The sequence below is a fragment of the Lactobacillus sp. VURO6/B1 (VP7) genome (assembly GCF_058139575.1).
On the sequence record NZ_JBVOWJ010000002.1, the window covers coordinates 115,097 to 172,767 of the forward strand.

General features: G+C 36.8%; 54 protein-coding genes (1 of these 54 cut by a window edge). 45 read left to right on the forward strand and 9 right to left on the reverse strand.

The genetic code is table 11. The features are described 5' to 3' along the window. Positions 1–23: 23 nt before the first annotated feature. Positions 24–308: a hypothetical protein gene (locus ACZ2M0_RS01715; RefSeq protein WP_490058278.1), complete on the reverse strand. Its 285-nt coding sequence runs from the start codon at positions 306–308 to the stop codon at positions 24–26. Between the two features lie 71 nt (positions 309–379). On the opposite strand from ACZ2M0_RS01715, the gene ACZ2M0_RS01720 reads away from it, so the two are divergent. Next, the gene (locus ACZ2M0_RS01720; RefSeq protein ID WP_490058279.1) at positions 380–1,336 is read left to right on the forward strand and encodes an alpha/beta hydrolase; all 957 of its coding nucleotides are present in this window, start codon (positions 380–382) and stop codon (positions 1,334–1,336) included. Positions 1,337–1,576: 240 nt separating this feature from the next. Here ACZ2M0_RS01720 and rlmD read toward each other — a convergent pair whose 3' ends face one another. Then, positions 1,577–2,953, reverse strand: coding sequence for a 23S rRNA (uracil(1939)-C(5))-methyltransferase RlmD (gene rlmD / locus ACZ2M0_RS01725; protein WP_490058280.1), 1,377 nt, complete (start codon positions 2,951–2,953; stop codon positions 1,577–1,579). A 122-nt stretch (positions 2,954–3,075) separates the two neighbouring features. On the opposite strand from rlmD, the gene recX reads away from it, so the two are divergent. Further along, a complete protein-coding gene (gene recX, locus ACZ2M0_RS01730; RefSeq protein WP_490058281.1) occupies positions 3,076–3,891 on the forward strand; it encodes a recombination regulator RecX in 816 nt (271 codons plus the stop codon). Between the two features lie 8 nt (positions 3,892–3,899). Continuing rightward, entirely contained in the window at positions 3,900–4,385 is a 486-nt protein-coding gene (locus tag ACZ2M0_RS01735; protein ID WP_490058282.1) for a hypothetical protein, read from the forward strand. Here ACZ2M0_RS01735 and ACZ2M0_RS01740 read toward each other — a convergent pair. Further along, on the reverse strand, positions 4,382–4,843 hold the full coding sequence (locus tag ACZ2M0_RS01740; RefSeq protein ID WP_490058283.1) for a hypothetical protein: 462 nt from the start codon (positions 4,841–4,843) through the stop codon (positions 4,382–4,384). The genes ACZ2M0_RS01735 and ACZ2M0_RS01740 overlap by 4 nt on opposite strands. Positions 4,844–4,942: 99 nt before the next feature. Here ACZ2M0_RS01740 and ACZ2M0_RS01745 point away from each other — a divergent pair, with 99 nt between their 5' ends. Beyond that, on the forward strand, positions 4,943–5,815 hold the full coding sequence (locus tag ACZ2M0_RS01745) for a hemolysin family protein (protein ID WP_490058284.1): 873 nt from the start codon (positions 4,943–4,945) through the stop codon (positions 5,813–5,815). Then, entirely contained in the window at positions 5,815–7,386 is a 1,572-nt protein-coding gene (locus tag ACZ2M0_RS01750; protein ID WP_490058286.1) for a peptide chain release factor 3, read from the forward strand. The genes ACZ2M0_RS01745 and ACZ2M0_RS01750 overlap by 1 nt, the downstream gene beginning before the upstream one ends. A 29-nt stretch (positions 7,387–7,415) precedes the next feature. Here the strand turns inward: ACZ2M0_RS01750 and ACZ2M0_RS01755 are convergent, their stop codons facing one another. Further along, a complete protein-coding gene (locus ACZ2M0_RS01755; RefSeq protein WP_198180867.1) occupies positions 7,416–7,697 on the reverse strand; it encodes a DUF1827 family protein in 282 nt (93 codons plus the stop codon). 127 nt (positions 7,698–7,824) lie between these two features. Beyond that, positions 7,825–10,035, reverse strand: coding sequence for an ATP-dependent Clp protease ATP-binding subunit (locus ACZ2M0_RS01760; RefSeq protein WP_490058287.1), 2,211 nt, complete (start codon positions 10,033–10,035; stop codon positions 7,825–7,827). Between the two features lie 170 nt (positions 10,036–10,205). Here ACZ2M0_RS01760 and ACZ2M0_RS01765 point away from each other — a divergent pair, with 170 nt between their 5' ends. The 6 genes from ACZ2M0_RS01765 (at position 10,206) to ACZ2M0_RS01790 (ending at position 14,838) form a co-directional block, all read left to right on the forward strand. Next, positions 10,206–10,388, forward strand: a complete 183-nt coding sequence (locus tag ACZ2M0_RS01765; RefSeq protein ID WP_034977361.1) for a hypothetical protein — start codon at positions 10,206–10,208, stop codon at positions 10,386–10,388. 113 nt (positions 10,389–10,501) lie between these two features. After that, positions 10,502–10,768, forward strand: coding sequence for a phosphocarrier protein HPr (locus ACZ2M0_RS01770; protein WP_034977366.1), 267 nt, complete (start codon positions 10,502–10,504; stop codon positions 10,766–10,768). Then, the gene (gene ptsP, locus ACZ2M0_RS01775; RefSeq protein WP_490058288.1) at positions 10,768–12,501 is read left to right on the forward strand and encodes a phosphoenolpyruvate--protein phosphotransferase; all 1,734 of its coding nucleotides are present in this window, start codon (positions 10,768–10,770) and stop codon (positions 12,499–12,501) included. Before ACZ2M0_RS01770 ends, ptsP begins: the two co-directional genes overlap by 1 nt. Before the next feature lie 200 nt (positions 12,502–12,701). Beyond that, entirely contained in the window at positions 12,702–13,100 is a 399-nt protein-coding gene (gene spxA / locus ACZ2M0_RS01780) for a transcriptional regulator SpxA (protein WP_034977372.1), read from the forward strand. A gap of 107 nt (positions 13,101–13,207) precedes the next feature. Next, a complete protein-coding gene (locus ACZ2M0_RS01785; protein WP_490058289.1) occupies positions 13,208–13,921 on the forward strand; it encodes an adaptor protein MecA in 714 nt (237 codons plus the stop codon). Between the two features lie 74 nt (positions 13,922–13,995). Next, a complete protein-coding gene (locus ACZ2M0_RS01790; protein ID WP_490058290.1) occupies positions 13,996–14,838 on the forward strand; it encodes a competence protein CoiA family protein in 843 nt (280 codons plus the stop codon). Here ACZ2M0_RS01790 and ACZ2M0_RS01795 read toward each other — a convergent pair. Together ACZ2M0_RS01795 and ACZ2M0_RS01800 are read right to left on the reverse strand one after the other, a co-directional pair. Continuing rightward, positions 14,824–15,444 (reverse strand): DsbA family protein, encoded by a 621-nt coding sequence (locus ACZ2M0_RS01795; RefSeq protein ID WP_490058291.1) that lies wholly within the window; start codon positions 15,442–15,444, stop codon positions 14,824–14,826. The two genes, ACZ2M0_RS01790 and ACZ2M0_RS01795, sit on opposite strands and share 15 nt — an antisense overlap. A 73-nt stretch (positions 15,445–15,517) precedes the next feature. After that, on the reverse strand, positions 15,518–16,141 hold the full coding sequence (locus tag ACZ2M0_RS01800; RefSeq protein WP_490058292.1) for a CYTH domain-containing protein: 624 nt from the start codon (positions 16,139–16,141) through the stop codon (positions 15,518–15,520). A 356-nt stretch (positions 16,142–16,497) separates the two neighbouring features. On the opposite strand from ACZ2M0_RS01800, the gene yjbM reads away from it, so the two are divergent. From yjbM to ACZ2M0_RS01815, 3 genes are read left to right on the forward strand one after another with little or no spacing between them, the layout of a single operon-like run. Further along, entirely contained in the window at positions 16,498–17,127 is a 630-nt protein-coding gene (yjbM, locus tag ACZ2M0_RS01805; RefSeq protein WP_490058293.1) for a GTP diphosphokinase, read from the forward strand. Then, positions 17,127–17,933, forward strand: a complete 807-nt coding sequence (locus tag ACZ2M0_RS01810) for an NAD kinase (protein WP_490058294.1) — start codon at positions 17,127–17,129, stop codon at positions 17,931–17,933. Before yjbM ends, ACZ2M0_RS01810 begins: the two co-directional genes overlap by 1 nt. Then, positions 17,920–18,810: an RluA family pseudouridine synthase gene (locus tag ACZ2M0_RS01815; protein ID WP_490058295.1), complete on the forward strand. Its 891-nt coding sequence runs from the start codon at positions 17,920–17,922 to the stop codon at positions 18,808–18,810. The genes ACZ2M0_RS01810 and ACZ2M0_RS01815 overlap by 14 nt, the downstream gene beginning before the upstream one ends. Before the next feature lie 67 nt (positions 18,811–18,877). Here ACZ2M0_RS01815 and ACZ2M0_RS01820 read toward each other — a convergent pair whose 3' ends face one another. Then, a complete protein-coding gene (locus ACZ2M0_RS01820) occupies positions 18,878–19,912 on the reverse strand; it encodes a lactonase family protein (protein WP_490058296.1) in 1,035 nt (344 codons plus the stop codon). Between the two features lie 170 nt (positions 19,913–20,082). Here ACZ2M0_RS01820 and ACZ2M0_RS01825 point away from each other — a divergent pair, with 170 nt between their 5' ends. From ACZ2M0_RS01825 to ACZ2M0_RS01915, 19 genes are all read left to right on the forward strand, one after another. Beyond that, positions 20,083–22,839, forward strand: a complete 2,757-nt coding sequence (locus tag ACZ2M0_RS01825; RefSeq protein ID WP_490058297.1) for a cation-translocating P-type ATPase — start codon at positions 20,083–20,085, stop codon at positions 22,837–22,839. Positions 22,840–22,918: 79 nt separating this feature from the next. Then, the gene (locus ACZ2M0_RS01830; protein ID WP_046331851.1) at positions 22,919–23,299 is read left to right on the forward strand and encodes a PTS glucitol/sorbitol transporter subunit IIA; all 381 of its coding nucleotides are present in this window, start codon (positions 22,919–22,921) and stop codon (positions 23,297–23,299) included. A gap of 13 nt (positions 23,300–23,312) precedes the next feature. Then, entirely contained in the window at positions 23,313–24,539 is a 1,227-nt protein-coding gene (locus tag ACZ2M0_RS01835; RefSeq protein ID WP_490058298.1) for an AI-2E family transporter, read from the forward strand. Positions 24,540–24,577: 38 nt separating this feature from the next. Continuing rightward, positions 24,578–25,135 carry a tRNA (cytidine(34)-2'-O)-methyltransferase gene (locus ACZ2M0_RS01840; RefSeq protein WP_490058299.1) on the forward strand — a complete coding sequence of 186 codons (558 nt, stop codon included), beginning with the start codon at positions 24,578–24,580 and terminating at the stop codon, positions 25,133–25,135. A gap of 1 nt (position 25,136) precedes the next feature. Beyond that, entirely contained in the window at positions 25,137–25,529 is a 393-nt protein-coding gene (locus tag ACZ2M0_RS01845; protein WP_490058300.1) for a DUF1149 family protein, read from the forward strand. A 19-nt stretch (positions 25,530–25,548) separates the two neighbouring features. Next, positions 25,549–27,999: an FtsK/SpoIIIE family DNA translocase gene (locus tag ACZ2M0_RS01850; RefSeq protein ID WP_490058301.1), complete on the forward strand. Its 2,451-nt coding sequence runs from the start codon at positions 25,549–25,551 to the stop codon at positions 27,997–27,999. 160 nt (positions 28,000–28,159) lie between these two features. Beyond that, the gene (gene ymfI, locus ACZ2M0_RS01855; protein ID WP_490058302.1) at positions 28,160–28,888 is read left to right on the forward strand and encodes an elongation factor P 5-aminopentanone reductase; all 729 of its coding nucleotides are present in this window, start codon (positions 28,160–28,162) and stop codon (positions 28,886–28,888) included. A 65-nt stretch (positions 28,889–28,953) separates the two neighbouring features. Then, the gene (locus ACZ2M0_RS01860; protein ID WP_490058303.1) at positions 28,954–30,078 is read left to right on the forward strand and encodes a helix-turn-helix domain-containing protein; all 1,125 of its coding nucleotides are present in this window, start codon (positions 28,954–28,956) and stop codon (positions 30,076–30,078) included. 24 nt (positions 30,079–30,102) lie between these two features. Then, positions 30,103–30,663 (forward strand): CDP-diacylglycerol--glycerol-3-phosphate 3-phosphatidyltransferase, encoded by a 561-nt coding sequence (pgsA, locus tag ACZ2M0_RS01865; protein ID WP_223902512.1) that lies wholly within the window; start codon positions 30,103–30,105, stop codon positions 30,661–30,663. Positions 30,664–30,823: 160 nt separating this feature from the next. Further along, positions 30,824–32,002, forward strand: coding sequence for an ABC transporter ATP-binding protein (locus ACZ2M0_RS01870; protein ID WP_490058304.1), 1,179 nt, complete (start codon positions 30,824–30,826; stop codon positions 32,000–32,002). Between the two features lie 2 nt (positions 32,003–32,004). Then, positions 32,005–32,628 (forward strand): ABC transporter permease, encoded by a 624-nt coding sequence (locus tag ACZ2M0_RS01875; protein WP_223902514.1) that lies wholly within the window; start codon positions 32,005–32,007, stop codon positions 32,626–32,628. 43 nt (positions 32,629–32,671) lie between these two features. Next, positions 32,672–33,577: an osmoprotectant ABC transporter substrate-binding protein gene (locus ACZ2M0_RS01880; protein WP_490058353.1), complete on the forward strand. Its 906-nt coding sequence runs from the start codon at positions 32,672–32,674 to the stop codon at positions 33,575–33,577. Continuing rightward, complete coding sequence (locus ACZ2M0_RS01885; protein WP_045927786.1) at positions 33,577–34,242, forward strand: ABC transporter permease; 666 nt, start codon at positions 33,577–33,579, stop codon at positions 34,240–34,242. Before ACZ2M0_RS01880 ends, ACZ2M0_RS01885 begins: the two co-directional genes overlap by 1 nt. Positions 34,243–34,389: 147 nt before the next feature. Continuing rightward, positions 34,390–35,502 carry a recombinase RecA gene (gene recA / locus ACZ2M0_RS01890; RefSeq protein ID WP_034977431.1) on the forward strand — a complete coding sequence of 371 codons (1,113 nt, stop codon included), beginning with the start codon at positions 34,390–34,392 and terminating at the stop codon, positions 35,500–35,502. A 135-nt stretch (positions 35,503–35,637) separates the two neighbouring features. Continuing rightward, on the forward strand, positions 35,638–37,266 hold the full coding sequence (rny, locus tag ACZ2M0_RS01895) for a ribonuclease Y (RefSeq protein ID WP_490058354.1): 1,629 nt from the start codon (positions 35,638–35,640) through the stop codon (positions 37,264–37,266). 156 nt (positions 37,267–37,422) lie between these two features. After that, complete coding sequence (locus tag ACZ2M0_RS01900) at positions 37,423–38,415, forward strand: helix-turn-helix transcriptional regulator (protein WP_490058305.1); 993 nt, start codon at positions 37,423–37,425, stop codon at positions 38,413–38,415. 16 nt (positions 38,416–38,431) lie between these two features. Continuing rightward, positions 38,432–40,237 carry an FAD-dependent oxidoreductase gene (locus ACZ2M0_RS01905; protein WP_490058306.1) on the forward strand — a complete coding sequence of 602 codons (1,806 nt, stop codon included), beginning with the start codon at positions 38,432–38,434 and terminating at the stop codon, positions 40,235–40,237. 21 nt (positions 40,238–40,258) lie between these two features. After that, complete coding sequence (locus tag ACZ2M0_RS01910; RefSeq protein WP_490058307.1) at positions 40,259–42,055, forward strand: FAD-dependent oxidoreductase; 1,797 nt, start codon at positions 40,259–40,261, stop codon at positions 42,053–42,055. Positions 42,056–42,222: 167 nt separating this feature from the next. Then, positions 42,223–43,377 carry a glycosyltransferase family 4 protein gene (locus tag ACZ2M0_RS01915; protein ID WP_223902519.1) on the forward strand — a complete coding sequence of 385 codons (1,155 nt, stop codon included), beginning with the start codon at positions 42,223–42,225 and terminating at the stop codon, positions 43,375–43,377. Between the two features lie 121 nt (positions 43,378–43,498). On the opposite strand, the gene ACZ2M0_RS01920 is transcribed toward ACZ2M0_RS01915, so the two are convergent. After that, positions 43,499–44,161 carry a YigZ family protein gene (locus ACZ2M0_RS01920; RefSeq protein ID WP_490058308.1) on the reverse strand — a complete coding sequence of 221 codons (663 nt, stop codon included), beginning with the start codon at positions 44,159–44,161 and terminating at the stop codon, positions 43,499–43,501. Between the two features lie 41 nt (positions 44,162–44,202). Between ACZ2M0_RS01920 and ACZ2M0_RS01925 the strand changes: the two genes are divergently transcribed. The 12 genes from ACZ2M0_RS01925 to uvrB all read left to right on the forward strand — a co-directional run. Then, on the forward strand, positions 44,203–45,486 hold the full coding sequence (locus ACZ2M0_RS01925) for a helicase-related protein (protein ID WP_490058309.1): 1,284 nt from the start codon (positions 44,203–44,205) through the stop codon (positions 45,484–45,486). 266 nt (positions 45,487–45,752) lie between these two features. Beyond that, on the forward strand, positions 45,753–46,172 hold the full coding sequence (locus ACZ2M0_RS01930; protein WP_490058310.1) for a ComF family protein: 420 nt from the start codon (positions 45,753–45,755) through the stop codon (positions 46,170–46,172). 93 nt (positions 46,173–46,265) lie between these two features. After that, positions 46,266–46,814, forward strand: coding sequence for a ribosome hibernation-promoting factor, HPF/YfiA family (gene hpf / locus ACZ2M0_RS01935; protein WP_046331867.1), 549 nt, complete (start codon positions 46,266–46,268; stop codon positions 46,812–46,814). A 130-nt stretch (positions 46,815–46,944) separates the two neighbouring features. Then, a complete protein-coding gene (secA, locus tag ACZ2M0_RS01940) occupies positions 46,945–49,344 on the forward strand; it encodes a preprotein translocase subunit SecA (protein ID WP_490058311.1) in 2,400 nt (799 codons plus the stop codon). 80 nt (positions 49,345–49,424) lie between these two features. Further along, a protein-coding gene (gene prfB / locus ACZ2M0_RS01945) for a peptide chain release factor 2 (RefSeq protein WP_490058312.1) occupies positions 49,425–50,541 on the forward strand; the annotation gives its coding sequence in 2 pieces (ribosomal slippage) (positions 49,425–49,496 and positions 49,498–50,541; 1,116 coding nt in all). Between the two features lie 8 nt (positions 50,542–50,549). Beyond that, positions 50,550–50,825, forward strand: a complete 276-nt coding sequence (locus tag ACZ2M0_RS01950) for a hypothetical protein (protein ID WP_490058313.1) — start codon at positions 50,550–50,552, stop codon at positions 50,823–50,825. Positions 50,826–50,842: 17 nt separating this feature from the next. After that, entirely contained in the window at positions 50,843–51,805 is a 963-nt protein-coding gene (hprK, locus tag ACZ2M0_RS01955; protein ID WP_490058314.1) for an HPr(Ser) kinase/phosphatase, read from the forward strand. After that, positions 51,802–52,638 carry a prolipoprotein diacylglyceryl transferase gene (lgt, locus tag ACZ2M0_RS01960; protein WP_490058315.1) on the forward strand — a complete coding sequence of 279 codons (837 nt, stop codon included), beginning with the start codon at positions 51,802–51,804 and terminating at the stop codon, positions 52,636–52,638. Before hprK ends, lgt begins: the two co-directional genes overlap by 4 nt. A gap of 30 nt (positions 52,639–52,668) precedes the next feature. Beyond that, positions 52,669–53,688: an NAD(P)H-dependent glycerol-3-phosphate dehydrogenase gene (locus ACZ2M0_RS01965; protein ID WP_490058316.1), complete on the forward strand. Its 1,020-nt coding sequence runs from the start codon at positions 52,669–52,671 to the stop codon at positions 53,686–53,688. Positions 53,689–53,745: 57 nt separating this feature from the next. After that, a complete protein-coding gene (gene trxB, locus ACZ2M0_RS01970) occupies positions 53,746–54,675 on the forward strand; it encodes a thioredoxin-disulfide reductase (protein ID WP_223902530.1) in 930 nt (309 codons plus the stop codon). A 178-nt stretch (positions 54,676–54,853) separates the two neighbouring features. Beyond that, positions 54,854–56,533, forward strand: coding sequence for a phospho-sugar mutase (locus tag ACZ2M0_RS01975; protein WP_490058355.1), 1,680 nt, complete (start codon positions 54,854–54,856; stop codon positions 56,531–56,533). Between the two features lie 100 nt (positions 56,534–56,633). Next, positions 56,634–57,671, forward strand: the 5' portion of a protein-coding gene (uvrB, locus tag ACZ2M0_RS01980; protein WP_490058317.1) for an excinuclease ABC subunit UvrB. 1,005 nt of this gene lie beyond the right edge of the window; 1,038 of the gene's 2,043 nt are visible here — the first part of the coding sequence; the start codon lies at positions 56,634–56,636; its stop codon lies off the right edge, out of view.

Below are 57,671 nucleotides of genomic sequence, written 5' to 3' on the forward strand. Positions count from 1 at the left end.
AAAGCTGCCAAACGGCAGCTTTTTTAGGTTAGCCTAACTCCATTTTGATCAGGCAAAATTTGAATACCATAAACAGCAATTCTCTTTTTTTGATTATAAACAAATATTGGAATACTGCGACCGTGGATATTTTTAACCAAATTAATCAGTTTTCCTTTTGTTAATGGCTTTTTCCCGGGAAAAAGCAGGCATTCTTTGCTTGAAATTTTCACTTTTGCCAAAGGAATATTTTTCTGACCAATAGTCAAATACAGGTTAGTTTGATTGCCTAAATCATTGGTTAATTGTAATAAATCTGTTAATCTCATTTTTATTATACCTATACAAATTTAAAATGTTATACTATAAGATATTATTTTAGTGAGGGTGGCTTAACTAATTGAAAAAATTAAAACATAAAAAGCTGTTGCTTTCATCAATTATTATTATTTTATTAGTATGTTTATTGTTTACTGGAGCTGGTTACTATTTCTTTAGGGTGGCATGTGTACCAGGTAAAAAAAGTTTTTTAGGTTCTTCCAGTAATGTGATCAAAAAATCAGATCCTCTTTACCGTGAAAAAATTTGGTTTAAAAAGACTGCTAAACAAAAGTGGTATATTGAATCGGCTGACGAAAAGTTTAAATTGGATGCGAATTTTATCCCCTATAAAACTTCCAATAAGACAGCTATTGTTTTACCTGGATATATGGATACAAAAGAGGATATGGGAGAATATGATGCTTTGTTTCATGAGTTAGGCTATAATACTTTAACCCCAGATCCAAGAGCCCAAGGCAAGAGCGAAGGAAAATATATCGGTTATGGCTGGCCGGAAAAAGATGATGTGAAAAAGTGGGTCTCATATCTATTGCAAAAATATGGTCAGAACCAACAGGTAGTAATTTATGGCTTAAGTATGGGTGCGGCAACTGCTATGATGACAAGTGGACTTAAACTGCCTCATCAAGTTAAAGCGTTTGTAGAAGACTGTGGTTATAGCAGCGTCAAGGATGAAATTGAGCATGAAGCAGGAGTCTTGTACAATATGCCTGCCTTTCCTCGTTTTCCGTTAGTTGAAATTCTAAGTGGCATTAATAAGATAAAAGTTGGCTATTTCATGGGTAATGCCTCTAGTGTTAAACAATTACATAAAAATCATAGACCAATGCTCTTTATTCACGGCAGCCGTGATAATTTTGTGCCTACTAGAATGGTCTATCCTAATTATAAGGCTACTAGAGGACCAAAGGAAATATGGGTAGCTCCCGGAGCTAAACATGCCAAGTCATTTTCAAAGCATCCAAAGGAATATAAAAGACGTGTTGCGACATTTTTAGCTAAATATGTGAAGTAAACTATGCATTTTATTTGCTAGCGCTTACATTTATCTGCTATGATTAAAGTGTGGTTAAGGTTACAAGATTTCTATCTCCATAATATGTTTGTTATCTAATTTTAAAATGACAAGTTTATCGCGAAAATTTGTAAAATTTTATATATTTGTATATGAGGATTTTATCTCAAAAAATCTTCTCAATTGACACCCGATCCACAAAAATAGTTGTCGCTGATTGCGACAACTATTTTGCTTTTTTTATCTTAAAGTAAGTTTAACGACACATTCACACCTAGGTGTTTGGGGTAACATGTCGACATTTTCAATCAGTCTGACATTATATGTTTCGCTCAGAAGAACTAGGTCTTGTGCCAGAGTGGAAGGGTTGCAAGAAATGTATACAAAAGTTTTAGGCTTTACTCTTAGTATGGTCTTGATCAAGCTTTTTGCCAGTCCCGTGCGTGGTGGGTCAACAATCAAAGCATCAATTGGCATACCATTTTGGACTAATTCTGGTAAAATTTTTTCCACGCTTCCCTGAATGTAATTAGCATTTTTAATATGATTCAGTTCTACGTTATGATTAGCATCTTCGACTGCTTCGGGGATAGTTTCAATGCCAATAACTTGTTTAACCTGATCAGCGGCTAAGATTCCGAGTGTACCTACGCCGCTGTATGCATCTATTAGAGTTTCAATTGGCGTTAAATCTAAAAATTTAAGTGCGCGTGAATACAGAGTAATAGTTTGTACTGGATTTAGCTGGAAAAATGCCCGTGGGGACAACGCAAACTTTTTACCTAAAATTTCGTCAGTGATTTGGTTTTTACCAGCTAATTTAGTGGTTTTATTGCCCCAGACTTGAGGATTGCGCCAATCAGTTTCATTTTGAAAAACACTGACTACATCAGGAAGCCTCATAATTTCTTTTGTAAGTTGAGCAATATTTTTAAGGCTATGTCCTACGATAATTAAAGTTACTTGAATTTCGTTTGTTGCATGAGCTTGACGAACTACAATGGTTTTAAGACCATCAAAATGACGATAAGGATCGGCAATTCTAATGTGCAATTTTTCCACTAAACTTTTAATTTTACGTTCGGTGTCTTGGGTTGCTTCACTTTGCGTTGGCATTTCAGGAAGATCAAATAGTTCATGTGAGTTAGGTGCAAAAAGACCCAAACTGATCTGACCATGCAATTGTTCAATTTGATACTGAGCTTTATTGCGGTAGTGCCATTCTTCTGGAGCCGGAACTGTTTTTTTTACTTTATACTTGTTGTAACCACGGGGATGAAATTTTTTCAAAGCTTCAAGGACGTTGTCCCGTTTAAATTCAAGTTGCTTAGGGTAAGCTAAATGAGCCAGTTCCAGCCCACCAATTTCTGGATTGACATTAGTGGGGAAAGGTACTCTGTCAGGACTTTTTTCTTTAATACGGACCAGTTCGGCTTCAATATAACGAGGGTATTCTTGAATGATTTTGGCAACAACTACCTCGTTAGGCAAAGCGCCAGGAATAAAAATTATTTTTTTGCGGTAATAGCCGATGCCCTCACCATTAATACCCAGTCTTTTAATTGTAATAATAATATCTTTTTCTTTTGGTTGATTTTGATTAAATTTCTTGTACATAATTTTCTTTCTACAATAAAATAGTAAATGTTAATAATTAATTGTACTCCCAGTAAAAAGGATTTAGCAAGAAAGAGCAAAATTTGCTAGCATGGAATTAAGCGATAGAAAGGTGATCTTTAATGCCAATTATTACTAAAGTCAGCAGTCAAAAAAGACCTGGCCGTTTTAATATTTTTTTAGACGGTAAATATTCTTTTTCGGCTGCTGAACAAACCGTGGCTGAGTTTATGCTGTTAAAAGGGCAGGAGCTTTCTGAAGAACAAATTGTGGAAATTAAGCAATTTGATCAAGACGCCAAGGCAACAAATATTGCGACTAATTATTTGAGTTACGAGCCTCGGACTGTTTTTGAAGTTTTGCAATATCTTAATAAACATGGTATTGATAATGAATCTGCCCAGGCTGCAGTTAGTCAGCTGACAGAAATGGATTTTTTAGATGATGCCAAGTACGCCCAATTATTGGTCAGACAAAATCTGCGCATTGGCACCGATGGCCCTCTTAGCGTCAGTAATAAACTAAAGCAAAAAGGAATTGATCCTGAAATAATTGACAATGCTTTAGCTGAAGTAGATGACGATAAGTGGCTGGATGCAGGCAAAAGAGTGCTCAAATCAATGAGAAGCAAAGTAGGTAAGTTGTCGCAGCGGGAATTGGAACACAAGATGACAACTAAGTTGTTAAACCACGGCTTTTCCAGCGCCCTTGCTAGTGCAATAATTGGGCAAATGGATTTTGCGCAAAATGATGAAGACCAAACAGAAGCCTTAAAAAAACAGGGCATCAAAGCATATAAACGCTTTCGGCGTTTACCAGAAAATGAAAGACAAAACAAGATACGTAATTATCTCTTTACACATGGATTTGCCGGCAATGAAATTGATGCCTTTCTGGCTGGTGAGATAATTCCTTTAGATGAACTAGCTGAATATTAGGAGAATTTATGAAAAAACTGCAAAAAAAAGTAACTTTTGTTGGACGCCCTTTTCCGGACCAATTAATGGATGAACAGAAAACTTTTAATCAGGCAAACATGGAAATGGAGCAAAATCAAGTTTTCCTCGATTTTATTAACAAGAACAATTTGGAAAATACTCGTAGCAGCCTAGTAGTTTTTGGGCCTGAAAATTTTATGTATTGGTATGGCGTTGTTGCCCCAAACGATATTGCAGTTCCTCAAGGCTTAATGAAATTTGTTTTGCCTGAAACTCAAGTAGCTGTTGAAGAAAAAGACAAGCAAAATATTTCCTTTTTTAGTCAACCGTTAAATATGGTAATTTCACAGTTTTTAGCTGTTGTTGCAGATGAGGGCATTGAAATTTACCAAAATCCGGGAGACAGTTTAACTCCTTATATTTTGCAAAACTTGAATTTAGACACAAAAAAACTGACCCAAGAATTATATCTTGAAGACAGTCTTAAAAATTAGTGTTGTTTGGGATCAATTGACAGATTGTCATACTCCACATATGCACCAAGACAGGTTGACAAAAGCATGATCAGCATCACGATACCAACAGATTTACCTACAATTTGATCAAGGGTTAGAAATTCTCTAACCACAAAAGTGGCAGCAAAGCAGAGAATGAAATCCAAAATTACGTTAGCAATTTGCAAAAGGTGGCGTCTTCTGATACTGAAAAAACGTAGCAATTGCTTCAAGAAGCCATCGTTTATTTCAACTGCCAGCAAATCGACTGGTCTTTGAATCGTTGCCTTAATGGCAAACATAATTAAAGCACCAACTGTTGCACCAATAGTAGTGCGAAAAAGATCAGCTGAATGTAAAACCAGAGCATCATAGCCAATACCAATAATGGTAAGACTGCACAGATAGGGAATTAACAGTAAGAATGTGAAAACAAGTATGACATGACTTTTTTTCATAGTTTGACCTCATTTCTTACGTGCTATTCTAACATATTGTTTGCGTACATGATATAATGTTAATATTTAATACGTTATTTTAAGAAAGAGAGCACAAAAATGGCTAGCGACCCCGACAAGGGGAATTTATTTGAGCGTTTCAAAAATAAATTTTCCCCTACAAATGATGAAGAAACAAGAGAGCACTTAATTACAGAAATTGAAGATTTACATAATGACAAGAAAATTAGTGATAATGAATTTTCAATGTTAAATGCAGTTTTGGATTTTCAGGGACGGATGGTACGTGAAGTGATGGTTCCCAGAATTGATGCTTTTATGGTTGATTGCCAAGAAAGTTTACAGGATCATCTAAAAGAAATACTGCGTGAACCATATTCAAGAATACCAGTTTATCAACATGATAAAGATAAAATAGTTGGCATCATTCATATTCGTACTGTTTTGCGTAAAGCATGGGAAAAAGGCTTTGACAAAATTACCTATGATGATGTCATGAATCCGCCACTTTTTGCGCCAGAAACAACCGAACTTAGAGAATTACTAGTTGAAATGCAGCAGACACAGCAGCAATTAGCTATTTTAACTGATGAATATGGTGGAGTAGTCGGAATAGCAACTATTGAGGATATTATCGAAGAGATAGTCGGAAATATTGATGATGAAGTAGATCAAACTGAGGTTTTGGTGCACCAGCTTGCCCCTAATAAGTATGTCATTTATGGTAAAATGCCTCTTGATGATTTTAACGAACAATTCGGTACGGATCTGGAAATGGAAGACGTCGATACCATTGCCGGCTACATGATCACTAAATTAGGCATAATTCCTGCCAAAGGTGAAAAACTGTCGGTTAAATTAGATAACGGCATGGTTTTAACTACCAGAAGAATGATGCGTTCGAGATTAATGACCGTTTTATTAACTATACCAGAAGCAAAACCTAAGAAGAAAGAAGAACAAAATACTTAATGAGTAACGAACTGTTAGATAAGGTAAATAAAAGAAGAACATTTGCTATCATATCGCACCCAGATGCGGGGAAGACTACGATTACGGAGCAAATGCTTCTTTTTGGTGGCGTGATTCGCAGTGCAGGGACAGTTAAAGCACGTAAAAGCGGTCATTACGCTACAAGTGATTGGATGGAAATTGAAAAGCAACGTGGTATTTCAGTTACCAGTTCCGTCATGCAATTTGAATATCAGGGAAAGAGAATCAATATTCTCGATACTCCAGGGCACGAAGACTTTTCCGAAGATACTTATCGTACTTTAATGGCGGTTGACTCAGCGGTCATGGTAATCGATTCAGCTAAAGGTATTGAACCGCAAACTAAAAAATTATTTAAGGTCGTCAAACAAAGGGGAATTCCAATTTTTACTTTCATGAACAAGTTGGATCGTGACGGCAGACCTCCGTTAGATTTGATTGCTGAACTTGAAGATCTGCTGGGCATTGAAGGCGTAGCTATGAATTGGCCAATTGGTTCAGGCCAAACCTTGCAAGGACTGTATGATATCGCTAATAACCAAATTGAATTGTATCATAAAGATGGACCTGACCGCTTTTTACCACTAGATAAAGATGGCAAATTGCCAGATAGTGAACCCTTTAGTCAAAATCCTCAGTTTCAAGATACCCTGGGAGAAATTGAATTAATTAAAGAGGCAGGTAACCAGTTTGACTTACAAAAGATTGCTAAAGGAGATCAGACTCCAGTATTCTTTGGTTCTGCCTTGACAAATTTTGGTGTTGAGACTTTCCTGCAAAGCTTTGTCAAAATGGCTCCTGCGCCTGCAAGTCATACAGTTAATGAAACTGAAGAACTGGCTCCTGATGATTCAGAATTTTCTGGTTTTGTGTTTAAAATTCAGGCTAATATGAATCCTCATCACCGCGATCGCATTGCATTTGTCCGTATTGGCAGTGGCGAGTTTAAAAAGGGATTGGATGTAACTTTAGCTCGTACAGGTAAACCAATAAGGTTAAATAATGCGACAGAGTTTATGTCCAGCGAAAGAGTGCAGGTTTCGGATGCTGTAGCAGGAGATATTGTTGGACTTTATGATACTGGTAATTTTCAGATAGGTGACAGTATCTATGCCGGCAAAGACAAAGTGGTTTATCCACCGCTACCAGAATTTACACCAGAATTATTCGTCAGAGTCACTGCTAAAAATGTGATGAAACAAAAATCATTTCATAAGGGAATGGTGCAGCTGGTTCAAGAAGGTGCTATCCAGTTATACCAAAATTATCAAACTGATGAGTATATCTTAGGTGCAGTTGGTCAACTGCAATTTGAAGTCTTTAAATTCAGAATGAAAAATGAGTATAATTCAGACGTTGAGATGACCAATATTGGTCATAGAGTAGCGCGTTGGATTGATCCTGAACAACTTGATCCAGGTATGGCCAATAGCCGAAACCTGCTGGTTAAAGATCGTTATGGTCAACCACTATTTTTGTTTGAAAATCAATTTGCGGAGCGCTTTTTTAAGGACAAATATCCTGATGTTAAATTAACTGAAAAGTTGTAATAAAAAAACTGGCATTTAAGCCAGTTTTTTTATTTGTCAATATGGATTTCAATGACATGTTGACTTTTATCAAAGGTCAACATGTATGAAGGGTCTTTTTCTTTGATTAAGCGTTCAATCACAAAATCTGTTTCCTCTTTGCGCACTCGTCGATTGTGATTTTCCAAAACAATTCCGATCGCCTTATCACTTTCGGTGTAGATAACAGAGGTATTACCCAAAGAGTAAACCTTAACATAATTTACATTGGTCGAATTTAATTGACTGTGAACTAGGTCCCTATAGCTATTGGTTACATCTATTAAATGCATGGATTTCACCCGTTTCTTCTAGTAGTTCTTTTTATTTTAGTATACAACTTATCAAAACTTTTTTCTTTAGTAAAAAGCATGATTATTATTATCTGTAATAATCATGCTTAATGAAGAGTTACTTTAACTAGTTATTTGTAGTTTGATCAACTGACTCAGTGGCACTGTTTTCATTATTATCTTCACTAATGATAATCTGATTATCAGAAACATTGGCAATTAAATTCTTGGCAGTTGAATGATCAAGTTTGTAGTCAGCAACCTTGTCTTCAATTTCCTCCTGAATAGTTCTACGTAATGGTCTTGCACCCATAGCAGGATTGTAACCTTCTTCAACCAGTTTCTTCTTAGCATCTTCACTAACGGTGATTTGTAAGCCTTGGTTCTTAACCATGTTGTTAACATCAGTGAGCATTAAGTTGACAATTTTCACTAAGTCATCCTTAGTTAATTCGTTGAATTCGATCACGTCGTCTAAACGGTTTAAGAATTCTGGCTTAAAGAACTGACTCATTGAATTTCTAGCACTATCAGGTTTATCTTTAGCATTTTCAGCAGCGAAACCTACACTGGCGTTTTTAATACCCTGACCGGCATTAGAAGTCATGATAATAATTGTATCTTTGAATGATACCGTTCTGCCTTGAGAATCGGTAAGGCGACCATCATCTAATATCTGCAGGAAAAGATTCATAACTGCTGGATCAGCTTTTTCAATTTCGTCTAGCAAGATCAAACTATACGGATGACGACGTACACGTTCAGTTAATTGACCAGCTTCTTCATAGCCGACATAGCCAGGTGCCGAACCAATCAATTTGGAAACTGAATATGATTCCATATATTCTGACATGTCGAAACGAATTAGAGCATTTTCTGAACCAAACATTTGCTTGGCCAACTGCTTAGCCAATTCAGTTTTACCGACTCCAGTTGGTCCAACAAATAAGAAAGAGCCTATAGGACGACCAGATTTGTTAAAGCCAATTCTGTTACGCCTAATTGCCCGAGCCAGTTTATCAACAGCCTTGTCTTGGCCAATGACGTGAGCTTTCAGGTTTGGTGCCAGATTTTGCAGCTGGTTTTCTTCCTGCTTTTGCAAATCGCCCACAGGAATGCCAGTTTTTTCTTCCACGATTTTATTCATAATTTTACTGGTGATCACTGGCGATTTATCCGGATCAACCTTTTGATCTTTCATCTTATTATATTTTTCAATTTGATCGCGGTAGTAAGCAGCTTTTTCGTAATCTTCGTTCTTTAAAGATTCTTGCTTTAGTTTTTGGGCTGCATCAATCCGTTCTTTCATTTTATCTTTATCAACATATGGTATTGTCAGATTCATGCGTGAACCTGCTTCATCAAGCAAATCGATTGCTTTATCAGGTAAAAATCTGTCCTGGATATACCGCTCAGATAGTTCAGCAGCAGCTTTAATGGCATCATCAGTGTAGTGAACGTGATGGTAATCTTCATAGCGCTTTTGAATACCCTTTAAGATCCGGATAGTTTCTTGAACCGAAGGCTCTTTAACGTCAACGGGTTGGAAACGTCTTGCTAAAGCAGAATCTTTTTCAATTTCACGATATTCCTTTAAGGTTGTCGCACCAACTAGTTGTAAATCACCGCGGGCAAGAGCAGGTTTGATAATATTGCCTGCATCCATTCCGCCTTCAGCATTGCCTGCGCCAACTATTTCGTGAATCTCATCAATAAAGAGAATGATATCGTCGTGATTTTCTACTTCTTTAAGAAGTTGCTGCATACGCTGTTCAAATTGACCGCGAATGCCTGTACCTTGTACTAAAGAAACTACATTCAATGAGATTATTCTTTTGTCTTGCAGCTTGGCGGGAACTGAGCCATCGACAATTTGTTGAGCTAAGCCTTCGACCACGGCAGTTTTACCGACACCGGCTTCACCAATTAAAACTGGGTTGTTTTTTGTTCTGCGGTTTAAAATTTCAATCACACGTGCGATTTCCTTATCGCGACCAATGACTGGATCAATCTTGCCCTTTCTTGCCAGCGCAGTTAGATCTGTTCCATATTGATCTAAAAGTGAACGACCACCATCGGCACCATTATTGCCATTGGCATTGCCAGGTCCGCCATTATTCATTCTTGGATCTCCTGGATTTCCAGCGTTGCCATTGTAATTAAACAGGTCGCTAAAATCACCAAAAAAGCCATTATTGTCATTATTCATATTAATATTTCCTTGTTGTTTAAGTTGTTGATAACATTGTCCGCATAAATTAATTTCGCGACTTTGTCCATTAACCTTTGCAAATAAGTGAATGGAAGCTGGTCGTTTTTGACAGTTTTGACAAAGCATTGTATTACCGCCTTTCATATCAGTTTACTAAATTATATAATTAGCACTCGGAATAATCAAGTGCTAAAACTTGGATCTTATTATTTGTAAGTATGCTAAATATGCTAAAATACATGTAAGCAAAATCAAAAATGTTGCTTAAATAATATAAATAAAAAGCGGTGGTAAAGTTGGATTATCAAAAAATTCTTGAGCAGTTGGCAGATGGTGAACTAGATCATTATGAAGTTGATCCTCAAAACGCTTTTGAATTTCAATCTGCATTAAGGTCTTTTGGTAAGAGGCAAAACATAACGGGAAAGGCCTTGCGGGGTGGTAAAATAATTTATTCGCAGTCCAAGACTGGAGTTTAATGATGTAAACTGTTACATTTATGTTGTCTAATTCACAAAAAAATGATAGTCTAAGTAAGCGAATAGGTATTTACTACCGTTTTGATTTTTTGAATTAAAAGGAGATATATATAATGGAAAAACGCGATTTTCATGTTGTTGCAGAAACAGGTATTCATGCTCGTCCAGCTACATTGCTAGTACAAGCAGCTTCTAAGTTTGGTTCAGATATCAACTTGGAATACAATGGTAAATCAGTTAACTTGAAATCAATCATGGGTGTCATGTCACTCGGAGTTGGTAAAAATGCTGATGTCACAATCAGTGCTGATGGTGATGATGAAAAAGACGCAATCAACGCTATTTCTGAAACAATGAAAAAAGAGGGTTTAGCTGAATAATGACCAAGACTTTAAAAGGAATTGCTGCAAGTGATGGTATTGCTGTAGCACCAGCCTATCTCTTGGTTGAACCTGATCTTTCATTTTCAAAAACTACGGTTAGCGATGTTGAAAGTGAGTTAGCACGCTACAAGAAGGCAATTTCAGTAGCAACTGCTGAAGTTGAAAAAATCCGTGATAGCGCAAAAAAGAGTTTAGGTGAAGATGAAGCTCAAGTTTTTGAAGCTCACCTGATGATCTTAAATGATCCTGAATTTACTGGTGCCATCGAAAATGAAATCAAAGAGCAAAAAGTTAACAGTGAAGCTGCACTTGATGAAACTGCTCAAAAGTTCATTACAATTTTTGAAGGCATGACTGATAACGAATACATGCAGCAACGTGCAGCTGATGTACGAGATGTTTCTAAGAGAATTATGGCTCATTTGCTGGGCAAAGAATTGCCTAACCCGGCATCAATTGATCACGAAGTAATTGTGGTAGCTCATGATTTGACACCCAGTGACACTGCTCAATTAAACAAGAAGTTTGTTAAAGGCTTTGTAACTGATATTGGTGGTAGAACTGCGCACTCAGCAATTATGGCACGTTCTTTGGAATTACCTGCGGTTGTCGGTACAGATTCAATTACCAAAGATGTCCAAAATGGTGATACAGTTGCTGTTGATGGCCTGAATGGTGATGTTGTCGTTAAGCCAACTGATAGCGAAATTGAGGGATATAAGCAAAAGAGTGCTGACTTCTTGAAGCAGAAAGCTGAATGGGAAAAATTAAAGAATGAACCATCAGTAACTGCAGATGGTAAGAAATTCACAATTGCAGCAAATATTGGTACACCAAATGATATGCCAGGGGTAAATGACAATGGCGCTGAGGCTGTAGGTCTTTATAGAACTGAATTCTTGTATATGGACTCAAAAGATTTCCCAACAGAGGATGAACAATTTGAGGCTTATAAGGAAGTTATCGAAGGCATGCATGGCAAGCAGGTTATTATCAGAACCATGGACATTGGTGGCGATAAGCATCTTGATTACTGGGACTTACCAGAAGAAATGAACCCATTTTTGGGTGTACGTGCAATTAGACTTTCACTACAAAATGAGAATATTTTCCGTACTCAGCTTCGTGCTTTATTACGTGCGTCTTCTTATGGCAAGTTGGGTATCATGTTCCCAATGATTGGTACCTTAAACGAATTACGCAAGGCTAAAGCGATTTTAGGTGAAGAAAAAGACAAGCTAGAGGCAAAAGGCGTTAAGATCGGTTCAGACCTAGAAGTAGGAATGATGATTGAAGTTCCAGCTGCTGCCGTTTTAGCTGACCAATTAGCAAAAGAAGTTGACTTCTTCTCAATTGGTACTAATGATTTAATCCAATATACAATGGCTGCTGATCGTGGTAATGACAACGTTTCTTACCTGTATCAACCAGCGAACCCATCAGTTTTGCGCTTAATAAAGCATACAATTGATGCAGCTCATGAAAATGGTATTTGGTGCGGCATGTGTGGTGAAGCTGCTGGAGACAGTACCATGTTCCCAATTCTCTTATCAATGGGCTTAGACGAGTATTCAATGAGTGCTACCTCAATTTTACGAATCAGAAGTTTGATGAAGAAGCTTGACACTAATGACATCAAGGAATTAGCTAATAAAGCTTGTTATGTTTCAGAAACTGCTGAAGAAAACGAAAAATTGGTTAGTGATTTAATGAAAAAAGTAAACAATTAAATATTTTTTAAAAAGGGTACCATTTTTTTAATTTGTGTATCCTTTTTTAATTTCTTTAGTCTTTCTTGGTAAAAAATTCACAGAATATTCATTTTTTGAACTTAACATAACAATGTAGTCAGTTATGAAAAATACTACTTACAAAAAAGAAGTAGTATGTTATAATAATTTAGAAAACAATTTAAAGGAGCGTGAAATATATGGTCAATTTATATATATCTCCGAGCTGTACATCATGTCGCAAAGCCAAGGCTTGGTTAAAGAAACATGACATTCCCTTTAAGGAAAGGAACATTTTTTCAGAGCCCTTAACAAAAGACGAGCTTATGCAAATTTTGCGAATGACTGAAAACGGTACGGAAGAAATTATTTCTACGCGTTCAAGAGCCTTTCAACAACTTAAAGTCAATCTTGATGATCTGTCAATAGACCAACTGCTTGACTTAGTTGAAAAAAATCCTAGTTTATTAAGACGTCCAATTATTATGGATGATCGGCGTTTGCAAGTTGGGTATAATGAAGATGAAATTCGGCGCTTTTTACCAAGAAAAGTGCGTCGTCTTGAGCTTGAAGAAATGCAGAAGATAGCTGATTTATAAAATTCAGGTAAGTTTAAAATAAAAGCGTTAGTTTTTAAACTAACGCTTTTATTTTATGAGCAAAGTACGATACAATAGAACAAAGAATCCGGTGGAGGTGAGAACTCATGCAAGTAGATCATATAAACAATAATACGATTCGTGTGAGAATAGGTAAACAAGAATTAGCCAATCGTGGTCTCAAAGTTTTAGATTTACTAGGTGATAAAAATAAAATCCAACATTTCTTTTATTCGATTTTGGATGAAATTGATACTGATCATTCATTTAGTCAAGATGCACCGGTAACTTTTCAAGTAATGCCTAATAACGGTGGGCTTGATTTATTAATCACTAAAGTGACAGAGAAAGATCGTAATAATCTTGCCCAGTTATTTGATAATGATTTTACTGACAACAATAAAAAGAATAATGATGTTCGTAAATCTTTTCTTGACCTTGAACCTGAAGATAAAGACGAAGATTCAAGTGAGCCGGCAGATTCTTCTCAGCCTAAGGTTAAAAAACAGTTTTGGAAATTGCAGAAAAAGCAGGCATATAGTTTTACTGACCTTGATCAGGTAACTGAATTAGCAGACAGTCTTGAAGCAAGTGATTTATGCTCCAGTCTTTATTTTGAACGAGGAAAATTTTATTTAGAACTGATTTTTACTAGTCAAGACTATTCAGAAATAAAGCCCGCTGATGCATGGGCAATTGCAAATGAATATGGTATTAAAGTAAAGACAAGTGAAATGGCTCGCGTGCGAACTAATGGTAAATGTTTGCTAACTAATGATGCATTAGATCAACTGCGGCATTATTTTAGCGGTATTAAATAAAATAACAAAAATAGCTGAATAAAAAGGGCAGGTTAAATCCTGCCTTTTTGCGTACTTATTTTTAGGTGATAGATATGTACGCAGCATTGTTAAATGATACCTTGGTTTTAGCTGTTGAGGAAGCTAAATTGACTAAAAGTAACAACAAAGTAAAGAAACACTATTTTTGCCCTCATTGTGAACGAGAAGTGCAATTAGTATATAAAGATGAGCAGTCCTATTTTAAACATATACCTTCTAAAGTGAACTTATCTGGTGAAAATGAAGAACATGCACAGAGTAAAAGAATACTGACACAAGCACTGAGAGCAGTACATTTTAATGCGCAAACAGAAGTTAATCTTGCTAATGGACAATTGCGAGCTGATATATTAGCAGCTTCAAACTTAGCCTTCGAAATTCAGTGTGCTCCTCTTAATAAGTCAGAATTTCGCCACCGCCATTTTTTATATAGGCAAATAGATGTCAAAGATATATGGATAGTTGGTAAGAGACATTTTTTAAGACAAAACATAAAAAAATCGCAGCTCATTTTCTTTCGCAGAAACAATTTTTGGCGAGAATATTATTTAGAGATTGATCCTTTTAAAAAAATTATGCGGTTAAAATATAACGTTTTGCTTGAGCCACTGACGAATAAGGTTCATTTCCAAGAGGAAAAATTCGATATCAGTGCAAAAGGTTTAAAAAAGTTGTGGCATTTTCAGCCTTCATTACACAAATATCATGTTAATCCTAAACAACAAAGGCGATATCTACAAATGCAGCTTGTACATAAAAGCTTGAAGGGTATGCAAATTGCAAATTTGCTATATAAAAAAAGGCAAACCATAGATGATTTGCCGCCCTGGGTTTTTAACAGTTTTCGAAGAATAAATTCACCAGATAATGTAAGTAAATATTTAAATCAGTCGTAAGTGTCTCGCCGGATAATAGCCCTTTGAGTCACTGGCGATACAACCATTATCCTTAAGAAGCTTTATTAGTTTGTCATGTGCAAGAATGCCTTCTAGCATTACCCCATTGTAATTGCCACTTTCATTAAAGATAACAGTAGTAGGGAAATTACGAATATTGAATTTACGAGCAAGGTCCTTGTCTTGTTGAATAGATTCATCAACATAGTGGGCAATTTTGCGATCATTGATCCGATTAAAATCCAAGTCTAAGCTTTCTGCAATTTGCCTAGGCAAACTTTCTGAATATTTATTAAAATCGGTGCTAATAACACGTTGCAAAGCAACTAAATAAGCACGTGCTTTTTTGTTACCATATTCTATCTTAATTGCATTGTAATGTCGTAAGACCTGAAAAGAGACAATTGTGTATTGCGGTATATCTTTTATTTTCTGTCCACTATTTTTTCTTCTAATAATGTCCTCTTTGATCACTTTTGCATTTATAATTGGAACAAAATGAAATGAAGAGTTGATATTAAGTTCATCAATTGCGTCTTTGATTAAAACTTCTGTATTATAGCAATATATACCAACGGGATTAACAAAAAGAAAAATCTCGAACATGATCAGGCTCCTCCAATACTGATTATCAAGTATAAAAATATTAAATATCTATCCTTTTAAAACTTTCCTTCAATTATATTCTAACACGATGTATGTAAGCGCGTGCAATTTTCGCTTGGTTAGTGTTAGCATAATTTTGTGTAAACTGATATTCTTTTTTTAATTTTGCCAGAGTTTCTGCTATCAAATCTGGATTGCGATTTTCAATCTCAAGTTCAAAATCTTCGTAGTTGTCTGGATAAGTGTTATCGTCAAAAGTTAACTCACAATTTTTAGGTCCATTCGCTAATATGCGATGAGTTTTGCAATAAGTTTGCAAATGAAGGTTTAATTTGCGAGAAAATTTCTGATTCAAATATTTTCCTGCACTATACTTAAAAATTATAGGCGATCCAGCGATCCCCTGCTTGATAAATGCTTTTGCTTCATTTAATTTTAATAAATCATTAATTTCTATCGCTTCATGAAAATCTTTTTGTATGGGATTCTCATTTGGAACCTTAAGAGTTTGCTCTGCGTGGTCAGCAAAAAGCCTAATGCGGCAGCTTATATTAGACTTTTTTAGTAAACCGTCACTGGTGTCAAAATAATAATTTTCCTGGTTAAAGCTGTGTTTGAGTGGAAAATCTTGACAAAGTCTTATATATATAGCCTTAGGTAAAATGATTTTAGCTTCAATTTCATTGTTTTGTGACATTTTATAATACTCCATTCAATATTGTGGCTATCAAAGAATTCCCTTTAACATTTTGTGCCAAAGTCTATATTTATTTTAAAATTTACCTTCTAAAAGTGAAAAGCGACTGCATTTATTTTTTAAAATTCCCTAAATTAGTGAAAAAAAGCGTTAAAGCTATGATAGTATAGCCTAATTGAAATTAATAAATTTATCATATTATTAAAAGGTTTAATGTGCAAGAAATAAGACTCTATAATAACTTTCTTGGTTTCTGTATAGAAAAGTGCCTTTTTATTAACGTAAATGACCACATGAAATTGCTATCATATAATTTATGTTAAAATGAATATGCTGTTTGAGAAAGGGTTATTTCTATGAATTATGATTGGGATAATTTTTTATGGCCATACGAAGAGGCCGTGCGAGAATTAAAGGTGAAGTTTCGTTCTTTGAGACAAAGTTTTTTGACCCAAGGGGAACATTCACCGATTGAATTCGTGGTCGGCAGAGTTAAAACTGTTGATTCAATTAAGGAAAAAATGCAAAGGCGTGTTATCAGTCCGGATGTGATTGAGACTGATATGCAAGACATAGCAGGAATTAGAATAGTCTGTCAATTTGTCGATGATATTTACAAGGTGGTAGACTTAATACATGCACGTGATGATATGGAAGTCATTGAAGAACGTGATTATGTTAAAAATGCCAAACCTTCAGGTTATCGCTCTTATCATATGGTTATTTCTTATACGGTTTACCTGCCAACCGGGTCCAAAAAATTATTAGCCGAGATTCAGATTAGGACTCTAGCAATGAATTTTTGGGCTACTGTTGAGCATACCCTTAATTATAAATATCAGGGTTCTTATCCCAAGGATATTTCTGAAAGACTAAAATCTACTGCAGAAACGGCATATAAACTTGATGAAGAAATGTCTTTGATAAAAGATGAAGTACAAGAAGCGCAGAAGGTTTTTACTAAAAATAAGGGTAAGGAAAAATAATGAGAATTACAATTGCCCATAATACCAATCAAGAAACTTTAAGGGTAGTAGCGCACTTGCGAAAATTGTTAGAAACTAAAGAGGGCGTGGTCTTTGATGCCAAATATCCAGATGTAGTTATTACTGTCGGTGGGGATGGAACTTTGATCAATGCCTTTCACCGATATGAAAATCAAATTAGTTCAATTCGCTTTATTGGCATCCACACTGGACACTTGGGCTTTTATACTGATTGGCGCGGTCCTGAAGTTGATAAAATGGTAGATGCCTTGTTTTTAAGGGAACCTGAATCTGCCAGCTATCCACTCTTAGAAGTAGAACTTTTAACTGAGGCCAATGAAAAGAAACATTTTTTGGCTTTAAATGAGTCAGCAGTAAAGCGCGTATCACACACTCTTGAAGCTAAAGTTTACATTGATGATCAATTATTTGAGAATTTTAGGGGAGATGGTTTATGTATCTCAACCCCAACTGGCTCAACCGGATATAATAAATCGCTTGGTGGTGCAGTGATCCATCCCAGACTCAAAGCATTACAGATGGCGGAAATAGCTTCTATCAACAATCGTATTTTTAGATCCTTATCTTCACCAATTGTACTCGCTCCCGAGCAGTGGATTACCATAGTTCCAAAAGCTGATCACTTTGTAATGACTATTGACGGTCGGCGCATTAACGTTCGCAATGCCAAAAAGGTCAATTACCGTATTTCTACTAAGGAAATCCATTTTGATAGGTTTGGACATACCCATTTTTGGTCAAGAGTGCAAAGTGCCTTTATCGGAGATAACGATGACACTATTTAAAGTTACTGTAGATAAAAAGGCCCCCAAAAAATTGGGGATTTTTTTATTAAAGAATGGTTTTTCAAAAAGAGCTGTCAATAACGCTAAAAATTCAGGTGGAATGATTCTTGTTAATCATAAAAGGCGTTATACAAACTTCATTTTACATACCGGTGATGAAGTGATTTTCATCCCAGGTCAGGAAAAATGTAATCCATGGCTTGTGCCTTCACAAGAACCTCTTGAGGTTATTAAAGAAACTGAAAATTACCTGGTTGTCAATAAACCTGCAGGAATTTTATCGATTCCATCTCGTTATGATGACAATGCATTAGTCAACCAAATTTTAGGTTACTTTGAGCGCAAAAAGAGTATGAATACCAAACCACACATTGTAACGCGACTTGATCGCGACACCTCTGGTTTAGTTTTGGTAGGCAAAAATGCTATTGCTCATGCACGTTTTAGTCAAATTCATAAGGACAAATTTGTTAAAAAATATCACGCAATTGTTCATGGTAACTTTGACTTAGATGAACTAACGGGTATCATTGATCAGCCCATTGGACGTAAGGGAACTTCTATCATGCGTAGTATTGATCCTACAGGTAAGAAGGCAAAAACTGCATATAGAGTGATTGCACAAAAGCCCAATGTCAGCTTAGTAGAACTGCGTCTTTATACTGGAAGAACCCATCAAATTCGCTTGCACATGCAGTATATCGGTCATCCATTATATGGGGATCCATTATATGGGGAAGATGATAATTTTAACAGGCAAGCACTAAATTGCTTTCACTTGGAATTTCCTGATCCGTTCAGGAAAGAAAAGCAAGTCAGTATTGAGGTGCCTGATCCACCTGATATGCAAAAATTGTGGCAGGGTACTCCTAAATAATTTTTTAAAATAAGTACAATAAAAGAGTTGCCTTTATTCAAGACAACTCCTTTTCGTTATCCAAAAATTATTCACTAAAAAGTACGCGAGTACCTTCGGGAACAAAAATATTTTTTTGCACAGGAGTCAAACAGCCATTTTCCGCGTCCCTGGTATATAAAGTAGCATTATCTGAATTTTGGTTGGTTGCCACCACATATTTTTCATCTCTGTCCCAGTTAAAATCTCGCGGAAATTCACCAAAAGTTGAAATTCTCTGACGTAATTGCAGGGTATGATCATCATTAACTGCAAAAACAGTGATAGTATCATGGCCACGATTAGAAGTGTAAATAAATTTACCATTATGGCTAATTTTTATGGCCGCTGCGCCATTGTGATCGGAATAATCATCAGGGATGGTTGAATAAGTGGCAATACTCTTAAATTGCCAATTTGTCTCATCAAACTTGACTAAATTAATTTTGCTTGAAAGCTCACCGACAACATAAAAATAATTACCGTCAGGGCTGAAAACAATGTGGCGACTGCCGAAACCGGGTTCGTTTTGATATTTAGCTAAATGATGCAGCTTATTATTTTTAAAACTGTAAAAATCAACACAGTCATTACCTAAATCACAACTTACAAGATTTCCTTGTGGTGTTTGATCAAAAAAATGCGGGTGGGGGCCATCAGCTTGTTCAGGACAAGGTCCTAGGCTATCTGCAGTGTGAGTCACTGAATCCAAAAAAGTTAACTTGCCCTCATCATCAAATGAGAATACGGCTAATACTGCTGTATGGTAATTGGCAGTATAGAGCAATTTCTTTTTCTGGTTAATGCCAATATAAGCAGGTGACGAACCGGGAGTTAAGTAAGAATCTTTTTCCTGATACTTACCATTAACTAGTTCAAATGAACTGATGCCACCCTTAGAGCCAGCGTTATTAATAGTAAAAATAAGCTTACCATCTTGGACAAAGTATGTTGGACCTCCAACTTTTATTACTTCTTTAGCTGGTCCCATCTGCATTTCTAGTCCGTTTTCAGCAAGTGTGAGTGGTAATTCATAAATTCCCGTTGACTTTTTTTTAGTGTATCCGCCGATTAATAATTTCATGCTTGAAAAGCCTCCAATTTCATTTATAATTGTCTCAATAATTAGTATAGCATGACACGCAATTGTAAAAATATTGAGTGACTTTAACATTTTAAAAAGTGTTAAAGTATGGTGTCGGCTTTATTTATTAGTTTAAAATTGAAAGTTTTGAAATAAGAGGTATGTTGGGAATGGAAGAAAATAAAATTCGAGAGCTTTATGCTAAGAATGATATTTCTGAAGTTTATACTAATCTTCACTCATCTTCTGCAGGCTTAACTTCTGCAGAAGCAACCGCAAGATTGGCTAAATATGGTCGTAATGAAATAAAAAAGTCTCAAGAAGAGTCTGAATGGAAGACTTTTTTTAAGAACTTTATTAGTATGATGGCAATCTTGTTGTGGATTTCTGGAGCTGTAGCGATGTTCAGCGGTACCATTGAATTGGGAATTGCCATTTGGATGGTTAATATTATTAACGGATTGTTTAGTTTTTGGCAAGAAAGAGCTGCTAAAAGAGCCACAGATGCTTTGAATAATATGTTGCCAACCTACGTTCAGGCGATTCGTGACGGTAAAAAAACACAGATTGATGCTAAAGAACTGGTTCCTGGAGATGTTTTTATTCTTCAAGCAGGTAATGCTATTCCAGCAGACGCCAGGCTAATTACTGCCAGTTCGATGCAGGTTGATCAGAGTGCCCTAAATGGTGAATCTGTACCTGAATCAAAAACAACGGATTATGCACCGGGCGAAGGCAGCTACGCGGAAGCCAATCTGGTTTATTCCGGAACAACCGTGGGCTCAGGCACAGCTCGTGCAATAGCATTTGCGACGGGAATGAATACTGAATTTGGTAAAATAGCGCAGTTAACCCAAAAGCAAAATAAAGTCGATAGTCCACTAACCCAAGAATTAAACCGTCTGACGAAGCAATTATCAATAATTGCTGTTTCGATAGGCGTTTTATTCTTGATTGCAGCAATTTTCTTTGTTAAATATCCGTTTGCTAAAGCATTTATTTTTGCTTTAGGAATGATTGTAGCCTTTATCCCAGAAGGATTATTGCCTACTGTAACTCTTAGCTTAGCTCAGGGTGTTAAGCGTATGGCCAAAAAACATGCACTGGTTAAGGAATTAAATTCTGTTGAAACATTAGGAGAAACTACAGTTATTTGTTCAGACAAAACGGGTACTCTAACTCAGAATCAAATGACTATCCATTACATTTGGACTCCTCAAAATGAATATAAAGTTACTGGCAATGGCTACGTCAATAATGGTCAGATTGAATTAAACAATAAGCAGTTGTGGTATGAAGAAAATCCTGACTTGCATAAGTTGGTTCAAATAGCATCTTTGGACAACGATACTGCTGTTCAACCCAGCAAGGTCAAAGGAGGTAAGCCCAAAATTTTGGGCACCCCAACTGAAGCCTGTTTAATTATTATGGCTGAAAAAGCAGGCTTTGATCGGCAAAAAGTTTTGGTCAAATATCCTCGATTAAGAGAACTGCCTTTTGACTCTAATAGAAAGCGTATGTCAACGATTCACCGCTGGAATGATCACCAATATATCATTTTTACTAAAGGTTCATTCAGTGATGTGATTAAGCAGTGTGACCAAATTCAGGTCGATGGTAAAGTTCGCGCTCTGACTGATGATGATAAGAAACGCGCTGAAAAACACAACGCCGACTATGCTGCTAAGGGTCTTCGCAGTATGGCTATGGCTTATCGCATTGTAGAAAAAGAAAATACTGATGTTACCAAGCTAACTATTGAAACAGCTGAGCAGCATTTAGTATTTGTAGGCTTGACCACAATGAGTGATCCACCTCGGCCAGAAATATATAACGCTGTTAGACGTTGTCACCAGGCAAAAATTAAAATTATCATGGTTACTGGGGATTCAAAGCTGACAGCTAAGTCCGTTGCCGTCCAAATTGGATTAACTTCTGACAAGGCACGAGTTATTTCTGGTGATGAACTGGAAAAGATGAGTAATGCAGATTTACGAGAAGCTTTAAAGGGAGAAGTAATTTTTGCTCGGGTGGCTCCAGAGCAAAAATATAAAGTTGTCAAGACTTTACAGGAAAATGGTGAAATTGTAGCTTCTACCGGTGACGGAGTTAACGATGCTCCTGCTTTGAAGCAGGCAGATATTGGTATAGCTATGGGTTTGACTGGTACAGATGTAGCTAAAGATGCTGCTAATATTATTTTAACTGATGATAATTTTGCGTCTATTGTGGCCGCAATTGAAGAAGGCCGTGCCGTTTACAGCAATATCCGTAAATTTTTAACCTATATTTTGACTTCTAATGTGCCAGAGGCCTTTCCATCAATTTTATTCTTGTTTTCTGGAGGCTTGATTCCTTTGCCGATGACTGTAATGCAAATCCTGACAGTCGATTTGGGAACGGATATGTTGCCAGCATTAGGACTTGGTGGGGAAGCTGTTGATCCGGATGTTATGAAACAAGCACCGAGGAAGCGTAATGAGCACCTGCTTAACAGAAGCGTCATTATTAAAGCATTTTTGTGGTATGGTTTGATTTCCAGTGCTATCTCGATTGGTGCATATTTCTTTGTGAATCTCCAAAATGGCTGGCCGCGTGTGCCATTAGCTGCTGATGGTCCAGTTTATATGCGCGCAACGACAATGGTTTTGGGAGCAATTATTTTTACGCAGATTGCAAATGTCTTAAATTGCAGAACAAATAAAGTTTCACTATTTAAGAAAGGCATATTTAGCAACCGGAACATCTGGTATGGCATTATTTTTGAAATACTGCTGTTTTTAGCTTTAACTGTTACTCCTGGCTTGCAGCAGTTATTCAATACTACAAGATTATTGCCAGTTGACTGGTTATTTCTATTCTGTTTGCCAATACCGTTAGTTATTATTGATGAAATTAAAAAATGGCTGCTTTACCATAAAAAATAAAGAAGTAACAAAAAAACCGCCTATATATTAGTTAAGCGGTTTTTGTTATGCTAAAATTAAAGCTTAAGGAGAACAAATTATGAAATGGACAGCAACTATTACAAAAATTGGTAAACAAGCTATTGAACCTAAGGGCAATATGGTAATTTTATTTGGTGAAAATGTCACTCCAGAATTAGTCGATGTTTCGGTTATTCAAAAATTTGATCCCCAAACTCCGCTTACTGGTTTTATTATGAAAAAGGGCGATACAGTTACAATCGATGGCCAGACCTATGTTGCTGACTTTGTTGGCTCCATGGTTGCCAGCGATATGAGAGCTTTAGGTCATGTTACCTTATTTTTTAATCAGAAAAAGTCAAAAAATCCACTGGCTAACGGTGTATATTTCACTTTAGAAGATAAACAGACAATGCCCGAATTTAATATCGGTGATGACATAATATATGAGCATATTTGATTAGGATGATTTGATGGACTACGAGAAGAAACATAAAAAAAGAACCATCTTTCAAAAATGGTTTTTGAATAATCGGTTTAGTATTGCACTACTAAACATTTTGTTGTTCTTCCTTGTGATTTGGTTGTTCAACAAAATATCATTTGTTTTAAATCCCGCTAAGGTCTTTGTAAGTGCGATTCTTCCCCCATTGATGCTGGCTTTGATTCAGTTTTATATTATGAATCCACTGGTAGATATTTTAGAGAGGAAGTTTAAAGTACCAAGGATTGTTACTATTCTTGGGTTATTTGTTTTGGTAGCAGTTTTGCTCGTTTGGATAGTTAATACTTTATTGCCGATTGTTCAAAGTCAAATTAACTCCTTAATTGCGCACTGGCCTCACATCTGGAAGGATGCTACAAATGCCGTACAAAATTGGCTGAGTAATCCCCAACTACACAGTGTAAAGGGCAATATTAATGATGCTATCAATCGTGCACAAGATATGCTCTTTAAATCAGGGCATGAAGCTATCAATGCTACTTTAAGCAATATTTCTTCAGCAATAAGTGTTGTGACTATCATCGTTATGACTCTGCTTACTGCACCTTTTATTCTTTTCTTTATGTTAAAAGATGCTCATAACTTGCGCCCATATTTAACCCAATTTGCACCGAAACGTTGGCAAAAAAGTTTTGGTGAGCTTCTTTACGATATTAATACTGCACTGGCATCTTATATTAGGGGTCAACTTACTGTTGCCTTTTGGGTCGGAATCATGTTTGCCATTGGTTACAGTATCATTGGCCTTCCGTATGGCATTGCCCTTGCCGTTTTAAGCGGTATTCTTAACCTTATTCCATATTTTGGTACTTTTATTTCCTTTATACCTGTAATCGTGATTGCTATTATGCTTTCTGTGCCAATGGTAATTAAAGTTTTGGTTGTTTTCGCAATCGAACAGACCATTGAATCAAGAGTTATTAGTCCTTTGGTAATGGGAAACAAGATGGAGATGCACCCGGTAACCACTATTTTGTTATTGATAGGCTCAAGTTCTGTTTGGGGACTTTGGGGCGTCATTTTTGGTATTCCAATTTATGCTATTTTAAAAATCATCATTTTGCGTGTTTATAACTATTACCGTAAAGTTTCTCAAGTTTTCAAAGAAGATGAAGATGGGGAAAACTTACCAGTTGCGGCTGAAAACCCGAATAATTTAAGCAAGGGATCAGTAGAAAAAAAGTCAAAAAAATAATTCTTATTTGTTAAAAAATTCAGTGAAGGAGAAAAAGATTGACAAATCACGTAGTGTTATATGAACCACTGATGCCGGCTAATACTGGTAACATTGCTCGGACTTGTGCTGGAACTAATACAGTTCTTGATTTAATTGAGCCTTTAGGTTTTCAAATTGATAATAAAAAAATGAAACGAGCGGGTTTAGATTATTGGGATAAAGTTGATGTTCACGTCCATGAAGATCTTAACGCATTCTTGCGACAACTCGGTTCACAAGATGAAATGTATCTTATTTCTAAGTTTTCTTCCAAAAATTATGCGGAAGTAGATTACACAGATTCTACGAAAAATTACTACTTTGTATTTGGTAAAGAAACAACTGGTTTACCAGAGACATTTATGCGAGAATATTACGAGCGCAATTTAAGAATACCAATGTCGGATAATATTCGTTGTTATAATCTAGCTAATTCAGTGGCAATTGTTTTACTAGAAGCTTTGCGCCAGCAAGGTTTTCCCGATTTAGAAACTAGCCATCATTATGAAAATGATAAATTAAAAGATAACTACAATCGCCCTGAACGGTATGAAAGAAATTTAGGAGGAAATTAAAATGGAATTTGAAAAAGAAACTCCTGTTATTGTCAAAAATTTTCATTATGATATTAATGAAGAGCCGGAAACTAAAGATCAGGTAAATTTTGGCTTGAAAAAGGTCGAAAAACAAAATGATGATGGCACAACTGATGCTGGTACTGACGGCAATTATTTTGATGTAACCGTTGTTTTTGACGTAGCACCTGCGCCAGGAGATTTTTCTGTAAGTGGAATGATTAGTCAGATCGTTAAAATTAAAGATTATTTTGGTGATGGCAGCGATCTGGAAAAGACAGATTATAAGCTGCTTAGTCGGCCATTAGTTGAATATATTGAAACCCTTACTTATGAAGTTACTCAAATTACTTTGGATGAACCAGTTAATTTGAACTTCCAAGCAAATTTTTAATTGTTGATTAGGTAGTATTATGCCTAAAAAGAAGAGGAGAAAAACCACTAAATCTCATAAGAAAAATCAGGATACTGGAATTACCTGGGCAATTGTTGGACTGATACAAATTATTATTTCAGTTTTGGCATTTGTTAAATATGGCATTTTAGGTAAACAAGTTGCTAATATTTTTCGTTTCTTCTTCGGAGATTCCTATTTATTAGCAGCTTGGATTTGCATTATTTTTGGTCTGGTCATGCTAATTTACAACAAGCCGATGCACTTTAAATTTAAACGCAGCTGTGGCCTGTTTTTTGCAATACTCGGATTTTTATTAATTCAGAGCAGCGTTTATTTTGAAAGTGAATTTGTAAATAATGCGTTTATGAATGCATTCTGGCATGAAATATCTGCCGAATTTGGCCGAATGGCTGTTACCAAACATGTTGGTGGAGGAGTCATTGGCGCATTATGTTACCAAATATTTTATCCCTTACTAGGCCATATAGGATTGCGTGTAGTTGCGATTTTATTGATTCCATGCGGCATTTTAATGTTCTTTGATGTAAAGTTTGCCACGATAATCCAAAAATTTCAGCAGGTTAGTCAGCTTTTTATTAATAAAAATAAAGCGGCCGGCACGAAAATAAAAAACAAATACGGTTCCTTCAGAGAGAAAAAGCAGCAGAAAATCTCTGAGAAACAATCTCAGAATTCACAGGAGACGTCGACTTCTAAAAATATGGTTTTTCCCGATGTTGATGATTTTGCCGTAAATGACCAGTCTTCTGAGGGATTTGCAGATAATCAGGATATTGACGATGCAGTTGCAAATGAATCTGAATTTGGTGATATGCCAGAGCATGCTCCAGTTGAGCCACAGATTCAGGTGGCCAGTCAAAATGATAGTCAAAAAGGGAGAAAAGCAACTAGTTCTAGTAGCAATTTACCCAAATCACATTCTTTTGCTGAAGAAGATAGAAAAATTAAGCAAGAATTAGGATCTATAGATCATGGCGAACTTAAGCAAGACCAAAAAGTTAGTCCAGACTATCAAAAGCCACCCATAGCCTTACTTGATAGCATTAAGAACATTGACCAAAGTACTGATAAGGCTCTCATTCGCAAAAATACGCAAATCTTGCAGTCTACTTTTAAAAGTTTTGGAGTCAAAGTAATAATTAAAAAAGCGATTTTAGGACCTACAATTACACGGTATGAAGTTCAGCCGGCTGTTGGGGTTAAAGTTAGCAGAATTGTAAATTTAGCAGATGACTTGGCTCTGGCCTTAGCTGCAAAAGATATCAGAATAGAAGCACCTATACCCGGCAAGCCATATATCGGTATAGAGGTGCCTAATAAAAACACTTCGGTCGTTGCTTTTAAAGATGTAATGCAGAGTCAAGATAATAAAGCTAAGAAAGATCCTATGCAAGTGCCTTTGGGCAAGGATGTTAGCGGACAAACGATTTCAGCTGACTTAACTAAGATGCCTCACCTTCTCATTGCTGGTTCAACAGGTTCTGGGAAGTCTGTTGCCATCAATACCATTTTAACGAGTATATTAATGAAGGCACTGCCGGATCAAGTTAAGTTGATTTTAATCGATCCTAAGATGGTTGAACTTTCTGTTTATAATGGTGTTCCACATTTGTTGATACCAGTAGTTACAGATGCTAAGTTAGCTGCGAATGCTTTAGGCAAAGCTGTTAAGGAAATGGAACGGCGCTATAAACTATTTGCTGCAAGTGGTGTCCGTAATGTGGGTGAGTTTAATGATAAGGTTCAACTTAATAATCAAGATAAATCTAAGCCTGCAATGAAACCATTACCATATATTTTGGTCGTAGTTGATGAGCTTAGTGATCTGATGATGGTTGGTGGGCGCGATGTTGAAGGTGCAATTGTCCGCTTAGGGCAAATGGCTCGTGCTGCAGGAATTCATATGATTCTGGCTACTCAAAGGCCGAGTGTTGATGTTATTACCGGTTTAATTAAGGCAAATGTACCATCGCGCATTTCTTTTGCTGTTTCAAGTGGTATTGACTCGAGAACAATTTTAGACCAAACTGGTGCCGAGAAACTGCTCGGCAGAGGAGACATGCTGTACATGCCGGTCGGAGCCTCTAAGCCTGAACGTATTCAGGGTGCTTATGTTTCTTCTAGTGAAGTTGAGAAAATAATTTCGTGGGTAAAGAAGCAACAAAAGCCTGAATATGACCAAGGTATGATTCCGCAAAAAGGTCAAGAAAATTCTGAGAAACAAGATGACGAACCAGAAGATGAATATTATGATCAGGCTGTTGAACTGGTCAGACAGCAACAAACAGCTAGTGTGTCACTCCTACAAAGAAAGTTTCGCATAGGATATAATCGTGCTGCCCGAATTGTTGACGCGATGGAAGAAAAAGGCATTGTAGGACCGTCTGAAGGTTCAAAACCTCGTCAGGTATTATTACCGCCCAAAAAAGATGAAAGCAAAAGCTAATTTTTAAGAAAGTTTATCGTGTCGCTTTATTAGTTCAAACTTGCCAAAAAATAATGTTAAAATATAATCGAATATGAATGCATAACTGGATTTATTTTTTAAAAATAGTTTAGCTATATGGTCATCTTCATACAATTTAAAAATAAAAGGAATGTTTTAATTGCAGCGAGCGCTTGTATTTGGTGCAACAGGAGGCATTGGTCAAGCTATTTGTGCTGACTTAGCCCAAGCTGGTTGGTCTCTTTATGTTCATTGCAGTCAAAATTGGCAAAAAGCCTATACTATGGCTGAAGGAATGAGTCAGAAATATCCTGGTCAGGACTTTATTCCTATAAAATTGGATTTTTTGGCTAAAAATGATGAGTTAAAAGAATTTGTGAATAATCTTTTGCCAGTAAATGCTGTGGTATTTGCTCAAGGGATTACAGATTATAATTTTGTTAGTAGTCAAAATATGGCAAAAATTGATGATGTTTTGCATATAAATTTGGCTACACCAATTAAACTAACAGGATTATTAGAGCCTCATTTGATAAAAAATGATTATAGTCGTATCGTTTATTTAGGTTCAGTTTATGGTGGTTCAGGTAGCGCTATGGAAGCTGTCTACAGTTCTTCTAAATCTGGCCTTGAACGTTTCGCACAAGCATATTCCCGTGAAGTCGCTTCAGCTAATCTCACGGTGAATGTTGTAGCACCAGGTGCAGTCAACACAGCAATGAATTCAATATTAGCACCTGAAGCAATGGAAGAAGTTAGAGGCGAAATACCTGTTGGACGTTTAGCAGAAGGCAAAGATATTTCCTATTGGGTTAGGACTCTACTTGATGTGAATTCTGGATATTTAACTGGACAGACCATTTATGTTAGTGGTGGCTGGCTCATTTAAATGTAAAAATAATATGTAGTATATGTTATACTCAAAGAGTAAATTTAGAATTTAAAGAGGTAACTATGGCAGATATCGGAGATAAATTACGCAGTGCCAGAGAGGCTAAGGGACTTTCAATTGAAGATATTGAAAAAGCAACCAAAATTCAAGGCAGATATCTGACGGCAATTGAGCAAAACGATTTTGATAAACTTCCTGGAGATTTTTATGTAAGAGCTTTTATCAGACAGTATGCCCAGATAGTCGGTTTAGATGGTAAAAAGCTGTTAAGTGAATACCATGAGGATATACCTAAGGCCGAGCCTGATGAATTTGTCGAAGATTCGATTGACAACAAAAGTGAAGAAGTCCGTAAAACAACTAGTAGCAAGAAAAAAATATGGCAGGATTACCTGCCGCGAATTATTGTTGGCTTAGGAATAATAGTCGTTGTTTTGGTATGCTATGTTGTTTATGCCCACTTTTCTTCTAGCCGCAATCAAAATAACAATACTGCTGGGGATGTATCTGTTTCTTCAGATAATGGCAAACGGCGTCAAAAGGTAAAAAAACCTAAAAAGAAAAGCGTTAAAATCAAAGAATTAGCGGCAAATCAATTTCAGATTACTGGCCTAAAAACTAATCGCAACTTAGTCGTGCGAGCTGGTGATCAGGCTACTACAGTTTCTATTGCAATGAATGGAGTTAACCAAAGTGGTCAAACGCTGACTGCTGGTCAAAAGCATACACTAAGGATTCCTGAAACTGCTCAAACAGTTGTCGTTACATTCAGTAATGCTATTGGAACTTCAATTACAATCGGTGGTAAGAAAGTTCCTTATAATTCTCAGAATTCGAATCTCACTTTGACTTTCTATATCGGTAAACGTCATAGCAGTCAGAGTAATCAAACTCAAAATGGTCAGAATAATTCTGGAACCACTAATTATAATTCTGAACATAGTAACTCAAATCATCAAAATCAGAGTCATAATCAAACTGGCGGTCATAGCAATAACGATAATACTAATGACAATAATCATTCTAGTTCAACCAATAACCAAGAAGATAATCAAAATAATAACCAGAGTAATCAAAATGGTCAGTCGAGTCATGACGGCAATCAGTCAAATAATAATGATCACAGTAGTGAATCTGGTCATTCTGGAAGTAATTCTTCCAGTGGGAATGAAAATAATGAAAGATAACTATTTTGGGAGGAAAAGTTAAGAATGAATTTACCTAATAAGTTAACGGTTTTTAGAATATTATTAATACCAGTTTTTATGTTAATTGTCATTTTTGGTGGCGATGCCAGCGTTAAAGTAGCAGGAACAACTGTTTATTGGAAATTAGTCATTGCTGCTGTTGTTTTTGCAGTTGCATCTGCAACCGATTGGTTTGATGGGCATATAGCGAGATCACGTAATCTAGTTACCAATTTTGGTAAATTTGCAGACCCGCTCGCAGATAAAATGCTGACTATGACTGCTTTTATAATGTTAATTTCGCTAAATCTAGCTCCAGCATGGGTCATCGCAATTATAGTTTGTCGTGAATTGGCAGTAACAGGTTTGCGTTTAATATTGGCAGAAAATAAAGGCCAGGTTATGGCTGCAGCTATGCCCGGTAAGATTAAAACAACTTGCCAGATGCTATCAATTATTTTCTTGTTAATCGGGGACTTCTATCACATAGGAACAATTTTGTTATACATTGCATTAATTTTTACCATTTACTCAGGTTGGGACTATTTCCACAGCTCATGGGATGTTTTTGAAGGTTCAATGTAAATTTAATGATAGGTTAAATTAGGAAAAAGCACTACTATAAGTGGTGCTTTTTTGTGCATGATTTTAAATATAAAAGTCTGCAAAAAATGCTGATTGTTGATTAAGTTACATTTACTTGTTAGGATTAGATTTAGGGAATATTGGAAAAGGAGGAAATTTTATGGTAGAAAAAGTACCAGCAGTTGAATTTAGGGATGTATCAAAAATATATCCTAAGATGAAAAATGCAGCTGTAAAACATATTAGTTTCAAAATAGAAAAAGGTGATTTTTGCTGCCTGATTGGTACCTCCGGTTCAGGAAAAACCACTTTAATGCGTATGATAAATCGCATGAATAGTGTGACTAAGGGTGAAGTGCTTGTTGAGGGCAAGAATGTCAAAAGTTTTAACCCAGTTAATTTACGGCGGCATATAGGTTATGTTATTCAAAATAATGGATTAATGCCTCATATGACCATCAGAGAAAATATTATTCTAGTACCCAAATTACTAAAGTGGCCTAAGGACAAGCTGGCTGGTGAGGCGCAAAAGCTCATAAAAATGGCTGAATTACCTGAGTCATATTTAGACAGATATCCTACAGAGTTATCAGGCGGTCAGCAACAAAGAATTGGAGTTGTGCGTGCATTAGCGGCAAATCAAAATTTGATATTAATGGATGAGCCCTTTGGCGCACTGGATCCAATAACTCGTGAAAGTTTGCAGAATTTAATTCAAAATTTACAAGTGCGATTAGGCAAAACAATTGTTTTTGTTACTCATGACATGGATGAAGCATTAAAGCTTGCAACTAAAGTAGTTGTTTTGCATGATGGGCAATTGATTCAAGTAGGAACACCTGACCAGATTCTACATCATCCTGCAAATGACTACGTTAAGAGCTTGATTGGTGAAGAGCGTTTGTCAGAAGCAAAATATGAAACTGTAAAAGTTAAAAACGTGATGTTGACTAACCCAACTAAAATTGATTTAGGAGCTTCGCTCACTGACGCTTTAACCATGATGAAAGAGCATCGAGTTGACACGCTTTTAGTTGTTGATAATGGCGACCACCTTAAGGGCTACATTTCAATTGATGATTTACAAAGGAATTACCCTAAAGCAAGCAGTGTCAGTGATATTTTGATTACTAAACTGGGCACTGTCGGTCCTGAGGAATATCTGCGTGATAATTTTAGTCGGATTATGAGTCGGAATAAGAGTTACATTCCTGTAACGGATTCAGACAAAAAATTAGTAGGTATAGTCACCCGTGCGAGTTTAGTAAATGTTGTTTATGAAAAAATTTGGGGCGATAAAAGTCGCTTGCAAAATACTTCAGAAAAAGAGGCGAAATAATAATGTCAACCTTTTTTGCACAACATGGTTCAGAATTATTAGTAAAAACTTGGCAACAAATATATATTTCTGCTATTTCTTTAGGGTTAGGAATAATAGTTGCAGTTCCCTTAAGCGTGGTATTAATGAAATTTAAGCGAATTGCTAAAGTGGTAATAGCAATAGCCAGTATGCTGCAAACTATACCGGCTTTGGCTTTGCTGGCAATCATGATACCGTTTTTTGGTGTTGGCAAAGTACCAGCAATCATTGCTCTTTTTCTTTACAGTTTAATGCCAATTTTACGTAACACATATGTAGGACTAACTGATGTTAATCAAGATACAATTGACTCTGCTCGGGGGTTAGGCATGACTAATATGCAGCTTATTTTAAAAGTTGATATTCCTTTAGCTATGCCCGTAATTATGGCAGGAATCAGACTTTCTGCTATTTATGTGATTGCCTGGGCAACTCTGGCTTCGTATATCGGAGCTGGCGGCTTAGGAGACTTTATTTTTAACGGACTTAGCCTCTATCAAACGGATTTGATTTTTGGAGGAACGATTCCAGTAATCATTTTGGCACTTCTTACGGATTACCTACTGGGAAAGCTGGAACGTAAGCTGACTCCAAAGGGAATATAAGGAGGTGTTCATCGTGAAAAAGTATTTGCAAAAAATATTGTTGATGATAACCACCTTGCTCCTAATGCTTACTACTAGTGCTTGTGGGTTACCTGGACTTTCTGATAGTGAGGGCAGTGAAAAAAATATTAGAATTACGGCACTGACAACAACTGAGTCGCAAATTATGGCTAATATTGTTGCCCAACTAATTGAGCATGAAACGTCATATAAAACCTCTATTGTTAATAATTTGGGGTCTGCACCTATGCAGCACCAGGCTTTGTATCGTCATGATGCTGATATTCAAGCAGCTGCGTATGATGGTGGCGAGTTAACAGCTAATTTGCTGCTACCTGCGATTAAAGATTCCAAAAAGGCAAATGATACAGTTCGCAGAGAAGTAAAAAAGAGATGGGACCAAACCTATTTGCATACCTATGGTTTTGCTAATAATTATGCCTTTATGGTTAGAGCAAAAGATCAAAAGAAATATCATCTTTATAAAATTTCAGATTTAAAGAAAGTTAAAGACAAATTTTCTTTTGGTGTAGCATCCGAGTGGGTAAATGCTCCAGGAGTGGGTTATCCAGCTTTTCAAACAGCTTACGGTATGACTTTTGCTAAAGCCCATCCTATGAACATTGGTTTAGTTTATTCTGCTTTGAATAGTGGGAAAATGGATGTTATTTTGGGCTATTCAACAGATGGTCGAATTGACAGCTATAATTTACATCTCCTAAAAGATGATAAGCATTTCTTTCCACCATATAATTGTGGGATGTTAATTAATAATTATTTATTGCGTGAGCATCCTGAATTAAAACCGATACTAAAACGCCTAGTTGGCAATGTGAGTGTACATGATATTCGTAAAATGAATTTTCAAGTTGATGACAAGTTGCTTGAGCCGTCTATTGTTGCACATCAATTCTTAGTAAAGCATAATTACTTTAAGGGGGAGAAATAATGTCTCATTTATCATTGTGGCAGCAATTTATTTATTATTATGTCCATAATGGCAGTTATGTACTAGAACAATTTAATCGTACTTTTCTCATTTCAATCTATGGGGTCCTATTCGCTGCAATTATAGGTATTCCAGTGGGAATTTTTATTTCTCGCAATGGTCATTTAGGTGATTTTGTTGTTGAAATTGCCAACTTTATCCAAACAATTCCATCTTTGGCTCTGTTGTCCATTGTAATGATTGGCTTGGGCTTGGGCGTTATGACTGTTATTGTAACTGTTACGCTTTATTCACTTTTGCCTATTATTAAAAACACATATACTGGTATGAGTAATGTTAATAAAAATGTTATTGATTCCGGTAAAGGAATGGGTATGACAAAGTTGCAGCTGCTTTACATGGTCCGTTTGCCCCTATCAATGTCAGTTATTATAGCAGGTTTAAAAAATGCTTTAGTTATAGCTATTGGTATTACATCAATTGGTTCGTTTGTAGGTGCTGGCGGTTTAGGAGACATTATTATTCGCGGCACTAATGCTACTAACGGCAGTGCAATTATACTAGCCGGAGCTCTTCCTACAGCATTAATGGCAATTTTAGCAGACGTCATTTTGAATTTTTTGCAGAAAATATTACAACCAAAGGGATTAAAAAAGGCAAACTAAAAAAGTTTTTGGCAATTTTTACGTAATTATTATTGTGAATAAAATTAATAAACATTTGTTCGCCTTTTTTCTTGCAAATATACACTAAAGCAAAGTATAATTATTACGTATTAAAATAATGAAACTATTTATAGGAGGACAAGAGTCTTGGCCAAAGATGAAAAACAAGCTGCGTTGGAAAATGCACTTAAGAAAATTGAAAAGAATTTTGGTAAAGGCGCCGTCATGCGTATGGGCGATAAAGCCGACACCAAAATTTCGACTGTTCCTTCAGGTTCGCTTGCTCTTGATGCGGCCTTGGGAGTTGGCGGCTATCCCCGTGGTAGAATTGTAGAGATTTATGGACCAGAGTCTTCTGGTAAAACGACAGTTGCTTTACATGCGGTCGCTGAAGTGCAAAAAAGAGGTGGTACCGCTGCTTATATTGACGCTGAAAATGCCATGGATCCTGCTTATGCAGAAGCACTAGGTGTTGATGTTGATTCATTAATTTTATCCCAGCCAAATACTGGTGAAGAAGGATTACAGATTGCGGATACATTGATTACGAGTGGTGCGATTGACATTTTAGTAGTTGATTCAGTTGCTGCACTTGTGCCACAAGCTGAAATTGATGGCGAGATGGGTGACAGTCATGTCGGACTGCAAGCTCGTTTAATGAGTCAAGCATTGCGTAAACTTTCAGGTAATATTAATAAGACCAAAACCATAGCAATTTTTATTAATCAAATCCGTGAAAAAGTTGGGATTATGTTTGGTAACCCTGAAACTACTCCAGGTGGTCGCGCACTCAAGTTTTACGCCACTATTCGACTTGAAATTAGAAGAGCAGAAAAAATTAAACAAACTGGTGGTGAAATCACTGGTAATCGCGTAAAAATCAAAGTTGTTAAAAATAAAGTTGCTCCACCTTTTAAAGTTGCCGAAGTTGATATGATGTACGGCAAAGGTATCTCTCAAAGTGGTGAACTTCTAGACATGGCAGCTGACAAGGACATTATTGCTAAAGCAGGTTCTTGGTATTCATATCATGATGAACGAATTGGGCAAGGACGAGAGAATGCCAAAAAGTATCTTGAAGATCATCCTGATGTTTATGATGACGTTCAGAAACAAGTTCGTCAGGCTTTCGGCATTGATGAAGAATCTGTAGCTGAAAGGGAAGATCCGGAAAAAATAAAAGAGAAAAAAGCTAAGAAAGTTGCAAGCAAAGAAAAGGAAGCTTCTGATAAAAAAGAAGCTGACAGCAAAAGTAGCTAACTATGAGGAAATAGACCTCGACCTGTGAAAACTGGTTGAGGTTTTTTTCATGACGTTTGACATAATCCCTGTGGTTCTTTATCATTAATATTGTGTGAATAATCTAAAAAAATAAAAAAGGCGATAGAAATCATGATGAATAAATTTTTGATTCCCGTCGCGATTGCTATTATTTCAATTATAGTAGGCATGGTTGCAGGATACGTTATACGTAAAAACATTTGGGAAAAGAAAGCCCAAAATGCTCAAAACGATGCCGATCATATTTTAACCGAAGCAAAAGCACGAGTCGATGCTGCTAAGGCAGAAGTCAATGCACAAAAGCAGGCAGCTGACGCTATCAAACAAAGTGCGCAAAACACCAAAAAAGAAAAAATTCTTGAAGCTCAAGAACAAATTCAAGATTATCGACAAAAAGTTGAAGATGAATTAAACGACAAACGTGATACAATAGCACGTGATCAAAATCGCTTAACGCAACGAGAGGATACTCTTGATCATAAAAACTCTTTGCTAAAAGAAAAAGAGGATGATTTAGCTAAAAAAGACGAACAGCTAGAAAATAAGCAAACTGAATTAACCACTAAGTTGCAAAAGGCAGATGAATTAGTCGAACAGACTACACAAAAGCTGTATGAAGTTGCTCACTTGGACAAGGAGCAAGCGCAAAAGCTTGTTTTAAATCAATTGTCAGATCAATTAGTTAAAGAACGAGCAGAAATGATTAGTAATAGTAATGCAGAAGTGAAAGCCAAGGCGGATCACTATGCACGTAAAATAATTATTGATGCTATCCAAAGCAGTTCTGCTGATACGGTAGCCGAAACCACAGTATCAGTAGTTGATTTGCCTAATGAGGAAATGAAAGGTCGAATTATCGGTCGTGAAGGGCGTAATATTAGATCTTTTGAAGCACTTACCGGAGTAGATCTAATCATTGATGATACTCCTAAAGTTGTGACACTAAGTGGTTTTGATGCCATTAGACGTGAAATTGCTAAAAGGGCAATGGAACGTTTAATTAAAGATGGAAGAATTCATCCAGCTAGAATTGAAGAAACAGTTGATAAAGCTCGTAAAGAAGTCAATGATGATATTTACGAAGCTGGCGAAAGCGCTCTAATGGAGCTGGGAATTCATAAAATGAACCCTGAACTGGTTAAAATATTGGGTAGACTTAAATACCGTACATCCTACGGCCAAAATGTTTTGGGTCACTCAATTGAAGTTGCAAAATTAGCTGGGACAATGGCTGCGGAGCTTGGATTAAATGAAAAATTAGCGGTTCGCGCGGGATTATTACACGATATTGGAAAAGCAGTCGACCATGATATTGAAGGTTCACACGTTGAAATAGGTGTGGAATTGACTAGAAAGTATCATGAGCCGGATGTGGTTGTTAATGCAATTGCAGCACACCATGGGGATGTGCCGAAACTATCATTTATTGCGGAACTGGTAGTTGCAGCGGATACAATTTCTTCTGCAAGACCTGGTGCCAGAAGCGAAAGTTTGGAAAACTACATTAGAAGACTTACTGACCTGGAAGAAATAGCTAACAGGTATGAGGGGGTTAAGCAGGCATATGCTATTCAGGCTGGACGTGAAGTTCGCGTAATGGTTGAGCCTGATAAGATTTCAGATGATCGAATTACAGTATTGGCACGAGACATACGTAACCAAATTGAAAAAGAACTTGATTACCCGGGTAATATTAAAATAACAGTTATTCGTGAAAAGCGTGCTGTAACAATTGCGAAATAAAATATAAGGTTGAATTTTAAAAATTCAGCCTTTTTTATTTGATTCTTTTTATAAATTTAACTAAAAAGTGGCGTATTTTGACATATATTATCGTAAAGAGACATATTTTGCTAAAATGAAAGGGTATACAATTAAAATTGAATGGAGGAAACTGCTGTGAATCTAAAAATAACAGTTGAGCTGAAAGATTTTTTGCAAGAGCTAGGATATCCATTTGATTCTATTTCTGGGTTACTTGATTCCAGCGTTATGGACAAATATCTCAATGCCAAGTGGATTAAGAATTCGCATGTATTTCAAGTGCTTGATAGAAAAGCAAGCGATGAACAGTTGCTAGCTTGCAGTGATGTCCGAAATTTTTACCAGTTTGTTCCTCCATATTTTGCTGCATTATCAAGCATAAACGGAATACAAGCAATTTCTCGTTTGGCAACTTACCAGCAGCTTATAGGACCAATCGAAATGGGAAGATTTAAAGAAGGTGAAAATTTAAGAATCCATATTAGATATTTAGATCAATATCGTAAATACTCACGATTTAGTTTTCTAGTTGATCAAATTTCTCTGGTTAGTCTGATTAGAGCAGGAACAAATAAAAATATTAACCCTGTGTCTATTGGTAGCAAATACAAATATGGATCAAAAATTAATAGTTATTTAGGTGTTGAAGCTCAGAATAGTTTAGACAATTATTTGGTGTTTAGAAAGTGTGATTTAGAACAACCATTTATAACTAAGAACGATGTAATGTGGAACTTTATTGAACCCGGTTTAAAAAAGTACATTAAAAAATTAAATATTAATCCTCCAATTTCAGCCGTTGTACAAAACACTCTTTTTAAGCTGATTGCTGGGGGTAATTTTCAGCTAAAAGATGTAGCAAATGAGCTAAGTATTTCTTCACGGACATTACAAAGATGGCTGCAAAATGAGGGTACTACATTTAAAAAGCAACTCAGTATTGTGCAAAAAATTTTGGCACAGAACCTACTTCAAGATAAAAATTTAAATACTGCTGAAGTAAGTTTTTTAGTCGGTTTTAATAGTGTTGCTTCATTTTATAAGGCTTTTAAAAAATGGTCTGGATTAACGGTCAGAGAGTACAGACTACAAAAAATTCTACAATCTAATAGTATTAATGCAATTTAATTTAGGAGAAAACAAAATGTTTTTAAAAGATAATGAGTCTTGGAATGTGACTTATGACGTTGTGGTAATCGGTTTTGGCGGAGCAGGTGCTACAGCAGCGCGTTTTGCTGCAGATAAGGGAGCAAAAGTCCTTTTAGTAGATAGTGCACCAGAGGGACATGAAGGTGGTAATACCAGATATTGTGGACAGATTGTTGAAGCAGGTTATGATTATGACAAGCTCAAAAAGTATTATCAAAAAATGACTGTTCCACTTGATTTAGATGAGCAGGTGCTTGAAACTTTTGTAAAAGGGATGGTTAATTTACCGGATTACTTTGAAAAATATCTGGGTGGTAAAGCATTTAGCGTAAAAAATAATCCAGGTAACAAAAATGTTGCTATGTTGGCATACATGAGTGCTGAATATCCCGAATTTGAAGGTGCAGATACAAATGACGACTTGTTAGTACATGATCAAATATTCGATGCCGCTCTTTGGAAGAAATTGCGCCAGAATGTTTTAGACCGCAGCGACAAGATTGATGTACTTTATTCAACACCGGCAAAGCATTTAATCCAGGATACGGATAAGACAATTATCGGCGTACAGATTGAAAATAAAGGCAAGCTGTTCAACGTCCAAGCAAAAAATGGTGTAGTTTTAGCGCTAGGTGGATTTGAAAATAACGAACAAATGGTGCAGGACTATTTAGGTGAAACTAATTTACTGCCATATGGGACGCTTTATAACAATGGCGATGGCATCAAAATGGCCATAGAAGTTGGTGCGGATTTATGGCACATGAATAATTATGAACCAGGTGGAACTGTTAATTTAGCTGCTCCCAAAGGCCAAAGAGCTCATAACATTATGGCTTGGAAAGCATTATTTGGCGGATCACTGATCACAGTTGGCGATGATGGGACGCGTTATGTAGCAGAAGACGATCCAACCCGTCATGGACATCGTTATAATCATGGTATTTGGAGAATTCCTTTAGCCCAAGTACATCCTCATATGATTTTTGATCAGAAGAAATACGATGAACTATTCTCAGCAGAGAATGATGAATTTCAAAAGGAAGCTTTAAGCAAAGTGGTTAAGTCAGAAACTATCGCTGACTTAGCTCAAGAAATAAAAGTTGATCCGGCAGTTTTAGAAAATACTTTGAACACGTATAATTTCTTCGTTGATCGCGGAGTTGATTACCAATGTGGACGTAAGCCAGAGTCAATGACCAAAATTGCACTTACAGGTCCGTTCTATTCGTTAGCTCAACAACACACCATGTTAAACACCCAGGGTGGCCCACGCCGAAATAAAAATGCTGAAGTATTAGATACAGATCAGAAAGTTTTGCCACACCTATATGCAGCTGGTGAACTCGGTCATATAGGAGCAAATCAATATAATGGCGGTGGCGACATGGCTGACTGCTTAATATTTGGTAAGATAGCTGGAGAAAATGCCGCCCAAATTAAAGATGAGCAAGTTGTTTCAGGTGCCAGTGTTAGTGAAAATAATGCTGATGCTGCATTTCCTGAATCGGATGTAAAAGAAGAAAGCTATTCAACTGCTGAAAATCAATATATTGGTAAATCCTCAAGTGGTATGGGCAACGAAATTATAGTGCGAGTAACAGTTGACAGTGATAAGCGTCCAAGCAATATTGAAGTTTTAAAAGAAAGCGAATCACCTGACTATGGTGAAAAAGCAATTAAGAAAATGAAAACAGAAATGCTAGCTAAGAAAACAGCTAACGTAGATGCTGTTTCTGGAGCTTCTGCATCAAGTCGTGCATTTAAAGAAGCAGTTGAATCTGCGTTGAAACAGGCTTAGATTCTAACGAAAGGATAAAAAATGGCAAATTTAAAAGATGGCATTTATCAAGGACAAGGCTCTGGTAATCGCGGTGAAGTCAAGGTTTCGGTAACAGTCAAAGACAATAAAATTACGGATGTAACAATTGATCAACAAGACGAAACTTCTGGTATAAGCACTGCTGCCTTAAAAAAAGCACCGAAGTTAATTGTTGAGCATCAGTCATATAATATTGATGCAGTCACCGGTGCAACTATTAGTTTTCAAGCTGTCCAAAAAGCAGTCAGAGATGCAGTTTCAAAGGCTGGCGATCCCAGGGGTCTTGATCAAAAAGTTGATTTGAGAAACACTGAGAAAAAGGTTAATGGTGAGGACTACCGTAACGTTAATCCAGATGATTTGCAATTTGAAGATCAAACTGATGTTTTGGTAATTGGTGCAGGTGCTGCTGGTCTTTCAGCTTCTATTACTGCCAGGCAAAAAGGTGCCTCAGTAATTTGTTTAGAATATACTTCAAGTTATATGTTGTCTGATATGACTTTATCAGGTGGTTATTACAACGCTGGTGGGGGCACTAGTTTGCAAAAATCTCAGGGAATAAAAGATACCAAGGAAAACTGGAATAATTATTTAAAAGCGGTTGGTCAAGGCTATGAAGATGCGGGCATGAGAGAAACAATCGTTGAACATGGCGCAGAAGATTATGAATGGCTGGCTGGTGAAGTTGGTGTCAATTTTCAAGAAGTCCAAGAAATTGGCAATGAAGAAGCAATGAAAGACTATGCGACTCCAGCAGCCAGGTCTCATTTAACTGTCGAAAAAAGTGGCTATGGTTTGTCAAAGCCGCTTTACAATAAGGCAAAAGCAGTTGGCACAAAATTTATTTTTAATATTACAGCTGAGAACTTAATTACTGACGAGAATAATAATGTAGTTGGTGTACATACTAATAAGGGTAACTACAGAGCTCAAAGTGTTATTATTGCTACAGCAGGCTTTTCTCGTAATAAAGAGATGCTTAAGAGTTTTGCACCTGATTTTGCTGTTGGAGAATCATATGGTTCAATCAGACAAATGGGTGATGGTATCACTATGGGTGCTGAAATTGGCGCTAAGTTAAAAAATATGTGGATGCCAATAGCCAACTCAATTGGTACGCAATCCGGTGATAATGTCTGTATCGGTCCTCTGTGTACTGCCTGGACAAAGCCTTATATTTGGATAGGCACAGATGCTAAAAGACACTTTAGGGAAGATATGTATTTTGAATATGCCTCTAAGAAAATCGCAAGTCTTGATCAAGGTTACGTTTGGTTAATTTTTGATGAAGGCATGGCAAATGAAATGCCAGCTGCTTTTTCAGCACCAGCTCCGTCACCACATTTAAAACGTGAGGTAGAAGATGGCTACTTTAAGAAAGCTGATACGATACAAGAATTAGCCCAGCAGATTAACCTAAATCCAGAGGTATTAGAGCAAACAATTAAAAAGTGGAATAATGATGTCACTAAAGGTGAAGACACAGAATTTGGTCGTCAAAAAGATTTAACAGCTTTTAAAGCACCATTTTATGCTGCTAAACTGGCTCCCTCAACTCCAGACATGGCAGGTGGACTAGCTATTAACACTAAAGCTGAAGTCTTGGACAATTTTGATCAAAAGATAGACAATCTTTATGCTGCAGGAAGTACCACAGGTGGTTGGCGCGGAATGACTTATCCTGGATGTGGAATGGGCATTACTAATGCTGTTGTTTTTGGAAGAATCGCTGGAGAAAGTGCTGCAACTAATGTCAAAGAAGAGGCTGATGCAAGTTCAGCTGCCTCTCACATGTAGTTTTTATATTTTGTGAATTAATTAGAACTGGATTCATTTGAACCCAGTTCTTTTTTGATTTTAAATAACAATTTTTTGTTAAAAAAACTAGTGTTCAATTAACCTAATTTGTGCATTTTTGTTCCAGCTTGTATAATTAAGGCAACTATAAATGAAAGTAGCCGACTATGTTTAAAATTATTGTTGAATTATTCTTTTTAGTGATTATACAAGCTGCGATCACGCCTTTTATTAGGAGATTAGCTTTTGTATTAGGTGCAGTCGACATTCCCAATAAGAGAAGGGTAAATAAGAAACCAATGCCAACGTTAGGTGGATTGGGTATTTTTGTGACCTTTAATATTGGCGCTTTTGTTTTATTGCGGGAGCAATTCCCAACTCATGAGGCTTTTAGTATACTTTTAGGATCTAGTGTGATTGTCTTGACCGGCATAATTGACGATATTATGGAGCTAAAGCCAAGGCAAAAAATGTTGGGTATTTTTATTGGCGCTCTAGTAATTTATTTCCTTGCCGGCATCAGGATGAACGTCTTAAATTTGCCCTTTCTTAATAAACAAATAAATTTAGGCTGGTGGAGTTTACCAATTACTATTTTTTGGATATTGGCCTTAACTAATGCAGTTGATTTAATTGATGGTCTTGATGGCTTGGCCGATGGGGTTTCAATGATTTCACTTATTACCATGGGGATCGTTGGTTATTTCTTCCTGCATACCGGTCAATTATACATACCTATTGGCTGTTTTATGCTTGCTGCCTGCCTATTGGGATTTTTACCTTATAACTTTCATCCCGCAAAAATATTTTTGGGTGATACAGGAGCGTTATACATTGGCTTTATGATTGCGGTATTTTCACTTAAAGGTTTAAAAAATGTGACTTTTATCTCTCTGTTAGTGCCAGTCACTATTTTAGGCGTTCCAATTACAGATACGATTTATGCCATGATTCGGCGCAAATTAAATAACCGTCCCGTTTCGCAAGCCGATAAGCATCATTTGCATCACCAACTGATGAAAATGGGTTTGACCCACAGACAAACTGTTTTAACGATTTATGCTTTGTCACTTATTTTTTCATTCATTTCTCTCTTGTTTTTGTTGTCACCAATGTGGGGAATGTGGGTTTTAATTGCTGGTCTGGCAGTTGCTTTAGAGTTTTTTGTGGAATCTATTGGTCTTTTAGGAGAAAAATATAAACCGCTGATGAATTTGACACAAAAGCTGATTAATTCTCGCAGTAAAAAAGATCCTACTGTGGAAGTTTGGCACCTCGGACAAGACAAGCCTGAGCAATTAAGAAAGAAAAAGAAAGATTAAGCTTGGAAGATACTAGTTTTAAGGTCAATTTGACTATTGCCAAAATCAATAAGAAAAAAAGAAGACAAATTCCTTGAATGTGGATTGTCTTCTTTTTTCGTATAGTTATTGAATTATGTTTTTATTGATCATGATAGTTATGTTGAGTGACAACGATTTCGTTATATCTTTTGGGAAGAAAAATAAACTGTACTTTGCCGGACAAAATATTGGTAAGATCATTTTCTAAATTCTCTAATTTGTTTTCATCAATGTAAATTGAAATTGTCACGCTGACGCCATAGTCAATATTGTCAATAAAGATTTTTTGTTGTTTAAGATAATGCTGGACCTCATCGAATTTATTATACTCAATTTCGAATTTAACACCTTGTTGCTGAACGCGTTTAACTACACCTACAGCTTCGGCTGCCTTAGTCACACTATTAGAATATGCCCGGATCAATCCTCCAGCTCCCAATTTTATTCCGCCAAAATAGCGCGTAACTACTGCAGTGACATTTTTAAGTTTCATTAACTGCAAGGCTTTTAATTCGGGAACTCCGGCCGTACCAGAGGGTTCACCGTTGTCGCTGGCTTTGACGTGCTCATCATTGAGGCCAATAGTATAAGCAAAAGTGTTATGAGTAGCATCACGATATTTGTTAGAAACAGCTGCAATTGCTTTTTCAGCTTCTTCAACGGTTGAGGTCCTAATTAGAGTCGTAATAAAGCGACTTTTTTTAATCGTTAATTCGTGATGGCCATTTTCTTTAATGGTCAAATAATTTTCTTTTTCATTCAAAAAAATCAGCCCTTTTTGCGTATTTATCATTGGAGGACAAAATGGAAAGTATTTCAAATCTTGCAGGCCGCCAATGGCTTAGTAGTCAAATGGATTTTAGCACAAAGGATGGCTTAACCAAAGTCGAGGCAATTAAAAATGGTCGCTGTTTGCGCTGCAATGCAAGGGTTTATGCCAAATTGCCCAGTGGCAAAAAATATTGCCGGGCGTGCATTGGTCTGGGAAGAATCGTGGAAGGCGATTATTTAATTCGCAATGAACAAAGAATAAATTTCTCGCTCAAAGCAAATGGTGGATTAACGTGGAAGGGCGAACTAACCTCACTACAGTCTGCAATTGCACGTAAATTAACTAAAAATTATGTAGATGGTCGAGATTCACTAGTCCATGCAGTAACCGGTGCAGGAAAAACAGAAATGTTATTTCCGTTAATAGCACATTGTTTGGCAGAAGGAAAAAGATGTTGTATAGCCACGCCAAGAATTGATGTTGTAAACGAATTATATCCGCGTTTTCAAAAAGCTTTTAGTGAAATTAAGATCGGTAAATATCATGGCCGTGAGTATCAAGAGCCAGGCCTAGAACAATTAACTATTTGTACGACACACCAATTATTAAAGTTTTTTCATGCTTTTGATCTACTGGTTATTGATGAAGCTGATTCTTTTCCCTATGCCCATAATTCAGAATTACATTTTGCAGCGAAAAATGCGGTTAGTGCTAATGGTCAACGCGTTTACTTAACTGCAACGCCTACTAAAGACTTATTAGTATCTGTAGAAGAAGGTAAATTACGCAAACTAAAGCTGAAAAGAAGGTTCCATGGAAATCTTTTACCTGTACCAAAAGAAAAATTGTTTCTCCGTCCTTTTCTGCACCAAAACAAAATCAATGTTAGACTCATTAAAGAAATTGTGAAAGTTATACAAGCAGGCCACCCACTACTGCTTTTTGTACCTCGTATTGATCAAATAAAACTTTATGTTGATGCCTTAAAAAAGGATCCAAAACTTAGTAAGATTGAGATTTCTGGGGTTCATGCAAACGATACAGATAGAATTGAAAAGGTTGAAAAGTTTCGGGCAGGAAAAATTCAGTTGTTAGTGACGACTACAATATTGGAACGAGGCGTTACTTTTAACCATGTCTGGGTAATTGTTGTTCAAGCGGATGATAAAATTTATTCTGCATCGAGCCTAGTACAAATAGCTGGCAGAGTAGGTCGGGCTAAAACAGATCCCAGTGGTTTAGTTTTATTTTGTTATCATAAATACACTAACAGTATTCGTGATGCGATGAAACAAATTCGTGAGATGAACAAATGAGAAGGTGCTTACTGTGCGGTCAGTTTTTTGTTGCTAAAGTGACATTTGTAGAATTATTCTCTTGGAACAAGCAGGAAGCCAAATGCATCTGTTCTAATTGTCAAAGTAAATATATGCGGATTCCTGATAAACACTGTCCAATTTGCTTTGGCAAATTGAGCCAAGATAAATTTTGTTCAGATTGCATTAAATGGCAGAAAATATACGGACAAAAATTATTAAAAAATCATTCCGTATATTTATATAATAGGTCTTTTCATGATCTAATGGTTAATTATAAGCGGTATGGCGATTATGCTTTGCACAAAGTACTACATGATTTATGTCTGGAAGATCTGGCTAAATTTAAAGCTGATCTTTATGTTCCCGTGCCCACTTCTCCAGAGCATCTTGCACAAAGGCAATTTGATACTATTAGTTCAATTTATGGTAATCTTGTTTCATTAACCCATGTATTGGGTAAGAAGGCAGGACTAGGTGCACAAGGAGAAAAAAATCGCGCAGAAAGATTGAGAAGTGAGCAAAGTTTTTTTGTTAAGAAAAACTTTACGATTAACTTTCAGAAATGCAAGATACTTTTATTAGATGATATTTATACTACGGGCAGAACGCTTTATCATGCACGGGATGCACTGGCAGAAGTTTTCCCTAATGCAAAAATTAGTAGTTTTACCTTATGCAGATAAAACTAAATTGTTCAGCGCTTTCATGTTTTGTTATAATTTTGCTATAATATAGGTAACATAAGACTGCAAAAGCAGTTGAAAGGAGAATCTCATATGTTAAAGTATAATGTCCGTGGTGAAAATATTGAGGTAACTGATGCTTTAAGAAGTTATGTTGAAAAGCGCTTGAAAAAATTGGAAAAGTATTTCGATTTGAATCAAGATATGATTGCCCACGTTAATTTAAAGGTGTATCGTGATCACAAGGCTAAAGTTGAGGTAACTATACCACTGCCATACTTAGTATTGAGAGCTGAAGAAACTACTGACGACATGTATCGCAGTATTGATTTTGTTTCTGAAAAACTTGAAAGACAAATTAGAAAATATAAGACCCGTGTGAACCGTAAGAGTCGTGAAAAAGGCATTAATGACTTCTTTGTTGAAAGTGCCGAAGAAGAAACCAAAGACAAAGAGAGTAAAGAATTTTCTATTGTGCGCAATAAGCAAATCGGCTTAAAACCCATGAGTCCTGAAGAAGCTATTTTGCAAATGAATATGCTTGAGCATGACTTCTTTGTTTTCCAAGACGGTGAAACTAACGGCACAAGTGTTGTCTATCGTAGAAATGATGGCCGTTATGGTTTGATTGAAACAAAATAAGAATAGTATTATCAAACAAGGGCCCCACATTTAGTGTGAGGTTTTTGTTTTGTTTATTTTTCATTTGGCGGCAATCATGGTAAAATTATCATGTGTTTTTATACTTTAACTACATATAAGGATCGATTAAATGGTAAACATTTTAAAGAAACTATACAATAACGATAAAAGAGAACTGAAAAAGTTTGAAAAAATTGCCAGTAAAGTTGAAAGTCATGCAGAAGAGTATGGCCAACTTTCTGATGAAGAATTGCAGGCAAAAACGCCTGAATTTCGTGACCGGATAAAAAATGGTGAGAGCTTAGACTCACTTTTACCTGAAGCCTTTGCGGTTGCTCGCGAAGGAGCTAAAAGAGTTTTAGGCCTTTATCCATTTCATGTGCAGGTTCTGGGTGGAATTGCGCTGCATTATGGTAACATCGCTGAAATGATGACAGGTGAAGGTAAGACTTTGACTGCAACCATGCCAGTATATTTGAACGCATTAACTGGAAAAGGTGTTCATGTTGTTACTGTCAACGAATACTTGTCCAGTCGTGACGCTGAAGAAATGGGCCAGTTGTATAAATGGCTTGGTTTAACTGTTGGTCTTAATCTGAACGCAATGTCTCCAGATGAAAAACGAGAAGCATATAGCTGTGACGTTACTTATTCCACTAACGGTGAACTTGGCTTTGACTATTTGCGTGATAACATGGTTGTTTACAAAGAACAAATGGTTCAGCGTAAACTTAACTATGCCATTATCGATGAGGTTGACTCAATTTTAATTGATGAAGCTAGAACACCATTAATTATTTCCGGTGAAGCTGAACAAGCTAACGGTGACTATATTCGTGCTGACCGCTTTGTCAAAACTCTTCAAGAAGATAAGAGTGACGATGATGCAGACGATGACAAGGATTATGGTGATTACAAGATTGATTGGCCTACCAAGACTATTTCTTTAACTAGAACTGGTATTCAGAAAGCTTGTGATCATTTTGGACTTAAAAATTTATACGACGTTGAGAATCAAAAACTGGTGCACCATATTGACCAAGCTTTAAGAGCAAATTACATTATGCTTAAAGATATTGACTATGTTGTCCAAGACGGTGAAGTCTTAATTGTTGACTCGTTTACTGGTCGTGTGATGCAGGGTCGGCGCTATTCTGATGGTTTGCACCAAGCTATTGAGGCAAAAGAAGGAGTAAAGATTCAAGAAGAATCCAAGACCCAGGCTACAATTACCTTCCAGAACTTCTTTAGAATGTATAAAAAACTTGCCGGTATGACAGGTACTGCTAAAACTGAAGAAGAAGAGTTCCGTGAAATTTACAATATGCAGGTTATTACTATTCCGACTAACCGCCCGTTAATTAGAATAGATAATCCTGATATTCTTTATCCAACTTTGTCATCGAAGTTTGCGGCAGTTGTTAATGAAATAAAAGAGCGTCATGCAAAAGGACAGCCAGTGCTAGTTGGTACAGTTGCGGTTGAAAGTTCTGAACGACTCAGTAATTTACTGGACAAAGAAGGAATACCGCATGCAGTTTTAAATGCCAAAAACCATGCTAAAGAAGCTCAGATCATTATGAATGCTGGTCAACGTGGTGCCGTAACTATTGCGACTAACATGGCTGGTCGTGGTACTGACATTAAACTAGGACCTGGTGTCAAAGAACTAGGTGGACTGTCTGTTATCGGTACTGAGCGCCATGAATCACGCAGAATTGATAATCAGCTCCGTGGCCGTTCCGGTCGTCAGGGTGACCCTGGTGTTACGCGTTTTTATCTTTCACTTGAAGACGATTTGATGAAACGTTTTGGTGGCGATAGAGTCAAAGATTTCCTCGACCGGTTATCTGATAATGATGATGACAAGGTAATTGAAAGTCGTTTGATTACCAGACAAGTTGAGTCTGCTCAAAAGCGGGTTGAAGGTAATAACTACGATACTCGTAAGCAAACTCTGCAATATGATGATGTTATGCGTATTCAACGTGAAATTATTTACGGTGAACGGATGCAGGTTATTGGTGAAGAAAAGTCACTTAAGGATGTTTTAATTCCAATGATTAGGCGTACCATTAATAGTCAAGTAGATATGTTTACGCAAGGTGATCGCAGCAAATGGCGTCTTGATTCTCTGCGTGACTTTATTTCTTCCAGTTTAACTAATGAAGAAGAAACAGATGCAATTGATTTCAAAACAATTACCGTATCTGACTTAAAGCAAAAATTATATGATCTTGTTGAAGCCAATTATGAAGAAAAAGAAGAAATTTTAGCTGATCCTTCTGAAATGCTTGAATTTGAAAAAGTCGTTATCTTGCGGGTAGTTGATGATCGCTGGACTGATCATATAGATGCAATGGATCAATTAAGGCAATCAATTAGTCTGCGTGGTTACGGTCAACTTAACCCGTTAGTTGAATACCAGGATTCTGGTTACAACATGTTTGAAGAAATGATTTCAAATATTGAGTTTGATGTAACTCGTTTATTTATGAAAGCTGAAATTAGACAAAATCTTAGTCGTTAATAGTTAAGATGAAGAGAAAGCAGCTGCTTTCTCTTTTTTACTGAAATTTTATTAAAAAATAAAGGAGCTATTTTTAAAAGATGGAAATAAGTGTAATTCAAAATGAATTAGATAGTTTAAATAAGCGGTTAGACCACTTTAGGAGGTCTCTTTGACTTAGATTCAATAACTGAAAATATTATTGCTAATGAAAATAAGATGCAGGACCCGTCTTTTTGGGATGATCAAGAAAAAGCGCAAAGCCTAATCGGTGAGACAAACTTGTTAAAAGAAAAACGCGATTCTTTTGATAAATTAAAGTCTGATTATGAAAATGAAATAACAGCAGTAGAATTGTTGCGGGATGAACCTGATAGTGACTTACAAAAAGAAGTTGAAACTGATTTACAACAGTTGCAGACTGAATTTCATGATTACGAATTAGATTTGCTCTTATCCGGTAAATATGATAGTCATAATGCCCTAATTGAAATTCATCCTGGTGCTGGTGGTACTGAGGCTATGGACTGGGGGCAAATGCTGCTTAGAATGTATCAGCGTTATGCTGATATTAGGAATTTCAAGTTTGAAATTAATAACTACGAGCCTGGAGAAGAAGCAGGTCTTAAAAGTGTCAGTGCAAAGATTACAGGAAAAAATGCTTATGGCTTATTGAAGTCAGAAAACGGTGTTCACCGATTAGTCAGAATCTCACCTTTTGATTCAGCTAAAAGAAGACATACTTCCTTTGCTTCTGTTGAGGTTATCCCGGAAATTGATGACAGTATTAAGGTCGACATCAATCCTAAGGACCTTCGCATTGACGTTTACCGCTCAAGTGGTGCTGGTGGTCAGCATATCAATAAAACTTCCAGTGCCGTTAGAATCACTCACTTGCCAACAGGAATCGTAACTACATCTCAGGCACAGCGTTCTCAGTTGCAAAATAGGGAAACTGCGATGAATGAATTACGAGCAAAATTGTTTCATTTAGAAGAAGAAAAGAAACGTAAGCATAAACAGGAACTTAAAGGTGACCAAAAAGAAATTGGCTGGGGTTCACAAATAAGATCCTATGTTTTTCATCCTTATAATTTGGTTAAAGATTTGCGCACAGGCTATGAAACTTCTGATACAAGTGGTGTAATGGATGGTAAGCTGCAACCATTTGTATATGCATATTTGCAATGGCTTTTAAGTCAGGAAAACCCGGAGTAGGTGATTAGATGAGTTTTTGGGGAATTGTTTGTTTAGTTTTACTGGCCATAGTTATTTTGGGAGTCCTTTTTGCCATATTCCACTTATTTTTCATGATATTGCCCGCGGCTCTAGTAATTATTGGTATCATATGGTTGATCAACCACTTTACTAAAAATGATGAAAGTAAGAGCAGAAATTCTGGTTCTAGTCCTTATAACTGGGAAAACTGGAACCAAAATAATGAAGCTAGACCAAAGCGTAAAAAAGTACGAGATGCTAAAACTAAAGATGTCGACAAGTAATAAAGAGGCATTTTAAAATGACAAATGCGGTCAAATTAAGAAATTTAATTCGTGATAATAAAATTGTCCACGTTGTTCAAGGAAAGCAATATATTAAGGATAAAGAGATTGTAGTGTCTGATATTTACAGACCAGGATTGGAATTGACAGGATACTTTGATTTTTATCCGCGCCAGCGTATTCAGCTATTGGGTCGCACAGAAATTTCTTATGCTGCTAGGTTAGATCATGATAGCCTGGTCCAGGTTTTTAATAAACTCTGCACTCCTGATACGCCGTGCTTTTTTGTGTCACGTTCTTTGCGCATTCCACCTGAATTAGCTCAAGCTGCCGATGCAGCCCAAATTCCAATCCTTTCTTCACCTGAATCAACCACTTATGTTTCTAGTATTTTAACGGAATATTTGCGGGAACGTCTGGCTGTTCGTGATACGATTCACGGGGTTTTAATTGAAGTCAAGGGCATGGGTGTCCTTTTAACCGGTGATTCGGGTGTTGGAAAATCAGAAACTGCCTTGGGTTTGATTCACCGTGGGCATCGTTTAATTGCCGATGATCGGGTTGATGTCTATCAAAAAGATGTTGAAACGGTCATGGGTGAAGCACCGGCCATTTTAAAGCACTTAATGGAGATTCGCGGCATTGGCATTATTGACGTCATGGACTTATTTGGTGTTGGAGCCGTTAAAAATCGTGAAAGTATTCAACTAGTAATCAAACTTGTCAATTGGGATAATAAGGCAAATTACGATCGTTTAGGCTTTGAAGAGAGTAAACGTGATATTTGCAATGTTGAAGTGCCACAAATTACTATTCCAGTTAAAGTAGGCCGCAACATGGAAGACATTATTGAAATTGCCACAATGAATTTCCGTGCCAAAAGGAGTGGATACAACGCCACGAAAACTTTCGATAATAACTTAACGAAGTTAATTAAGAAAAACTCTAAAGAAGATTCAGCAAAGGATAAGAATAAATGACATTGACCATTAGTCCAGTAGCATTTAAATTAGGAAACCTAAGTGTCAAATGGTATGGCGTCATCATGGCAGTGGCAATTATTTTAGCTGTATCAATGGCAATTGTTGAGGGACGCAAACGACAAATTGCAAGTGACGACTTCATGGATTTGCTGTTATGGGCTGTTCCTATTGGATATGTTGGCGCGCGAATTTATTATGTTATCTTTGAGTGGAATTATTACTCCCAGCATCTCGATCAGATAATTGCTATTTGGAATGGTGGTATTGCTATCTATGGCGGCCTGCTAGCTGGTTTGGCAGTTCTTTTGGTATTTTGTTATAAAAGGATGCTGCCGCCATTTTTGATGTTGGATGTCATTACCCCGGGTGTAATGGCGGCTCAGATATTAGGACGCTGGGGGAATTTTATTAACCAGGAAGCCCATGGTGAGCCAACTACCCTTGCATTTTTACAAAGCTTGCATTTGCCTAATTTTATTATTAGCCAAATGAAAATTGGTGGGATCTACTACCAGCCAACTTTTTTATATGAATCTTTTTTTAATTTGATTGGTTTGTTAATAATATTGTTTTTGCGGCATAAAAAGCATTTATTCAAACAGGGTGAAATATTTATGCTTTATTTGGCATGGTATGCTGTGGTGCGCTTTTTTGTGGAAGGGATGCGGACGGACAGTCTTTATTTAATGGGTTCAGTTCGAGTCTCACAACTGCTTAGTTTAATACTATTCGCTGTGGTCATAGGGCTATTTATTTATCGCAGAAAAGTAATTAAACCCAGATGGTATCTTGACGGCAGCGGTTTGAAGTACCCTTATAGTCGGGATTAAATAATTGTTTTAAGTGAAAGAGAGTTACAAATGACAAAAATTGCAGTTTTAGGAGCAGGTTCATGGGGCACGGTTCTGGGATCGATGCTTGCTGATAAAGGTTATGAAATCGTATTGTACGGCAATAACGCAAAAGTTAATGATGAAGTTAATCAGCATCATACTAATGAGCATTACATGAAGAATTGGCAGGTAAATGAGACAGTAACTGCAACGGGTGATTTAAAACAAGCATTAAAGGCTGCAGAAATTGTTTTATTTGTCCTGCCCACTCAAGCTATTCGCAGTGTTGCCCAAAATGTAAGCAAGGTGTTAAAACAGATCAAGGCAAAACCACTTTTAGTTACTGCTACTAAGGGTATTGAACCGGGATCCAAAAAATTGATTTCCGAAATTTTAACAGAAGAAATTTATCCTGATGATGAAGATAAAATTGTAGCAATTTCAGGACCAAGTCATGCAGAAAGTGTAGCTCAAAAAGATTTAACTGCAATTTCATGTGCTTCAACAAGTAGGGAAAATGCGCAAAAAGTTCAGCAGTTATTTTCAAATGATTATTTCCGCCTTTATACAAATAGTGACTTGATTGGTGTTGAAGTGGCTGGAGCAGTTAAGAATGTTATTGCCATTGCAGCAGGTATTTTAGTAGGAAAACACTATGGTGATGATGCTAAAGCGGCTCTAATGACGCGTGGTTTAGCTGAAATTACGCGTTTAGGAGTCAATTATTTTGGTGCCGACCCGATGACTTTTAGCGGACTTTCCGGAATAGGTGATTTAATCGTTACCTGTACGTCAGTTAATTCCCGCAATTGGCGTTGTGGTAAACAATTAGGTGAAGGAAAGAGTCTTGACTATATATTGCAGAACATGGGCCAAGTTGTAGAGGGTGCGACAACGGTAAAAGCTGTGCATGAATTATGTCAAGAAAAGCAGATCGATATGCCAATCAGTGAAGCAATTTATCGTGTTTTATACCAAAATTCTAATGTTGATGATGAAATTACCAGGATGATGGGCAGGAGCCCTAAACAAGAAATTAGACTTTAGCAGGCAATTTGTTGTAACATTACTTACGAAAAATAAGAAAGTACTGGGGGTAAAACTATGACGGAAAAATATGATGTGATCATTATTGGAGCAGGGCCGGGTGGCTTAACTGCCGCTCTTTATGCTTCTCGTGCAAATCTGTCAGTTCTGATGCTTGATCGCGGTTTGTATGGTGGGCAAATGAATAACACCGATGCGATTGATAATTATCCTGGTTTCAGTGAAATAAAAGGACCTGAGCTAGGCGAAAAAATGTATAATTCAATCATGAAATTTGGTGCCAAATTTGAGTATGGCGATGTTCAAACAGTAACCATAGATGGAGACCAGAAAATCGTAAAAACAGATACAGGTGAATATAGTGCTCCTGCTTTGATTATTGCTACTGGGGCTGATCATCGTCATTTAGGAGTCCCTGGTGAAGATGAATATTCTGGTAAAGGTGTTTCTTATTGTGCAGTTTGTGATGCAGCCTTTTTTAAGGACGAAGACATTGCTGTTATTGGTGGTGGCGATTCGGCAATTGAAGAAGGAATCTATTTAGCACAAAGTGCTAAATCAGTTACGGTTATCCATCGTCGTGATCAGTTACGGGCACAGCCGACTTTACAAAAACGTGCTTTCGCCAATTCCAAAATGCACTTTATTTGGAATGGTTTGACCGAATCTATTGATGGCGATGGTGAAAAGGTTACAGGAGTGACATATAAAGATAAAGAAACAGGAGAAGAAAAACATTTGCAAACTCGTGGTGTCTTTATCTATGTCGGGGTTATTCCTCAAACAGCCCCATTTAAAGACTTAGGCATAACTGATGAAAAGGGTTGGATTCCAACTGATGAACATATGAGAACTAAAGTTGATGGCATCTTTGCCTTAGGTGATGTACGTGCTAAAGACTTGCGTCAGATTGCTAATGCAGTTGGTGATGGCAGTATTGCTGGCCAAGAGGCTTATAATTATCTCCAAGACTTAAATGATCGTTAAATATAAAGACTAAAAAAAGAATTCATTTAAATTGAATTCTTTTTTTATTTTTACGGCTAGCAATAATGATAAATGCTAGAATAGAATCTATGAAACCGAATTTATTGCTAGAAAAAAGGGGTACTTTACCGAAATGAAAGCTGAAAAAACATTTCAAGAATGGCAAAATGCACACAACATGCCAAATTACTTGCAAGCACAGTTAGCAAAACTGGGTCAGGATCCCAAATGGATTGAAGATGCATTTGGCCAGGATATTAACTTTGGTACTGCTGGGATGCGTGGCAGACTTGAGCCTGGGACCAATCGTATTAATTTATATACTGTGGGTCGAATGACCGAAGGATTGGCCCGGCTGATCGATGAAAAGGGTGAAAAAGCTCAAAAAAGAGGTGTAGTGATCTCTTTTGATTCTCGCTACCATTCCCGCGAATTTGCGGAACAGGCAGCGCAAATTTTAGGAGCCCATAATATTCATGTTTATCTCTTTGATGATTTAAGACCAACACCTGAATTATCATTTGCTGTTAGGTACTTACATGCTGCAGCCGGAATTAATATTACTGCTTCTCATAATGCCAAACAATATAATGGTTACAAGGTTTATGGTGCCGATGGCGCCCAAATGGGTCCTGAAGATGCAGAGCGTGTTTTTGAATACTCCCAAAAAGTAACTAATATATTTACAGTTAATAGCGCATCGGTAACTCAACTTCGTGCTCAGGGAATTTTACAGTTAATTGGAGAAGATCTTGACGAGGCATATTTAGCTGAACTGAAAACTGTAAATGTTAATACTGAACTTATAGAGCAAAATGCAAATAGGCTAACCATTATTTACACTCCTTTGCATGGCACAGGCAAAATACTTTATGAACGCGCTTTTAGACAAAATGGTTTTAGTAAAGTAATACCCGTTCCTAGTCAGGCAATCATCGATCCGGAATTTCCCACTACTAAAAAACCAAATCCAGAATACCGCGATGTTTTTGATCCAGGGATTAAGCTGGCAAATGAAAAAAAAGCCGATTTAATCATTGCCACTGACCCTGATGCAGATCGTATGGGTGCTTGTGTGCGCACAAAAAATGGTGGTTTTCAAGTATTAACGGGTAATCAAATTGCTACCTTGATGATTTATTATTTATTAGTTAATTTGAAAAATAATGGCCAACTCACCAGTGATTATGAATTAATTACTTCTATAGTTTCGAGTAGTATGCCACTTAAAATTGCAGAGGACTTTGGTATCAAAACAAAATCAGTTTTGACGGGTTTTAAATTTATTGGCGAAGAAATTGATCGCATGAATAAAATGCACGACGGCAAATTTTTAATGGGCTTTGAAGAAAGCTATGGTTACCTTTTTAAACCATTTGCTCGAGATAAAGATGCTATGCAGGGAGCGCTAATGTTTGCTGAAGTAGCCTCTTATTATACCTCAAGGAAGATGACAGTCCTAGACGGTTTGAATGAAATCTGGCAAAAATATGGCACATCCTATGAAATTACTAAAGCTATAGAGATGCCAGGAATTGGTGGACAAAAGAAAATGGCGGAATTAATGGCAAAATTGCGTTCTGAAAATTTACCAGAAATAAATGGAGTGCCAGTCGTTAAAATTCAAGACTTTTTGAAGCAGCAGGAATTTAATAAAGATGGCGCTAAACCAATGAGTGACTTACCTAAATCAAATGTATTGAAGTACTTTTTAGCTGATGAAACTTGGCTAGCTTTGAGGCCGTCCGGTACAGAACCTGTGATTAAGGCCTATGTTGGAGTAAATAAACCAGACATTGCGACTGCACATGAAGCAGCCGCAAGTTATCAAAAAGCATTGGCAAAACTGTTAAAATAAAACAAAAAGGATGCGAAAATACGTTCGAAAGTGTAAAATATAATAAGTCAAAATAAGAGTTGAGCTGTTTTGTCCAACTTTTTCTACGAGGGGTCTTTCGATGATTAAACGACAAGAAGAACGTAAATTTGATCTGGTTTCAAAATTTAATCCAGCAGGTGATCAGCAACAAGCAATTGATAAATTAGCTGCTGGTTTTAAAAGGGGTTATAAAGAACAGATTTTGGAAGGTGCTACCGGTACAGGTAAAACTTTCACGATGGCCAATATTATAGCGAAATTAAATAAACCTACTTTAGTCATTTCTCATAATAAGACTTTAGTTGGCCAGCTTTACGGGGAATTTAAAGAGTTTTTCCCCCACAATGCCGTTGACTATTTCGTATCATATTATGATTATTACCAGCCGGAAGCTTATGTTCCTCAATCTGATACTTATATTGAAAAGGACTCAGCGATTAATGATGAAATTGACCAGTTGCGACACCAAGCTACCAGTGACTTAATGGAACGTAACGACGTTATAATCGTTGCATCTGTTTCGTGTATCTACGGCTTAGGTGATCCTAAAGAATATGCTGCAAGCGTGATTACTGTTCATGAGGGTGAAGAGTATCACAGAAATACTTTGCTGCGTGATTTGGTCAATATCCAATATGACCGCAATGATATTGACTTTCAACGTGGCCGTTTTCGCGTTCGCGGGGATGTGGTAGAAGTTTTCCCTGCTGGAAATTCCAATCATGCTTATCGAATCGAATTTTTTGGTGATGAAATTGACAGAATTGTGGAAGTAGACTCTTTAACCGGTGAAGTGATTGGTGAAAGAGAGAGCATTTCACTGTTTCCGGCTACTCACTTTATGACCAATGAAGAACAGATGAGAAGGGCTCTTAAAGCAATTTCACAAGAAATGAATATTCAGGTGAAAAAGTTTGAGGGCGAAGGCAAGTTGTTAGAAGCAGAACGGATTAAGCAGCGCACTACCTTTGACATGGAAATGATGGGTGAAGTTGGCTATACCAACGGTATTGAAAACTATTCTCGTCATATGGAAGGCCGTAAAGAGGGCGAGCCGCCTTATACTTTGCTGGATTTCTTCCCTGATGACTTCTTAATTTTAATTGATGAATCACAT

What these genes read in the sequence shown, in the direction of transcription:
- ptsP (WP_490058288.1), top strand. Translation starts at nt 10,768, where the DNA reads ATGACCAAGACTTTAAAAGGAATTGCTGCAAGTGATGGTATTGCTGTA.
- hprK (WP_490058314.1), top strand. Translation starts at nt 50,843, where the DNA reads ATGACAAATGCGGTCAAATTAAGAAATTTAATTCGTGATAATAAAATT.
- ACZ2M0_RS01820 (WP_490058296.1), bottom strand. Translation starts at nt 19,912, where the DNA reads ATGAAATTATTAATCGGCGGATACACTAAAAAAAAGTCAACGGGAATT.
- ACZ2M0_RS01870 (WP_490058304.1), top strand. Translation starts at nt 30,824, where the DNA reads ATGGTAGAAAAAGTACCAGCAGTTGAATTTAGGGATGTATCAAAAATA.
- trxB (WP_223902530.1), top strand. Translation starts at nt 53,746, where the DNA reads ATGACGGAAAAATATGATGTGATCATTATTGGAGCAGGGCCGGGTGGC.
- ACZ2M0_RS01810 (WP_490058294.1), top strand. Translation starts at nt 17,127, where the DNA reads ATGAGAATTACAATTGCCCATAATACCAATCAAGAAACTTTAAGGGTA.
- spxA (WP_034977372.1), top strand. Translation starts at nt 12,702, where the DNA reads ATGGTCAATTTATATATATCTCCGAGCTGTACATCATGTCGCAAAGCC.
- ACZ2M0_RS01795 (WP_490058291.1), bottom strand. Translation starts at nt 15,444, where the DNA reads ATGTTCGAGATTTTTCTTTTTGTTAATCCCGTTGGTATATATTGCTAT.
- ACZ2M0_RS01875 (WP_223902514.1), top strand. Translation starts at nt 32,005, where the DNA reads ATGTCAACCTTTTTTGCACAACATGGTTCAGAATTATTAGTAAAAACT.
- ACZ2M0_RS01850 (WP_490058301.1), top strand. Translation starts at nt 25,549, where the DNA reads ATGCCTAAAAAGAAGAGGAGAAAAACCACTAAATCTCATAAGAAAAAT.
- ACZ2M0_RS01715 (WP_490058278.1), bottom strand. Translation starts at nt 308, where the DNA reads ATGAGATTAACAGATTTATTACAATTAACCAATGATTTAGGCAATCAA.
- ACZ2M0_RS01740 (WP_490058283.1), bottom strand. Translation starts at nt 4,843, where the DNA reads ATGAAAAAAAGTCATGTCATACTTGTTTTCACATTCTTACTGTTAATT.
- yjbM (WP_490058293.1), top strand. Translation starts at nt 16,498, where the DNA reads ATGAATTATGATTGGGATAATTTTTTATGGCCATACGAAGAGGCCGTG.
- ACZ2M0_RS01880 (WP_490058353.1), top strand. Translation starts at nt 32,672, where the DNA reads ATGATAACCACCTTGCTCCTAATGCTTACTACTAGTGCTTGTGGGTTA.
- ACZ2M0_RS01800 (WP_490058292.1), bottom strand. Translation starts at nt 16,141, where the DNA reads ATGTCACAAAACAATGAAATTGAAGCTAAAATCATTTTACCTAAGGCT.
- ACZ2M0_RS01830 (WP_046331851.1), top strand. Translation starts at nt 22,919, where the DNA reads ATGAAATGGACAGCAACTATTACAAAAATTGGTAAACAAGCTATTGAA.
- rlmD (WP_490058280.1), bottom strand. Translation starts at nt 2,953, where the DNA reads ATGTACAAGAAATTTAATCAAAATCAACCAAAAGAAAAAGATATTATT.
- ACZ2M0_RS01845 (WP_490058300.1), top strand. Translation starts at nt 25,137, where the DNA reads ATGGAATTTGAAAAAGAAACTCCTGTTATTGTCAAAAATTTTCATTAT.
- ACZ2M0_RS01755 (WP_198180867.1), bottom strand. Translation starts at nt 7,697, where the DNA reads ATGCATTTAATAGATGTAACCAATAGCTATAGGGACCTAGTTCACAGT.
- hpf (WP_046331867.1), top strand. Translation starts at nt 46,266, where the DNA reads ATGTTAAAGTATAATGTCCGTGGTGAAAATATTGAGGTAACTGATGCT.
- ACZ2M0_RS01785 (WP_490058289.1), top strand. Translation starts at nt 13,208, where the DNA reads ATGCAAGTAGATCATATAAACAATAATACGATTCGTGTGAGAATAGGT.
- ACZ2M0_RS01790 (WP_490058290.1), top strand. Translation starts at nt 13,996, where the DNA reads ATGTACGCAGCATTGTTAAATGATACCTTGGTTTTAGCTGTTGAGGAA.
- pgsA (WP_223902512.1), top strand. Translation starts at nt 30,103, where the DNA reads ATGAATTTACCTAATAAGTTAACGGTTTTTAGAATATTATTAATACCA.
- rny (WP_490058354.1), top strand. Translation starts at nt 35,638, where the DNA reads ATGAATAAATTTTTGATTCCCGTCGCGATTGCTATTATTTCAATTATA.
- ACZ2M0_RS01910 (WP_490058307.1), top strand. Translation starts at nt 40,259, where the DNA reads ATGGCAAATTTAAAAGATGGCATTTATCAAGGACAAGGCTCTGGTAAT.
- recX (WP_490058281.1), top strand. Translation starts at nt 3,076, where the DNA reads ATGCCAATTATTACTAAAGTCAGCAGTCAAAAAAGACCTGGCCGTTTT.
- ACZ2M0_RS01975 (WP_490058355.1), top strand. Translation starts at nt 54,854, where the DNA reads ATGCCAAATTACTTGCAAGCACAGTTAGCAAAACTGGGTCAGGATCCC.
- ACZ2M0_RS01915 (WP_223902519.1), top strand. Translation starts at nt 42,223, where the DNA reads ATGTTTAAAATTATTGTTGAATTATTCTTTTTAGTGATTATACAAGCT.
- ACZ2M0_RS01965 (WP_490058316.1), top strand. Translation starts at nt 52,669, where the DNA reads ATGACAAAAATTGCAGTTTTAGGAGCAGGTTCATGGGGCACGGTTCTG.
- ACZ2M0_RS01835 (WP_490058298.1), top strand. Translation starts at nt 23,313, where the DNA reads ATGGACTACGAGAAGAAACATAAAAAAAGAACCATCTTTCAAAAATGG.
- ACZ2M0_RS01745 (WP_490058284.1), top strand. Translation starts at nt 4,943, where the DNA reads ATGGCTAGCGACCCCGACAAGGGGAATTTATTTGAGCGTTTCAAAAAT.
- ACZ2M0_RS01925 (WP_490058309.1), top strand. Translation starts at nt 44,203, where the DNA reads ATGGAAAGTATTTCAAATCTTGCAGGCCGCCAATGGCTTAGTAGTCAA.
- ACZ2M0_RS01760 (WP_490058287.1), bottom strand. Translation starts at nt 10,035, where the DNA reads ATGCTTTGTCAAAACTGTCAAAAACGACCAGCTTCCATTCACTTATTT.
- lgt (WP_490058315.1), top strand. Translation starts at nt 51,802, where the DNA reads ATGACATTGACCATTAGTCCAGTAGCATTTAAATTAGGAAACCTAAGT.
- ACZ2M0_RS01950 (WP_490058313.1), top strand. Translation starts at nt 50,550, where the DNA reads ATGAGTTTTTGGGGAATTGTTTGTTTAGTTTTACTGGCCATAGTTATT.
- ACZ2M0_RS01885 (WP_045927786.1), top strand. Translation starts at nt 33,577, where the DNA reads ATGTCTCATTTATCATTGTGGCAGCAATTTATTTATTATTATGTCCAT.
- ACZ2M0_RS01750 (WP_490058286.1), top strand. Translation starts at nt 5,815, where the DNA reads ATGAGTAACGAACTGTTAGATAAGGTAAATAAAAGAAGAACATTTGCT.
- ACZ2M0_RS01815 (WP_490058295.1), top strand. Translation starts at nt 17,920, where the DNA reads ATGACACTATTTAAAGTTACTGTAGATAAAAAGGCCCCCAAAAAATTG.
- secA (WP_490058311.1), top strand. Translation starts at nt 46,945, where the DNA reads ATGGTAAACATTTTAAAGAAACTATACAATAACGATAAAAGAGAACTG.
- ACZ2M0_RS01930 (WP_490058310.1), top strand. Translation starts at nt 45,753, where the DNA reads ATGGTTAATTATAAGCGGTATGGCGATTATGCTTTGCACAAAGTACTA.
- ACZ2M0_RS01905 (WP_490058306.1), top strand. Translation starts at nt 38,432, where the DNA reads ATGTTTTTAAAAGATAATGAGTCTTGGAATGTGACTTATGACGTTGTG.
- ACZ2M0_RS01860 (WP_490058303.1), top strand. Translation starts at nt 28,954, where the DNA reads ATGGCAGATATCGGAGATAAATTACGCAGTGCCAGAGAGGCTAAGGGA.
- ACZ2M0_RS01735 (WP_490058282.1), top strand. Translation starts at nt 3,900, where the DNA reads ATGAAAAAACTGCAAAAAAAAGTAACTTTTGTTGGACGCCCTTTTCCG.
- ACZ2M0_RS01825 (WP_490058297.1), top strand. Translation starts at nt 20,083, where the DNA reads ATGGAAGAAAATAAAATTCGAGAGCTTTATGCTAAGAATGATATTTCT.
- ACZ2M0_RS01770 (WP_034977366.1), top strand. Translation starts at nt 10,502, where the DNA reads ATGGAAAAACGCGATTTTCATGTTGTTGCAGAAACAGGTATTCATGCT.